The organism is Methylobacterium sp. Leaf88 (assembly GCF_001422795.1).
GTDB lineage: Bacteria > Pseudomonadota > Alphaproteobacteria > Rhizobiales > Beijerinckiaceae > Methylobacterium.
Genome location: NZ_LMMK01000045.1, coordinates 6437 through 61184, shown reverse-complemented (window position 1 = coordinate 61184; position 54748 = coordinate 6437). Strand labels below are relative to the sequence as shown.

The following is a 54748-nucleotide window of genomic DNA, read 5'->3' as shown; positions in this document are numbered from 1 at the left end:
AGGCTCGGCGGCCCGGCGAGCACCCGCCAGTCCGCCGGCAGCAGCGGCATCAGCAGCCCCTCCGCGCCCGCCGGGTGGTCGACGAGGCGCCCCAGGGCGCCGGTGAGGTGCGGGTGCGCGCCGGCCGCGAGGCAGGCCGCCATCTCGCGCTCGGGCAGGCCGTCGCTGGTCATGGCACCCTTGAACAGCTTCAGGGCGACCGCCTCGGCCGGGGCCCCGCCCCGGCGCCAGAGCGCCCGATGCACGCGGCCCGAGGCGCCCTCGCCGAGGAGGTCGCCCGGTTCGAGATCGCGCCAGGGCACGCCCGGCACGTCGCGGCGCCCGGGCGCGTCATCGACGGGATTGCCCGCGAAGGAGGTCCAGGCCAGGGCCGGCAGGGTGGTCAGCCAGGGCGGCAGCGCCTCCAGGCGGTTGGCGGCCAGCCGCACCAGCTCCAGGTTCGGCGCCCCCGCCAGGCTCTCGGGCAGCTGGGTCAGGGCGTTGCCCGAGAGCATGAGCTTCTGCAGGTGCGGGCGCTGCCCGAGGGCGTCCGGCAGGGCGGCGATCCGGTTGTCCGTGAGGGTGAGCCAGCGCAGGGCCGGGGGCAGGGCCTCGCCCGGCACCTCCTCGAGCCCGGTGCCGCGAAAGCCGACCTGGCTCAGGGACGGGCAATCCCCCAGGACCGGCGGCAGGCGGGTGAAGCGGCTGCCCGAGCAGAACAGCACGCGCAGGTGCCGCAGGCGGCCGAGATCCGCCGGCAGCGCGTCGAGGTGGCTGCCGCTGAGGTCGAGGAGCTCGAGGGTGTCGGCGAGGCCGAAGACCTCGGGCGGGAATTCGGCGAGGCCGGGGGGAAAGCGCAGGGCCCGGGCCCCGGCGCAGTCGCCCCGGCGCAGGGAGGCCAGCAGGGCGGCCAGCGGGTCGGCCAACGGGTCCTGGGTCATGTCGGGGGCGCGGGGAGCCGGATCATGCCGCCGGTCCTAGCGCGGGTGGGGGACCGGGCGCACGGCTTTTCGCGCGCAGGGCCGCGGCCCGGGCGGCGCCGGCGCGGGGATGGGCGGCGTCGAAGGCCTCCATCAGGCGGGCGGCGTCGACCTTGGTGTAGAGCTGCGTCGTGGCGAGGGAGGCGTGGCCGAGCAGCTCCTGGATCGCCCGCAATTCGCCCTGGCGCGCCAGGAGGTGGGTGGCGAAGGAGTGGCGCAGGGCGTGCGGCGTCGCGCTCGGGGGCAGGCCCAGCCCGCCCCGCATCGCCGCCACGGCGTACTGGATGATCCGCGGCGAGAGCGGGCCGCCCTTGGCGCCGACGAAGAGCGGGCCGTCCGGCGCCAGGGCGTAGGGACAGGCCGCCACGTAGTCGGCCACCGCCGCCGCGACCACCGGCAGCACCGGCACCATCCGGGTCTTGCCGCCCTTGCCGAGCACGGTGACGGAATCGGTGCCCGGCACGGGCGCGTCCTTCGCCCGGATCCCGAGTGCCTCCGAGATGCGCAGGCCCGAGCCGTAGAGCAGGGCCAGCACGGCGGCGTCGCGCGCCAGCACCCAGGGTTCGCGGGTCTCGCCGGCCCGCAGCTCCGGCCCGGTCATCGCCCGGGCGGCGTCGATGGGGATCGGGCGCGGCAGGCGCCGCTCCACCTTGGGCGAGCGCACGGCGCCCAAGGCTGCCACGGTGCCGTGGCCCTGGCGCTCGAGGTGGCGGGCGAAGGAGCGCAGGCCCGCCAGCGCCCGCATCAGCGAGCGCCCGCCGACCCCGTCCGCCCGGCGCGCGGCCATGAAGGCGCGCACGTCGCGCGGTTTCAGGGCGACGAGCTGGGCGATGCCGGGCGGGCCGTGCCGCCCGGCGCGATGGGCCAGGAACTGGCGCAGGTCCCGGGCATAGGCCTCGACGGTGTTGGGCGAGAGGCGCCGCTCCCGCGCGAGTTCGTCCTGCCACGCCCGGGCTTCGGCGCGCAGGGCCGCGTCCCCGGGAAACGCCAGGGCGTCGGCGGGGAGCGGGGCGGGACTGGGTGCGGAGGATGCCATCCGGCCACTGAAGCCCGAGAGGCGTTGACGCTCCGTTGCCGAGGGGGCGCGGGGTGGCGGGATCTGACTGCCGGGGAGGTCGGCTTCCGACCCTTTGCAGAAGCCGACAACGTCCGCTTCCAGGTTGCTAATTAGACAGAAGCCTACGGCCGGCACGGGTGGAGTTCTGCCAAACTGGTTTCGAATGACAATTCTCGGTCCCAGTCATTCGATAGAGTGGATGTGAGTAAAGTATCCATCCATAGTGCTGTGGTTCGCATGCTGCGAATTGACAGCAACAGGAGCAGCATATGAGAATAGTTGCTACAGCCGTGGCGTGCTTCGTAAGCGCTTCCGGAGCCTTCGCATTGGATACACAGGACATCCACGGGACGTGGCGCCTTTCGAGTGCTACCCGGAAGATCGTGGATACCAATGAGGTAATCGACGCCTATGGTGGTCCTCGGCCAACCGGCTGGATCAACTATGGGAAAGACGGGCGCATGATGGTGATTTGCGCTTTCGAGGGTCGCGAAAAACCTGCGGCAAACGATAAGATGACGGATGAGGATCGGGTCCGCCTCCACAAGACGTTCTTTGCTTACGCAGGCACCTTTAAATTCGACGGCAAGAAAGTCACACATGCCATTGATACGTCGTGGAATGAGGTTTGGACAGGTACGTCACAGGTCAGAGAAGTGGAGTACAGCGATAATAAACTCATACTGGTCACTCCGCCCTTTAAGTTCAATGTCGACGGCAAGATGAGCGTAATCACGCTTGTTTGGGAACGGTATCCTTGAAACTTGAGGTTTTCAGATTCATTATTGTCCTATAACGCCAAGCGAAATCTGGTTTTTCGAAGCATTGCGAGCGAACCGTACGAAAGCACTTGTTACGTCCGTTTTAGCAACAGAGTGGATCAGCGCTCAGGGTGAGGTTTAAGTGTGGAGAGGAATGTCCGCTTCGGCGAGAAAGGCCAAGGGCGGCTTCCCACCCATCACCGACGCAGAGGGGCGGGCCTAACACCCGCCCTCGATCCGAAACGGGCCGCCGCGACGTCTCATTGCCATACAGAAGCGCCCGTCACTCGCCCCACATCCAACCCCTCACCCCTGGCCCATCCGGTCCCCCAAAAAATCCCAGATCCGCGCCTCGGCCCGGCGGGATTCCGGCAGGCCCAGCAGCGGGTAGACGTGCATCAGGCCGGGCTCCTCGTGATAGGCGAGGGGGGCCTCCTCCGCCCGGGCGAGGGCGGCGAGGCGGCGGGCATCGGCCACCAGGATGTCGTGGGTGCCGCAGAAGAGTTCGATCGGCGGCAGGCCCCGCAGGGTGCCGAAGAGGGGGCTGACCCGCTCGTCCGTGAGGTCCCAGTCGCCTGCGTACCAGCGCCCGAGGGTCCGCACGCCCGGGCGCATCAGCATCACGTCCCGGGGTTCGATCCGGGCCTGGGACGGGTCGGCGGTGGTGACGTCGAGCCAGGGCGAGATCAGGACGAGGCCGGCGGGACCGGGCAGGTTGCCTGCGCCGCCGGTCTCCCGCACCTGCATCGCCAGGGACAGAGCGAGGCCGCCTCCGGCCGAATCGCCCATCAGGGCGATCGGCGCGCCCGGATCGGCCTCGGCGCAGGCCCGGTAGACCGCCATCGCGAAGGCGCTCGCCTGCGCGCAGGCATGCTCCGGCGTCAGCGGGTAGAGCGGCACCGTGACGGTGAGGCCCGTGGCCGAGACCAGCCGCGCGAGGAAGCGCCAGTGGAGGCGGGTGATCGGGCTCGTATAGGCGCCCCCGTGCAGGTAGATCACCCGCCCCGTGCGGGCTCCCTGGCCGGGTGCCCCGGCCCCCGTGCGCGGCGCCCGTGCCCCTGCGCGCGGCGCCCGTGCCCCCGTGCGCGGCGCCAGGGTGTAGACCTCGAAGCCGTCGCGGGTCTCCCAGGTCACCGCCAGGGTCCGGCGCAGGGCGGGCGTCGGCCGGGCCGGCCGCGGGCGCCGGGCCACCGCCGCCTCGGGGTCGCGCTCCGCCTGGGCGAAGCTGCGCCGCCGCCCGGTGAGGCGGATCGCCAGGGCGAGGAGGCGCGCGGGCAGGCTGGTCACAGCCGCCCCGCGATGGTGTCGCCGACCCGCAGGGCGTTGGCGATGATGGTCAGGGTCGGGTTCACGGCCCCGATCGAGGGGAAGAAGCTCGCATCGGTGACGTAGAGGTTGTCGATGCCGTGGGCCCGGCAATCGAGGTCGAGCACGGAGGTGGCCGGGTCCGTGCCGAAGCGCAGCGTCCCGGCCTGGTGCGCGGTGCCGCCGATGGGCGTGTCCTTGCCGAGATAGAGCGAGCGGTCGAACAGGTGCGGGTGCACGTCGAGCTTGCCGCAGAGGTCGCGCAGCTTCTGCTTCAGGCGGGTATGCCCCTCCATGTTGCTCTCGGTGAGGTCGAGGCGGACCCGGCCGCCCTCGTAGAAGATCCGGTTCTCCGGCCGGGGCAGGTCCTCCGAGGTCAGCCAGAAGTCGAGGGAATGCTTCGCGATCCAGTCGAAGGGCTTTTCGGGAAACCATTGCAGGAAGCCCGGCAGGCCCTCGCCGTGGATCTGGGTGCCGTCGGACTTGCCGACCATCTGGATGTGGCCCAGCGGAAAGTCCCAGTCGTCCGAACCGAAGTAGAAGTCGTTGAGCCCAAGGGTCTTCTGGAACTTCGTCGGGTTCGGGGTGCGCGAGACCGCCAGCACCGTGGCGTTGTTGTGGCGCATGTAGTTGCGCCCGACCTGGCCGGAGCCGTTGGCGAGGCCGTGCGGGTGCGCCTCGTTGGCCGAGCGCAGCATCAGCAGGGCCGAGGAGAGGGCGCCGCAGGCCACCACCACGATGTCGCCCGAGACCGTCCGGCTCTGCCCGTCGCGCACGAGCTCGACGCCGGTGATCGCCCGCCCGCTCGGGCTGGTGAGGAGGCGCTCGACATAGGCGCCGGTCCACAGGGTGAGGTTCGGGTGCCGGGCCAGGGCCGGGTCGACGCAGATGATCTGCGCATCGGCCTTGCCGTTGGTCAGGCAGGGATAGCCGTCGAAGGCGTCGCAGCGGATGCAGGCCGAGTGCGGCAGGGCCTTCCCGTCGCGCTCGTCGAGGAGCACGCCCACCGGCAGGTGGAAGGGCCGGTGCCCCTCGCGCTTCAAGCCGTCGAACAGCTCCTGGATGCGCGGCTCGTGGGAGACCGGCGGGTAGGCGTAGGGCTTGTCCGCCGGAGGCTCGGTCGGGTCCTCGCCGCGCAGGCCGTGGACGTGGAAGAGCTCCTCCGCCGCCTGGTAGTAGGGCGCGAAGGTGTCGTACTTCACCGGCCATTCCGGCGCCTCGCCGTCGGGGTGGCGCACCACGTCGAAGTCGCGGGCGCGCAGGCGCAGCAGCACCGAGCCGTAGACCTTGCTGTTGCCGCCCACGTAGTAGTGCAGGCCCGGGTGGAAGGTGCGCCCGTCGGCGCCGTACCAGGTCTCGGGCGCCTGGTAGCGCGCATCCACGAAGACCGCCTGACTGTCCCAGTTCTCGCGCTCCCGCGGCAGGTAGCCGCCGCGCTCCAGGAGCAGCACCCGCTTGCCGGTCTGGGCGAGGCGCCAGGCCATGGTGCCGCCGCCCGGCCCCGAGCCCACGATCACCACGTCGTAATGGTCCTGATTCATGGGGGTTTCCATGGGGCGTCCTTCGGAATCCTGCGCCGCGGGCGGGTCGGTTCGCGGATGCCGGCACCGGAGCCTCGCTTGCGCCACGATCGCGCGCCGCGGTGCAGCATCCGATGCTCCGAACGTTTGAACCCCCGCGCGGGTGCCGCGTTCAACCGCCGATGGCATCACGTTCTGCCGAGCCATCCCATCCCGGCGGGTCGCCCACCTCTCAGGTCAGGACCGGATCTTGGTCGCAATTAGCATCGGTATCGCCTTCGCGGTCCGGCTCCTCCTGGTCCTGCTGTTCCTGCCCTTCAGTGCGCTGGACAAGATCCTGAATTTTCGGGGCGCGGTCGGCCAGGCCCGCGAGCGCGTCGCCAGCACCGGGCTCGCCCGCGCCCTCATCCTCGCGGGGCTGTTCGTCGAGGTGGTGATGTCGGCCGGCATCCTCACCGGCATCGCCGACCGGGCCGCGGCCTTCGTGCTCGCCGGCTATTGCGGCGTCACCGCCCTCCTGTGGAAGCAGTTCTGGCGCCCGGGCGACTTCTGGGCCGGCGGCGACAGCGAGGGCCGGGGCCTGTTCTGGGACTTCCTCAAGAACATCGCCCTCGCCGGCGGGTTTCTGCTCATCACCTTCGGCACCGGGGCCGACACGGTGCGGCTCTTCCTGGCCGACCCGCTGGCCTCCTCGCAGCCCTACCGCACCACCCCCGTTTCCACCCCCGTCAGGACGAGCCCATGAGCGACGAGACCGCCCCCGAAAAACCCCGCGTGCCCTACTGGCACCTCTGGACCGACGCCGAGGGCGTCAGCCACCAGACCCGCTGCGCCCTGACCGATTTCGACATGAAGTCGATGCAGCCGCCGGCCGATCCGCAATGGCAGGGCACCAAGACCCATGACGGCGCCACCGTGATGGTCACGGTGCAGCCGGTGGGCTGGACCGGCGCCTGGCACGAGAACCCGAAGCCCCAATGGATCATCCCGCTCTCGGGGCGCTGGTTCGTCGAATCCATGGACGGCACCCGGGTCGAGATGGGGCCCGGCGAGATCTCCTTCGGGGAGGACCAGAACACGAAGGCGGTGGACGGGCGCCAGGGGCACCTCTCCGGCACGGTCGGGCCTGAACCCGCCGTGCTGATGGTGGTGCAGTTCGATGCGCCGCCCACCGTCGCCACCCCGTGCCGGTTCCGGTAGCCCCATGGCGTCCACGCGCGAAGATCCGGGGTTCGAGGTCGTCGATCCGCGCTTTGCCGGATACCTGCTGGGCAATGCCGAACTGGAGGAGATCGCCACCGGCTTCCGCTGGATCGAGGGGCCGGTCTGGTTCGGGGATGCCGACTGCCTGCTGTTCCAGGACCTGCCCCGCGACCGCACCCTGCGCTGGAGCGAGGCGGAGGGGCTCTCGGTCTACCGGGCGCCCTCGCACTTCGCCAACGGCCAGACCCGCGACCGCCAGGGCCGGCTGATCGCCTGCTCGCACCGGAACCGCTGCCTCACCCGCACCGAATACGACGGCGCCGTCACCACCCTCGCCACCCACCATGCCGGGCGCCGCCTCAACGCCCCCAACGACGTGGTGGTGGCCTCCGACGGCGGGATCTGGTTCACCGACCCGGTCTACGGCATCGCCACCGACTACGAGGGTGGGCGCCAGACCTCCGAGCAGCCGCCGGCCCTCTACCGCCTGGACCCGGATTCGGGCGCCGTGCGCGCCATGGCCACCGATTTCGACGGGCCGAACGGGCTCGCCTTTTCCCCCGACGAGCGGAGGCTCTACGTGGCCGAGACCGGCGACCAGAGCCGGCCGAACCCGCGCCAGTACATCCGTGTCTTCGACGTCGGCTCCGACTTCGCGCTCTCGGGGGGCGGGGTCTTCCACACCGTCGCCCCCGGCTACTGCGACGGGATGCGGGTCGACGAGGACGGCAACGTCTGGAGCAGCGCCGCCGACGGCGTCCACTGCATCGATCCCTCCGGCCACCTGATGGGCAAGATCTTCGTGCCCCACCGGGTCTCGAACCTGACCTTCGGCGGCCGGATGAAGAACCGCCTGTTCATCGGCGGCTCGCACACCCTCTACGCGATCTTCCTCAACCGGCGCGGTGTGCAGACCCCATGACGGGGGACGTGAAGCCGGATAGCGGGGCCGGACCGCTGCGCCTGGACCGGATTCGCCTCGTCAGCGCCGATCCTGAAACGCTGGCGCGGTATTTCACGGCGGCGCTCGGGTTTACCCGCGTGACCTCGACACGACCTCTGGTCGACCGGCGAACCACTTTTGGCGAAACCGTCGTGTCCCTCCGGCTCGGCGCGCAGGCCGTCGACCTCGTCGGGTTCGACCGTCCGGGGCGGCCCTATCCCGACGTCGTGCCGGGCTGGAGCCCCCTGTTCCAGCACATCGCCATCGTGGTCTCGGACATGGCGGCCGCGGTCTCACGCCTGTCGGCGACGCCGGGCTGGCGCCCGATCTCCACGGCCGGGCCGGAGCGCCTGCCGGCGGCCTCGGGCGGCGTCACCGCCTTCAAGTTCCGCGACCCCGAGGGTCATCCCCTTGAATTCCTTGCGTTTCCCCCCGGGCAGGTACCGGAGGCCTGGCGCGGCGGCGGCCCCGATCCCTGCCTCGGCCTCGACCATTCGGCGATCTCGGTGACGGATACCGCCGCCAGCCTCGCCTTCTACGCGGGCCTCGGCTTCAGGGCGGCGTCGCGCTCCACCAATGTCGGTCCCGCGCAGGCCCGCCTCGACGGCGTGCCGGACCCGCACGTCACCGTGACGGGCCTGAGGCCGCCGGGGGCACCGACACCGCACGTCGAACTCCTTGACTATGCAGGCGAATTTTCCCGCGGCGGTCACGTCTGCGACGACCGCGACATCGCCGCCACCGTCCTGGTCTTCGCCGGCGCCGATGGCGCGCCCCGCCACCTCCGAGACCCGGACGGCCATCGGCTTCGGCTGACCTGAGATCCTCGTCCGGAGCGGCCCGCCCGTGGGGCGCAGCGCCGAATGCGCCCGGAACCGGAAATTCACGGCCTGCGGACCCCGTCGCGCACGCCCTCGCCGGACCGCGTGTCCGCCTGCGTCGCGATCCAGGCCAGCGCTGCAGCCAGATCGCGGAAAGGCGCCGGCCTCGGAGAACCGAGGTTGCCGAAACCCACCTCCAGGAACCAGTGTCCGGCCTCCGCGCCATGGTCGGCCGAGAGTTGGATCAGGATCGCGACGAGGAGCCCCTCGTCCATGACCAGCCGGCCTTCCTCGTCGCTGCTCCCTGTCCGGATCCGGACGGACTGGAGGCTCAGCGTCATGGGCCGGGTGGCCGCTTCTGATGCAGGTAGGCTGGGTCGAATTCCGCGCGGTTCGTCAGTGCGTCCCAGTCGTGGATGACGAGGCGCTGCCCCTGAAGGGTCAGCAGTCCCTGGCCGCGCAGATCCTGTAGGACGCGGTTGACGTGGACGTTCGAGACGCCGATCGCATCGGCGATGTCACCCTGGGTGAGGGGCATCTCGCAGGCGAAGTCCCGCGCCAGTCCCATGCCGTGCAACTTCAGGTAGATCTCGCAGAACAGGTGCGTGATCCGGCCGAGCGTCGAGCGGCGTCCGATATTGGTCATCCACTCCCGGAAGATCGCCGCGTCCACGAGGGTATCCCGCCAGAGGGCGGCCGTGATGCCGGGATGGTTGCGGGTGAGGTCGAGCATCGCCTCGTGCGGGATGAAGGCCAGGGTGCAGGCCGTCAGGGTGCTGAGGCTATGATCCATCACCGGCAGGTGCAGGCTCTGCAGGTCGGGGATGTCCCCGGGGATGTGGACCGACAGGATCTGCCGCTTGCCCTCGTCGAGGAGCTTGTAGCGGAAGGCCCACCCTTCGAGCAGGAGGCAGCATTGCTTGGGATGGTCGCCGTCGCGCACGATGTCCTGATGGGCGCTCAATTGCCGGCGCGTGACCGGCAGGCGTTCGATCGCCCGACGCTCGAGGTCCGAGACGGTGATGATCGTCTCCAATTTTCGAACGAGCAGGCTGAGATCGGTGCCGGCGGCAAGGCTCATTGCGCAAGTGCCTTTCTCGGGCAGGTTTGGCGTGGGCAGGAGTGACGCATCGGAACTCCGTAGACCGGCCGGACCGCGCAATCCTCACCTACTAACATGAAGACAGGTGGGGAGGTGCCCGCGTTGGCCGGGTCTGCCCGCGGGTACCGACCTCGCCCTCTCGCCAGGGGGGGCGAATGGGCCTGCTTTAACAAGGCGAACGCCGGCGCATCAACAAATATCAGTGACAGGCCTGACTGTGCCGATCAGGCTGAAAGTATCACGCGGATGTGAATGGGCCCTTCGCTGGTGGAAGCGATCCCCGATCTTACCGAAGAACGTGGCGGGGGCGTGAGAGACCCGCGCCGCTTCGTTCAGGTTCAGATCGGCCACACCCCCTGGGGGCATGCGACCCGGCCCCTGCGAATCCGTCTGGCTCGCGGATTCTCATGTCGCATGACCGGGTGGGCGGGGATGAGATGCCCGTCACCCACACATTCCTGGTCCAGACCCTGGGATCCCAGCGCCTCGGCACGACCCTCAGTGTGCAGGCGCTCGTCGCCAGCAGCAACGGACCGCCCGAGGGTGAATATCACCGGCTCATTCCGCAGGGACCGGACCCGGAGCGCGGCGCCGGAATCTGAGCCGGTGTGTCCCGTCGGATGCGCGCGGCCTGACGCGGGTCTGAAAGGCGGGGCTGGGCGGTTGCAGCTGTTGAGACTCGAGCCGCCCAGCCCCTATCGGAGCGCGGACCTTGGGAAGGAGGCACTTCGATCGGGGGGGGAAATCTGCATTCTGATGGAACGCGATCACCCACGATTACGTCGCACCACGTGATGCCCGCGGGGTGCCTTTTAGAAAGTCGGAGCCGACGCAGGCGCGTGCGGCCACATCTTCAGTACGTCGGCATCACGGCTACCGGATTCAAGCGCATCGAAGTCCGGGCCTCATGGAGGACCCTCCTCTCGCCAAAACTCAGTCGTTATTTTAGACGAAATCCCATGCGAATGGTTGGGAGGCGGTCCGAGTTGAGGCAAGATCTCATGAATATTCAAAGATAAATTTGAATAACAGAAATGTATGAAGATAATCGGTCGCGGGGCGGATTTGGAAGATCCCATGGCAGGGGCCGACCTGCCTACGGTTCGCGACGAGAAATGCCTGTGGACTTGGTCGACCACGGCACCGTACAACCATTCCAAAGACGGGGCCGCCGCCGCGGACATCCGGCGGAGCACGACTCACGACTGGGCAACACGGCAGGAAACGCATGATCCGTTTGAATTTGAACGGCGCCATCCGCGAGGTCGAGGCCGAACCCGACACGCCGCTCCTCTGGGTCATCCGCGAGCAGGCCGGCCTCACTGGCACCAAGTACGGCTGCGGCATCGCACAGTGCGGCGCCTGCACGGTGCATATCGACGGCACGGCGGTGCGCTCCTGTTCGATGCCGGTCTCCAGCGTCACCCCTGACCAGAAGATCGTGACGATCGAGGGCCTGTCGAAGGATCGCTCGCACCCGGTGCAGAAGGCCTGGGCCGAACTCGACGTGCCGCAATGCGGCTTCTGCCAGTCTGGAATGATCATGGCGTCGGCGGCGCTGCTGGCGCAGAACCCGCACCCGAGCGAGGCGCAGATCCGCTCCGAGATCACCAACATCTGCCGCTGCGGCACCTACAACCGCGTCCTGGCCGGCATCAAGCTCGCCGCCGATGGCGGCCAGGCCGGTTGAGGAGACAGCCATGAATGCCCTCGCGAACAAGCCTTCCCGACGCGCTTTCGTGGCCGGCGCCGTTGCCGCCGGCGGCCTCAGTCTCGGATTTCACGTGCCCTTCCCCGAGGCTGCCGCGCAGGAGGCTCCGCCGGCGCTCGCGCCCGAGGTCAATGCCTGGGTGGTGATCAAGCCGGACGAGACCGTGGTGATCCGCATCGCCCGATCCGAGATGGGCCAGGGCACCCTCACGGGCCTCGCCCAGCTCGTCGCCGAGGAGCTCGGCTGCGACTGGAGCAAGGTGGTCACCGAGTATCCCACGCCGGGCCAGAACGTCGCCCGCGGCCGGGTCTGGGGCGATTTCGGCACGGGCGGCAGCCGCGGCATCCGCGAGTCCCAGGACTATGTTCGCAAGGGGGGAGCCGCCGCCCGCATCATGCTGGTCGAGGCCGCCGCCCAGGGTTGGGGCGTCGCTCCTTCGGAGTGCCGGGTCGAGAAGGGCGTGATCAGCCATGGGGGCTCCGGCCGCACCACCACCTTCGGTGCGGTGGCGATGGCGGCAGCCAAGGTCACGCCGCCGAAGGACATCGTCCTCAAGGATCCGAAGGACTGGACCATCGCCGGCAAGCCGGTGAAGCGCCTCGATACCGTCGAGAAGACCGACGGCAGCCAGATCTACGGCATCGATCTCACCATGCCTGGCCTGCTGAACGCGGCAATCCGCGACTGCCCCGTCTTCGGCGGCACCGTGAAGAGCTTCGACGCCAAGGCTGTCGAGGGTATGCCCGGGGTCAGGAAGGTCGTCGCGGTGGGCGATACCGGCGTGGCGGTCATCGCCGACACCTTCTGGCGTGCCAAGACCGCCGTGGAGGCCCTGCCGATCGTCTGGGACGAAGGCCCGAACGGCCAGGTTTCGAGCGAGACCATCGCGGCGACCCTGCGCGACGGCCTGGACGCCGAGGACGCCTATGTGGGCAACAAGGGCGGCGACGTCGCGACCGCCCTGAAGGGCGCGGCCCGGGTCGTGGAGGCGACCTACGGCGTCCCCTTCCAGAACCACGCCACCATGGAGCCGATGAACGCCACGGTGCGCTGGACCCCGGAGCGCTGCGAGGCCTGGGCACCGACCCAGAACGGCGAGGCGGCGCTCGCCGCCGTGGCCGAGGCCGCCGGCCTCTCGGCGAAACAGTGCGACGTCTACAAGCTCCTGCTCGGCGGCGGCTTCGGCCGGCGCGGCGCCACCCACGACTGGCTGCGCCAAGCCGTCCTCATCGCGAAGGAGATGCCCGGGACCCCGATCAAGCTGATCTGGACCCGCGAGGAGGACATGACCCACGGGCGCTACCACCCGATCACCCAATGCCGGATGCGCGCCGGGCTGGACGACGCCGGCAACGTCACCGGGCTGCACATGCGCATCTCGGGGCAATCGATCCTGGTCTCGGTGGCGCCGAACCGGATGGTGGACGGCAAGGATCCGGTGGTGTTCCAGGGGCTCAATGCCGGCGGCGCGGAGGCCGCGATTGGCTACGCGATCCCGAACATTTTGGTCGACCACGCCATGCGCAACCCGCACGTCCCGCCGGGCTTCTGGCGCGGCGTGAACATGAACCCGAATGCGATCTACCTCGAATGCTTCATGGACGAGCTCGCCCATGCGGAGGGACAGGATCCCCTGGCCTTCCGGCTGAAGCTGATGGAGCAGCACCCCAAGCACCGGGCGGTGCTGCAGGCGGTGGCGGACAAGGCCGGCTGGGGCACGAAGCCCCCCGCAGGCGTCCACCGGGGTCTCGCCCAGATGATGGGCTTCGGCTCGTACGTGGCAGCGGTGGCCGAGGTCTCCGTCGGCGAGGATGGGACGGTCAAGGTTCACCGCATCGTCGCGGCCACCGATCCGGGCCATGCCCTCAACCCACAGCAGATCGACGCCCAGATCGCGGGTTCCTTCGTGTACGGCCTGTCCGCGGCGCTCTACCAGGAATGCACCGTCAAGGACGGCCGCATCGAGCAGACGAACTTCGACACCTACCCCGTGATGCGGCTTCAGGAGATGCCCGTGGTCGAGACGATCGTGATGCCGTCGGGCGGCTTCTGGGGTGGGGTCGGCGAGCCCACCATCGCGGTGGCGGCCCCCGCTGTGCTGAACGCGATCTATGCGGCCACCGGCAAGCGAGTGCGCCAGATGCCGGTGAAGAACACGGACCTGCGCCGGGCGTGATGCGCCCGGCTGTGCTCGCGGCCTGGCTGCTCGCCGGGTCCGTCGGGATGGTCCTGGCGAGGGAGCGCCCGCCGCCGGGGGCTTCCTCCTGCGCCGGGTGTCACGCCGAGGGGGCCGCGATGGGGGCGATCGACGGTCGCCCGGAGGCCGAAATCGCGGCGGCGCTCGCCCAGTACCGTTCGGGCGTGCGACCCGCGAGCGTGATGAGCCGCATCGCCAGGGGTTTCTCGGAGGAGGAGTCCCGAGCGATCGCCGCCTACCTGTCGCGGCAGCGTCCGGCCGCCCCCGAGACGAGCCAGGAGCGGCCATGAGCCGGACGCGCCGGGCGTTCCTCGCCACCGGGGCAGCCTTCGCTTTGGGGCGGCCGGCTCTGGCTCAGGCCGCGCCGAAGGTCGTGGTGATCGGCGGCGGCTTCGGCGGCGCCACCGCCGCACGCGCGCTCCACGGCGGCGGCCTCGACGTGACCCTGGTCGAGGTGAATTCGACCTACGTCTCCTGCCCGTTCAGCAACGAAGTCATCGCCGGGCTCCAACCGATGGCGGCGCAGCGGTTCGGCTACGAGGGCCTTGCCCGTGCCGGCATCCGCATCGTGCACGCCGCTGCCACCGGCATCGACGCGGATGCACGCCGGGTGACGCTCGCAGACGGCACCGCACGCACTTATGACCGACTCGTGCTCTCGCCGGGGATCGACCTGCGCTTCGACGCCATTCCCGGCTACGACGCGGCGGCGGCCGAGCGCATGCCCCATGCCTGGAAGGCGGGCGAGCAGACGCTGCTCCTCGCCCGGCAGCTCGCCGCGATGCCCGAGGGCGGCACCGTGGTGCTGGCGGTGCCGGGCAATCCCTATCGCTGCCCGCCCGGCCCCTACGAGCGCGCGAGCCTGATCGCCCATGTGCTCAAGACCACCAAGCCCCGCGCGAAGCTGATCCTCCTCGACGCCAAGGACACCTTCTCGAAGCAGCGCCTGTTCCAGTCGGGCTGGAAGGCCCTCTACCCGACGCAACTGGAATACGTCCCCCTGGCGGAGGGCGGACAGGTCACTGCCGTCGACCCGGACGCCATGATCGTCCGCACCGACTTCTCGGACTACAAGGCCGACGTGGCCTGCATCATCCCGCCCCAGCGGGCAGGGCGGATCGCCGCCGTCGCTGGCGTCGCCGACCGCAGCGGCTGGTGCCCGATCGATCCCGTCACCTTCGAATCCCGGCTGGTGCCCGGCATCCACGTCATCGGCGACGCGGCCATCGCCGGGGCGATGCCGAAATCCGCTTTCTCGGCCAACGCCCAGGCCAAGGTCTGCGCCGACGCGGTGATCGACCTCCTGGCTGGCCGCGCACCCGAGACGCCGAAGCTGATCAACACCTGCTACAGCTTGGTGGCGCCCGGCTACGGCATCTCGATCGCGGGCGTCTACCACCCGGCGGGCGGCGTCCTCGCCGACGTGGAGGGGGCCGGCGGCATCAGCCCGGTCGACGCGTCGATGGCCCTGCGCGAGCAGGAGGCCCTCCACGCCGCCGACTGGTACCGCACCATCACCCGGCAGGTCTTCGGGTGAGGCGCGTGCCCGGATGGGTCTGGATCGGCTGCACGATCCTGGCCGCGCGGGCCGAGGCCGCGGCGGGAGCCGAACCGGGCGCGGAGCCCCTGCGGCCCGTCACCGTCGTCGACCGTGCCATACCCGCCAGCCTGACCGGCGTGCCGGGGGATCCCGCGCGGGGCCGGGCCCTCGTGACCGACCGCACCAAGGGGCTCTGCCTGCTCTGCCACGCCGGGCCGTTCCCCGAGGAGCCGTTTCCCGGCAATCTCGGCCCCGACCTCGTGGGCGTCGGCGACCGGCTCGCGCCCGGAGCCCTGCGCCTGCGCCTCGTGGACGGCCGGGTCTTGAACCCGGACACCATCATGCCCTCCTATTACAGCCTCGCGGGCACCATGCGGGTCGGCGCAGCCTGGCGCGGCCGGCCGGTGCTGGCACCCCAGGAGATCGAGGACATCGTCGCCTTCCTTGCGACGCTACGCGAAACCCCTTCGGAGAGGCCGGCGCCGTGAGCCCACACATGTCCCACCACCCGAGCCGACGCGGCCTCCTCGCCCTTGGACCCGGCCTCGCCGCGACCGTCGCCCTGCACCCGGTGGCGGCCGGGGCCGCGATCCGCACCGAGAGCACGGCCGAGGCCATCCGGCGCTTCGCGGGCGAGGCCGAGATCCTCCCGGGGCGCGTCCGCCTCGACCTGCCGCCGCTGGTCGAGAACGGCAACGCGGTGACGATCACCGTGGCGGTGGACAGCCCCATGACGCCGGAGGACCATGTCCGCCGCATCGCGGTGTTCAACGACAGGAATCCGCAGCCGAACGTCATCACCGTATACCTAGGGTCGCGTGGAGGTCGCGCTGCGATCACGACCCGAATCCGCCTCGCCGACACGCAACGCATCACCGCCATCGCGGAGACCAGCGACGGGCGCTACTGGTCGACCACGGCCGACGCCATCGTCACCCTCGCCGCCTGCCTGGAGGGCTGAGCCGCCATGGCCCGCACCCTGATCAACGTGCCGAAATCCGCCCAGGTCGGCGAGGTCGTCACGATCAAGACCCTGATCTCGCACCCGATGGAGACCGGCTTCCGGCCGGGGGCCGACGGGCGCATCCGCCCGCGGGACATCATCACGGAGTTCGCCTGCCTCTACGACGGCGAGACGGTGTTCCGGGCCGAGCTGTTTCCGGCCACCGCAGCCAACCCCTACCTGACCTTCAGCCTGCGGGCGACGCAGACGGGCACGCTCACCTTCACCTGGCGCGGCGACAACGGTTTCTCGCAGACCGAGACCGCGACCCTGACGGTGACGTGAGGCGGTTCGCGCTCCTGATGGTCGCGGTCCTGTCGGCGGGGCCGGGGCGGGCGGACGGGAGTCCCGCCGCCGCGCGGCGCTCGGGCTTCGACACCATGAGCCCCGACATCCAGGCGATGCAGCGCGACGGCATGGCCAACCCGGCCCTGCTCTGGCTCGCGGACGGCGCCGACCTCTGGGGCAAGCCGCCGGCCCCGGGCCGGCCCGCCTGCGCCGGCTGCCACGGCGAGGCCGGGACCACGATGCGCGGCGTCGCCGCCCGCTACCCGGCCTGGGACGCCGAGACCGCGGCCCCCCTCGACCTCGAGGGCCGGATCAATGCCTGCCGGCGGCGCCACCAGGGCGCGGAGCCCTATCCGTACGAGAGCCGTGAGCTCCTCGGGCTCGCCGCCTACGTCGCCGCCCAGTCCGCGGGCCTGCCGATCACGGCCCCGGACGATCCCCGCCTCGGTCCCGCCCGGGCGGCCGGCAAGGCGCTGTTCACGCAGCGCATGGGCCAGCTCGGCCTGTCCTGCGCCGCCTGCCACGACGACAACCCCGGACGCCGCCTCGGCGCGGCCCTGATCCCGCAGGGCCACCCCACCGGCTATCCGCTCTACCGCCTGGAATGGCAGGGGGTCGGGTCCGTGCAGCGGCGCCTGCGCAACTGCATGACGGGAATGCGGGCCGAGCCCTTCGACTACGGCGGGGAGGAGTTCGTCGCCCTGGAGCGCTACCTCATGGACCGGGCCGCGCCCCTGCCGATGGAGACCCCGGCGGTGCGCCCGTAGGGGTCAGCGGAGTCGGGCCAGCACGAGCCCGCCGGCCGCGGTGAGCAGGACGACGATCCAGGGGGGCGCCCGCCCTGCGGTGAGCAGCACGAAGGCCAGGACCGCGAGGGCGAAGTCGCGGGCGTCGCCCACGGCGCTGACCCAGACGGGATCGTAGAGGGCGGCTCCCAGGATGCCGACCACGGCGGCGTTGGTGCCGCGCATCGCCGCCTGGGCGCGGGGACGGGCGCGCAGGCCGTCCCAGTAGGGCAGGGCGCCGTAGACCAGGAGCAGGCCCGGCAGGAAGATCGCCACCAGGGCGATGACCGCCCCGGGCAGGCCGTGCGGCACCGGGCCGACCGCCGCGCCGAGATAGGCCGCCACGGTGAAGAGCGGCCCCGGCACCGCCTGGGCGGCGCCGTAGCCGGCGAGGAACCGGGCCGGATCGATCCAGCCGGGGCCGACCACCTCCGCCTGCAGCAGCGGCAGCACCACGTGGCCGCCGCCGAACACCAGGGCGCCCGCGCGGTAGAAGGCGTCGAACAGGGCGAGCCCCTGGCCCGCCGGACCCGCGGCGCCGCTCGGGGCGAGCAGGGCCGGCCCCACGAGGGTCGGCCCCACGAGCAGCCCCGCGAACAGGATCAGCGCCACCGCGCCCGCCCGGCGCGAGACCGGCACCGCGAGGCGGCCGACGGTGGCGGCGGGCGCACCCCGGCACAGGATCAGCCCGGCCGCGGCCCCGAGGGCGATCACCAGCACCTGTCCGACGGGGCCGGGCAGGAAGACGACCCCCATCAGCGCCGCGACGGCGATCCCGGCGCGGGGCCGGTCGGGGGTGAGCGTGCGGGCCATGCCCCAGACCGCCTGGGCCACCACCGCCACGGCCACGAGCTTGAGGCCGTGCAGCACGGCCTCCGCCCAGGGGCCCGTCAGGGCGCCGGCCCCGAGGGCGAAGGCGAGGAGCACCAGCGCGGAGGGCAGCGTGAAGGCCGCCCAGGCGGCGAGCCCGCCGAGGAGGCCGCCGGCCCGCAGCAGCCCGAGGGAGAAGCCGACCTGACTGGAGGCTGGCCCCGGCAGGAACTGGCACAGGGCGACGAGGTCGGCATAGCCCGCCTCGTCGATCCAGCGCCGGCGCTGCACCAGCTCGTCCCGGAAGTAGCCGAGATGCGCGATCGGACCGCCGAAGGACGTCAGGCCGAGCTTGAGGAACACGCCGAACACCTCGGCGGCCCGGCCGGGACCCGGACGCGTCTTGAGGAATGGAGGCTGTGCCTGCCCGTTCACGCGGTGATCCTCATCGTCGACACGTCTCCAGCACCCATCCCGCTCTCGATCGACCATGGACCGGTTCGGCGGGCGGATACCATCCGGCGCGGCCCAAGTCGCGGCGATTCCCGCCGGCCGGCCCGTCCCCGGGGCGCGGCGCACCGGCGGACCGCAGGCGCGCCTCGCGGGAAACGCCCAAACGAGGCGCAGAGCAATCAAGTCTGGCTATAGTACGCATCGTCCTAAGTAAAGTACGGATCGTCACCTAATCAATCGACTCAGAGGTCTGTACTTACAAATCCATAAACCAATCCTGGTCGAGATTGATGTGCCTAGACGGCATCGATGGCTCCAAACCTGGATTGCATCTCATGGACTATTCTGTTGGTCTAACTCAGGCTGCGCGTGACAATGTGCTCTCTCTGCAGAACACCGCGTCGCTGATGTCTACCAATCAGGAGCGCCTGACGACTCGAAAGAGCGTCAACAGCGCCCTGGATGATCCGGTCAAGTATTTCACCGCGCAGGCGCTCACGGATCGCGCCGGCTCCCTGACGAGCCTGCTCGCAGGCATGTCCAACGGCATCCAGACCATCAAGCAGGCGTCGAATGGCCTCGACACGATCAGCACCTACGTGAAGTCGATGCAGGCGGTGGTGCAGCAGGCCCAGAGCAGCGCCGCGCAGAACCTGCCCAAGATTTCCGGGACCGCCGTCCTCGGTGCTCCGAACTTGGCCACTGCCGCGGGCATGAGCGTCCGTGACTACTCCCTCGGCATGACCCTGATCGCTCCGGTCGCCCCGGCCAAAGCCGGTGCCAACGGAAACGTCGGGCTGGCGACGACCGTCAACACCCTGCAGATTTCGGCTGGCAACGCGAGCTACAGCTACACGATCACGGCGTCCGACACGGTCGCCGACCTCGTCAGCCAGATCAACAAGTCGGGCCTCGCCACCGCGTCGGTGGACAACCAGGGTTTGATGCAGGTGGTCGGCGAGGGATCCGATCCTCTCACCATCAATCTCGGTGCCGCCGCGACGCCGCCGGCGACCGGCTTCACCGCCAACACGACGGCGACGACGCGGATCTTCGGTGCGAAGTCGAATGCCGTCGTCGGCGGCCTCACCTCGGCGGCCCGTTCGGCTCTGGTCGAGCAGTTCAACACTTTGCGCACCCAGATCGACTCCGCAGCCAAGGATTCCGGCTTCAGTGGCATCAATCTGCTCAACGGCGACAAGACCTCGGTCGTCTTCAACGAGTTGACCGGGCCGGACCAGTCAAAGCTCGTCGTGCAAGGCACGGTGACCAACTCAGCAAACCTAGGGATCGGTCTGATGCAGGATATAGCTACGTCCGCCGGTGGGTCGAACTTCGGCATCCAGAACAACGCGGACCTCACGAAAGCGGCGGACGCGCTGACCGGTGCGCTCAACACCCTGAAGACCCAATCGAACGTGCTCTCCTCGAACATGTCGATCATCCAGACCCGCCAGGACTTCACCAAAAGCATGACCAACATTCTCGCGACCGGCGCCTCCAACCTGACGGCGGCGGACATGAACGAGGAGGTTGCCAACTCGCAGGCCCTGCAGCTTCAGCAGTCGCTCGGCGTCTCGGCGCTGTCCCTCGCCAATCAGGCGAACCAGAGCATCCTGCAGCTCCTGCGCTAAGCGGACCCGGCAACTCGGCGCGGTTCGATTGACCGCGCCGAGTTGCGCCCGGGGTTCGCGCACGCCGGTGCGACCGCGGCCCCTCTCCCAGCATGATCCGGCCGGCCATGGCTCTCGCTTCCGAACTGTCCAGATGGCTTGCCGCAGGGGCAGCGCTGACGGGTGCCATCGTGATGATGACGCAGTCCGCCCCCTCGTGGGACGGTGTGCGGATCGGGCTCGTGTGTCTCGTCTCATGGGCGATCTTCACGACGATCGGGTTTGCAGGCGGGTTTGCGGCACTCGTTACCGGCCGGAGGCGCAAGCGGACCGGACGTTCATCGACCGGGCGCCCGGCAAAACCGGACCCGGCCGGGCCCCTGACGGACGGCCCTGCCGCGAACGAGCGGACATCGCCGGAAGCCCCGTCCCCGCCTGCTCCAGCCTCGTCCGCCGCATCCCTTCCGGCCCATCGGAAGCGGATTCTACAACGGAGATTTCTCTGATCCATCCGGTCTGACAAGTTTCAGTCTCATCTATGTTCAAATAACTCTGTTTCGTCTCAGCGTAGAATACAGGTAACTGTAGATTTTTATCAGGTATCTGGGCCGCTGAGTGCGGGCTCGCTCGGGAATTATTCTGTCGAATGCGTGGTCGACCGCGATGAGAGACGAGCCTGATCCGTTCCGTTGCTGTTGGAATAGTTCCAAGGTCATGCGCCAGTGACCTCCTGGATTATCCTCCGGCGGGCTGCGATCGGGGCTTCCGGTCGGCACCATCGTTCTTGGACCGTCCCGCGTTGCGCGTGCTCCACTCTCCCGGCGTTCGAGCTTGGCAGGCTTCCGTCCGAGGGTCGGAGCGACCCGTCAGACCACCCGTCCGGTCCGGACTAGGAAGTAGTCTTTCTGTTTCCGGGATGAGGTTCGAAGTCGAATTCTATAGGCCAAATTATAATGTAAATTAAAAATATATCTGAATCTTATGGAAGATAGATACGGCGCCTGATCTTTCTTATCCCAGTCGGGAGGAGCGATTGCATGGTGTGCCCATTCGACCGAGATCGCAGGCGCTGACCGCGGCCTCCGCGTCGCCCGTCGACGCGGGTTCCGCACCCTGGGCGCCCTTTTCCGAGGATGGGCTTCTCCGAGGGAATCCGCCGCAGGCACGCCCCTGGTCGGGCGGTACGCGTCGACGAGTCCGACCGGGACGCACGCATCTCCGCGAACCGACTCAGGGCCGTTTCAGTCAGCCAAAACCGCGCGCGTGCACGCAAGACGGGTGCAGCGCAGCGCGCGCGGCGTTCTGAGACTGACGATGGCATGTGCACGGACGGACGTTCCGTCCTTCAATCCAGACAATCCATCCCGGAGCGTGCGGATCCGCTGTGGCGCTATTCACTGCGCGAAGAGCGAGCAATAGATTGTCCGGGAGGCGTACTCCGGGATATCCGGACTGTTTTGGGTCAATCGAGAGGGCCATAGAACTGGATCGGATAGATGATAGAGTATCTTTTCCAGAGCATCGCCGACAACAATACGCGTCGAAGAGCCTGGATTGATGCCTTGGCGGATCTATTCGAGGTGCGTTGCGAGCAGGACGTCTTTGTTCCGTGCAGTGTATACCAAAGATATTATAATCTGAAGAAAATGATGTTTACCGAGACCGACGGCTTCAAGCAGGTCGCGGAGAGAAAATCGTCTCAAATCGCGAACCAGAACATCGATCACATCTGCATCTCCCTCCAGCTCTCAGGTCGGAAAAAGATTGCAACCGAAAGGTGCGTTTCGGAAATCGAGAAGGAGATGCTGGTCGTCTTCGATCTTTCTCAGGAGCTCTCGATCGACCGCGCGGGCGGGGGCGCCGAATTGGGGGCGATCGTGCCGCGCCGTGTCCTGGATGGTTGGCGCGGCGATCCGTCGAGCTGGCATGGACGGGTCATCCCTCCGACGACCACACCCCTCACCCTTCTGCTCGCCGACCATCTGAAAGGCTTGCGGACCTGCCTTCGGACGGCGGCCCCGCTGCAGAAGAACAGGCTCGCCGAGGCCTCCATCGCCCTCTGCAACGCGGCGTTCATCGCGGAGGCGGACAGCGCCTACAATCACACCGGCGTCCTCGGGATCGCCGTGCGCCAGGAGATCGACCGAAACCTCGCCGCGATCGACGCCGAGACGCTGATGGCCAAGTTCGGCCTGTCGCGGACGCCCCTCTACAAGCTGTTCGAGGCCGATGGGGGGGTCTACGCCTATATCCGCAGCCGGCGCCTCGCGCACGCCATGCAGCAGCTCGCCTGCGCCGCCGGCGGGCGGCGCCCGAGGATCGCGCAACTGGCGTTCGAGAGCGGTTTCGAGAACGAGCAGGTGTTCAGCCGGGCGTTCCGGCGCAAGTACGGCCTGAACCCGAGCGAGGTCGACGCCACCTGCCAGGTCTGCCCGCACGACGACCGCGCGTCACGCCTGCTGTCCTGGCTGCGTGAACTCTAGCCGATCGCGGGTCCTGCTCACGGCGCCGCGCCGTTCGCGCCCCGTCGGCTCAGCAGGTCCTTGCGGAACTTGGCATCGGGGCACTGCAGGAAGTGCCCGGCGCAGCGCATGTGCTCGTGCATCTCGCGCCCGACACGTCGGCGCCCCGGGACCGAGCGGCGCTTCGATCCCAGGGCCCGCCTCGTCCCGGATGCGCGGGAATCGGTGTCCGGAGCAGCCCCGGTCGGGCACGGGCGGACCGCTTCCGGACTGGCCTGTGTTCAATTCGCAGGAGTCCGAAGACGCACGAAAGCAAAAATTCGAAAAACGGATTCATACATTGTGAATTGCTGGCCCGTATGCCTGTAGCGCGTAAGATTTAAAAATCGAGCCGCATGCAACTTCTGCGTTATAGAGCTTGTATCACAGAAACTTGTTCCGATGCTGTTCGATCAGAAAACCTTTCGAAAGATGGTCTTGAATCGTACAGGACATCCCTGCCAGCCTGAAACGACCGGAAAAGCCGACGTTTTTCTCAATGTGCGTGCGGTTGCGCTGCTCGAACGATTCCGCTCGGACAGTCGTGGCGCGACCGCCGTCGAATTCGGGCTCGTTGCAATTCCGTTCTTCACGATGCTTGCGGCGATCATCCAGATCTCGTTTCAGGTCTGGGCTGCGCAGAACCTCGACTATGCTGTGCAGAAGGCAAGCCGATCCATTCTGACGGGATCCTTTCAAGTGGCCAATAGCGGGCAGCGGGACCCGGCCGTTCTGTTGGGACGTCTGCGGGACAATCTCTGCAACTCCGGCGCGCTGATGCCGGCCTTCGACTGCCAGTCGATCAAGCTCGACGTCACGCTGAGCGGGTCCTACGGCAGCGGCAGCGTTTCCAGCCCGTTCGACTCGAGCACGGGCGGCTGGTCCCGCACGGCCGGGACGCAGTTCAGCTGTCCGCAGCCGGGCGCCATCGTCATCGTTTCGGCGGCCGCGAAGTTTCCGGTGTTCTTCTCGTTCCTGAAGCTGAGCCCGAATACCTTCGCCGATGGATCCCAGCTGATGCTGTCGACGGCCGTCTTCCGGACGGAGCCCTACCAGACGACATCGACCACGGGCTGCAACACCTGACATGGGTTCGCCAGGCTCCTTCCCGCCATCTGCCCGGAACGTCCACGCCGTCCGGATCCGTGCCCGTTCGTTCGGGCGGGCGGCCGAAGGCGTGTCGGCGGTGGAATTCGCCCTCATCTTCCCGATCATGCTCCTGCTGCTGGTCGGCATCATCGAGCTGTCGAATGGTGTCGACAACTGGCGCAAGGTGACCCTCCTGTCGCGGGCCGTCGCGGATCTCACGTCGCAGGGCGACAAGCAGAACCCGATGACGGATGCGGCGATGGCCGACATCCTGAAGTCGGCCAAGCTCATTCTTCGTCCCTTCGACACCACGAACGTCAAGATCGTCGTGAGCGCGCTGGGGGTCGACCTGAAGGGCTTCTCCCTGAGGCCCGTCGTCTGTTCGAGCGCCGCCACGGACAACGCCAAGGCGCGCGCCACCGGGGCCGCCGCGGACCTGAGCGTTCCGCAGGGATTCCAGGTCACCGGCACCCGCTACATCCTCGCGGAGGTGACGATGCCCTACGCGCCGATGCTGGGCAGCGCCCTGGTGAACCAGCTCGGCGGGACCAACGGGCAGATCACCCTGACCGTCAACACGCCCTGGCCGACCCGCGGCGGCCAGCCCTACGGGGTGAACCCCTACAGCGAGGTGGTCCTGCCCAAGGGATCGCCCTGCCCCGCCCCCGTGACCTGAGTGCGACGAGGTGAGGAGATGATCGTGCGTCGTCCTGGTTTGGTCCAACGCTTCCACGGCGATCGCCGCGGGAACGTCGCGGTGATCTTCGCGCTCGCGAGCCTGCCGCTGCTCGCCTTCGCGGGGGCCGCCCTCGATTACGGAACCGCCACGCGGATGCAGGCCAAGCTCCAGGCGGCCACCGATGCGACGGCCCTGAGCCTGTGCCAGAGCCCGAGCACGACGACCACGGCCCAGATGCAGGCCCAAGCCCAGGCCATGATGGCCGGCTACATGGGAGCCGCCGGATTGACGGTCGATCCCATCAGCGTGACGACGAGCCCGCGCAAGATCGTCCTGGCCACCCATATCAGCTCGCCGGCCCTGTTCGGCCAGGTCTCCAAGACGCTGGATCTGAATCCCACCGCCGTCGCGCAATGCGCGACGCCGCTTCCGAAGACGTTCGAGATCGCCCTCGTGCTGGACACGACCGGCTCGATGAGTTCGAGCGGCGGCAGCACGACGAAGATGCAGGCCGCCCAGCAGGCGGCGAACAACTTCATCGACTACGTGCACAACAACCCCGCCTTCACCGCGGATACGCGGATCTCGATCGTTCCCTTCGCGGCGTCCGTCGCGGTCAATCCGGTCACGTACCGGAACGCGGCCTGGATCGATAAGCTCGGCAAATCCTCCTACCACTGGAACAACGTCAGCGGCGCCACGGCGGCCGGGTTCACCAGTCGGTTCGGGATCTTCGATTCCCTCAAGACCGTCTCGCCGAGCTGGGGCTGGGGCGGGTGCCTGGAGACCTTGCCCTATCCGCTGAACGTCCAGGACGGGCAACCGGGGGCGAGCGCCGATTCCCTCTACGTCCCGATGTTCGCACCCGACGAGCCCGGTCAGGGGACGACGTCCTATACGACCTATGCGGGGAACTACACGTTCAACAGCTACCTGAACGACGCGACGGGCTCCAATTCCTGCAAGGCGGACACCAGCCTGAGCTTCGCCGCCACCGAGGCGCGGGCCTGCAAGTACGTCAATCCCCAGGGCGCGGCGCCCACGGAGAGCTCCTACCTCGCCCTGCCGAACGGACCCAATTTCGGCTGCACCAGTCAGCCCCTGCAGCGGCTGACCAACGACGTCACGATCCTCAAGTCGCTGGTCTCGAGCCTGAAGCCGCAGGGCGCGACGAACATCCTCGAAGGCCTGATGTGGGGATGGCGCACGGTGTCGCCCAACAGCGTCTTCGGCGATGGCGGCTCCTACGCCTCGGCGAACGTCAACAAGATCATCATCCTGATGACGGACGGGGCGAACAGCTGGAGCGACAACCCCTACCAGAACTACAACGGGACGTTCTTCTTCTCGATGGGGTATTTCAAGAACGCCGACGGCTCGACGCCGAACGGGCGCCTGCCGCCCAACTACCAGAATCTCACGACCACCACCCAGGCGCGCAACGCCCTGGACGCCCTGACCCAGACGGCCTGCACCAACGCCAAGGCGGCCGGCATCCAGCTCTACACGATCGGCTTCAGCACCGCGGGCGATCCGATCGACAGCCAAGGCCTGAGCCTGCTGAACGGCTGCGCGAGTTCGCAGAGCCAGGCGTTCATCGCCAACACCTCGGACGCCCTCATCGCGGCCTTCGACCAGATCGGAAAGAGCATCGGAACGCTGCGCCTGACCCAGTGAGGGTACCCGTCCCTGGGCCGGCTCCCAGACGCTGAGGGCCGTCGTCCCGGGCCCGACCCTCACACACCCGCGCCGTTCGCGCCCCGTCGGCTCAGCAGGTCCTTGCGGAACTTGGCATCGAGGCGCTGCATGAAGTGCTCGGCGCAGCACATGTGCTCGTGCATCTCGCGCCGGACGGCCTCGGCGTCCTCGGCCCGGTAGGCGGCCACGAGGGCGCGGTGGCTTTCGAGGTTGTGGGCGCCGAAGGCCTCGTGCTCGGTGAGGCTGTCGCTGCGGAATTCCACGAGGTCGCGCAGCAGGCTGTTGAGGAACCGGCACATGAAGGCGAGGAGCGGGTTGTCGCTGGCGTCGCACAGGATGTCGTGGAAATCGACCTCGACCACCCGGCCGAGGCCGCGCTGGTCGCCCGCGTTGGCGGCCTCGCAGGCGGCCATGTTCGCCTCCAGGCGGCGGAACTCCGCCTCGCCGAGGCGGCCGACCACGCTGACGCCGAGCGTCACCTCCAGGCTGCGGCGCAGGGCGTAGACCTGGGCGAAGTCGAGCTCCTGGAAATGCAGGAACCGGCGCAGCTGCTGGGCGGCGGCGTCCACCGAGATCGGGCGGATCTCCGGGCCGCCGTTGGGGCCGGACTGCATCGTCACCAGACCCTGGACCTCCAGGGCCTTCAGGGCCTCGCGGATCGTGCCCTTGGCGCAGCCGTAATGCTGCATCAGGGCGCGCTCGTTCGGCAGGCGGTCGCCGGGGGCCAGGCGTTCGCGGGCGATCCGGTTGCAGAGATCCTCGGCGATCTGGTCCGACAGCTTGATCCGCCGCATCGGCGCGGGCGGGCCGTCCGCCTCGGGCGTGGTCATCGGGGAGCCGGACTCGGTGGAGCCCAGGCCGCGTCGGCGTCGAGGGGGAAGATCGGGCGGGCGAGCTTGGCGAACGGGAACAGGCCGTAATCGGAGCTGGTGACGCCCCGGCTCGCGCACTCCACCACCGCCCGGGCGAGGGGCTCGAAGACCGGCCGGCAATACATCCGCGACTTCAGGATCAGCACCCGGGCCGCCGCCGGGTCGAGGCCGAGGCTGGTGAACACGCCGAGGTCCCAGGGCTCGTGCGGCTCTTCCGTGACGAGGACGCGGGCTGCGCCCGTGTCGAGCACCGCCGCCCGGCCCATGCGGCAGCGTTGCCCCGTATAGGTCGGGCCGGTGATGACGTAGTCCCCGTCGCCCAGCGCCGTCACCGTGCCGGCGAGGGGAAGGGGGGCCTGGCGCGGGAAGCCCGGCAGGGGCACGCGGTTGCCGAGGCCGCAGGCGACCCGGGCGCCCACGCCCGCCGCGTGCAGGGCGGCCACGGCCTCCGGATCGCAGATCGGGCCGGCGAGGATGCCGTCCATCCCGGCGTCGAGGGCGGCGGCGAGCACGTCCATCACGTCGCAGGTGCCGCCCGACATGCAGTTGTCGCCGTGGTCGAGGAGGAGCACCGGGCCGTCGCCGGGCTGCGCCAGCGCGGCTTGTCCCGCCGCGATGGACTCGGCCAGCGGCGCCTCCGCGTAGACGAAGGCGTCCCGGGCGTCCCAGAGCCCGGCCGCGAGGTCGCGGGCCGCCGCGTCGGCGGCGCCCTGCGTCTCGGCCGTGACCGTGACCGAGACGCCGGCCTCGGCGAGGTCGGCCAGGGAGAAGCCGCCGAAGATCGTGGCGGCGAGCACGCCGGGGCGGGCCTCCGCCGCCCGGGCGGCCGCCACCGCCGCCTGCATCGGGCCGGGTACGCGGGTGTCCATGCGCAAGGTGTGGGCGAGCATCGGCGGGTGGACCCAGGCGCGGTGGGGCCTGAGGCCTTCGTCGAGCATGCGCCCGACGATCCCGGCGACGCGGGCGCCGGTCTCGGCCATGTCCACGTGCGGGTAGGTCTTGAAGCCGGCGAGCGCGTCGCACTGCGCCACCATCGCGTCCGTGATGTTGCCGTGGAGGTCGAGGGCGACGCCGAGCGGCACGCCGGGCGCCAGGGCGCGGATGCGGGCGAGCAGCGCACCCTCGCCGTCGTCGTGGCTCTCCGTCACCATCGCCCCATGCAGGTCGAGGAGGATGGCGTCGCAGCCCGGGCGGATCGCGTCGAGGATCGCCGCGCAGAGCGCCTCGAAGGCCGCGTCCGCCACCGGGCCGCTCGGGTTGGCATGGGCCGAGACCGGCACCGCGACGGTGGCGCCGCGCGCCTCCGCGAAGCGGATGAAGGCGCCCAGCGCCGTGGTGCTGTCGCGGCCCGCCGCCAGGGCCGCGTCGCCCCAGAGCGGGTGGAAGGCGGCCAGCGGGGTGGCCAGGGGCGAGAAGGTGTTGGTCTCGTGGTTCACCCGGGCGGTGACGATGCGCATGGCGGCAACTCGTGTCGTTGGGGTCAGGCCGCGGCGCTGTGGCGGGCGTCGTAGTCGAGCACCGCGTCGAGCAGGACCTGCGCGCCGGCGGCGCATTCGGACGGGGCGGTGGATTCGGCCGGGTTGTGGCTGAGGCCCCCGGCGCTCGGCACGAACACCATGGTGGTGGGCACCAGGCCGGCGACGTGGGCGGCGTCGTGGCCGGCCCCCGAGACCATGTCGCGGGTGGCGTGGCCGCCCTTCGCGGCCGCCCGCCGGACGGAGGCGATGCACTCGGGGTCGAAGGCGACGGGCGCGGTCCGGGCGATGGCCTGCAGGCGGGTCTCCAGCCCGAGCTCGGTGGCGACGCGCGCCACGGCCGCCTCGAGTTCCGCCTCCAGGGCGTCGAGCACCGCGTCCTGCGGATGGCGCAGATCGACGGTGAGGAAGACGTGGCCCGGGATGACGTTGTTGGAGTTCGGCGTCACCGTGAGGTGGCCGACGGTGCCCACCGCGTCGGGGGCGTGCGCCTGAGCGGCGGCGTCCACCGCCTCCACCAGCCGGGCGGCGCCGACCAGCGCGTTGCGGCGCAGCGGCATCGGGGTCGAGCCCGTATGGGCGGACCGGCCCTCCAGGGTGACCTCGAACCAGCGCATGCCCTGCACGCCCTGCACCACGCCGATGGTGGCGCCTTCCGCCTCCAGGATCGGGCCCTGCTCGATGTGTAGTTCGAACATCGCCCCGAACGGCACCGCGCCCGCAGGCGCCGTGCCGCGGTAGCCGATGGCGTCGAGGGCTTCGCCGAAGCGCGTGCCGGCGCTGTCCTGGCGCGCCTCGGCCCAGTCGCCGGCATAGATGCCCGCATAGACGCCGGAGCCGAGCATGGCGGGGGCGAAGCGCGCGCCCTCCTCGTTGGTCCAGTTCACCAGCAGCAGCGGCGCCTCGGTGACGTAGCTGGCCCCGTCCAGGGTGCGCAGCACCTCGAGCCCGGCGAGCACGCCCAGCACCCCGTCGAACTTGCCCCCCGTGGGCTGCGTGTCGAGGTGGCTGCCGAGCGCGATGGGCTGCAGGTCCGGGTTCCGGCCGGGGCGCAGGGCGAACATGTTGCCCACCGCATCCACCGTGAGGGTGCAGCCCAGGGCCTCGACCTGGGTCCGCAGCCAGTCGCGCACCCGGCGGTCCTCGTCGCTCAGGGTCAGGCGGGCGATGCCGCCGTCGGGGGTGGCGCCGATGGCGGCGGTCTCGGTCAGGGTGTCCCAGAGGCGTTCGGCGTTGATGGTGAGGTTCGACATCGGTGTTTCGGAGTCCCTGCTGCTCACGCCGCCTTCACGCCGAGGAAGCGGTCGCGCGCCGCCTCGTCGGCGACGAAGTCGGCATTGCCGGCCGCGTAGGCGACGCGGCCGAGTTCGAGGATGTAGTGGCGGTCGGCCAGGCTCGTGCAGACCGCCAGGTTCTGCTCCACCAGCAGGATCGGGACCCCGGCCTCGCGGATGGCGCGGATCTGGGCCACGATCTCTTCGACGATGACGGGGGCGAGGCCCTCCACCGGCTCGTCGAGCATGAGGAGCTTCGGCCCGGAGAGGAGGGCGCGGGCGATGGAGAGCATCTGCTGCTCGCCGCCCGAGAGCTGCGCGCCCCCGTTGCGGCGGCGCTCTTCGAGACGCGGGAACATCGCGTAGATGTCCCGCAGGCCCCAGGGCGAGCCCTTGCGCACGGCGATGGCGAGATTCTCCGCGACGCTGAGCAGGCTGAAGATGCCCCGGTCCTCCGGCACGAGGGTGAGGCCGGCCCGGGCGATGCGGTGGGCGGGCCAGCCCGCTACGTCGGTTCCGTGGAACTGCACCCGGCCGCCGCGCGGGGGCAGGAGGCCGCTGATCGCCTTGAGCGTCGAGGTCTTGCCGGCACCGTTGCGTCCGAGCAGACAGACGATCTCGCCGTCGCGCACCTCCAGGCTGACGCCCTGGAGGATGTGGCTCTTGCCGTAGAAGCCCTGGACCGCGTCCAGGCTGAGGGCGACCGGGCCGCTCACGAGGCGTGCGCCCGGGCGGGCGTGAGGTCGCCCGTGATCATGTTGCCGAGATAGGCCCGCCGCACCTCCGGGTCGTCGCGGACCCGGGCCGGCGGCCCCTCCACCAGCACGCGGCCGGCGCGCATCACCGTCACGGTGTCGGAGATGTTCATGACGATGCCCATGTTGTGCTCGATGAACAGGACGGTGTGGTCGCGGCCGAGGTCGCGGATCAGCGCCGTCATGGCGGCGATGTCGTCGATGCCCATGCCGGAGGTCGGCTCGTCGAGGAGGATGACCTTCGGCGCCGCCGCCATCGCCATCCCGACCTCCAGGCGCCGCTGCTGGCCGTGCGAGAGCGCGCCCGCGGCGCGCAGGGCCACCGCGGTCAGGTCGAGGCGGTCCAGCATCGCCTCGGCCATGGCCAGCGCCGGCCGGTTCGCCTCGGCCCGGCGCCAGGGGGCCAGCGCCTGCCAGGGCGTCTTTCCCTGCGCGGCCAGCCGCAGGTTCTCACGGACGCTCAAGGTCGGGAACAGGCTGGTGACCTGGAAGGAGCGGGCGAGGCCGAGGCGCACCCGCTCGTGGTCGGCGGTGCGGGTGATGTCCCGGCTGCCCAGGGTGATGCGCCCGGCCGAGGGCGCGATCCGACCGGTCAGCGCGTGGAACAGGGTCGTCTTGCCGGCGCCGTTCGGGCCGATGATCGAGTGGACGCTGTTCTCGGCGATGCGCAGGGTCACGTCCTGCAGGGCGACGAAGCTGCCGTAGCGGACGCCCAGGGCGTCGGTGGCGAGGATCGGCGCGCTCATCGGGCGACCTCCGGTGCGCGGCCGGTCTCCGCGCCGGGAAGAGCCTCCGGCGCGGGCGCGACCTCGGGGGCGGTCACCACGGGCCGGTCCGGCGCCGGATCGTCGACCGGCGGCGCCCGCGTCACGAGGGCGACGGCGTGCTCGATCAGGCCCCAGAGGCCGCGCTGCAGGAACAGCGTGATGACGATGAGGAGGAGCCCGAGGAGGAGGAGCCAGCGCGGCCAGATTGCCGAGAGGGCGTCGGCGGCGAGCAGGTAGGCGCCGGCCCCGAGGAGCGAGGCGAACAGGTTGGCGCTGCCGCCGATGATCGTCATGATCAGCAGGGTCTCGCTGGTATGGTAGTCGATGTTCGAGAGGGGCGCGACGCCGATCAGCATGGCGTGGAGCGCGCCCGCGAAGGCCGTCACCGCCCCGGAGATCGCGAAGGCCGCGACCTTGAAGGCGCGCACCGGATAGCCGATCGCCCCGGCCCGGCCCTCGTTGTCGCGGATGGCGAGCAGGGTGCGCCCGAAGGTCGAGAGCGCGACCCGCTGCAGGGCGGCGAAGAGCCCGAGGAAGAGCACGGCCACGAAGGCGTAGTAGGTCCAGGGATCGGCCAAAACCGTGCCGGCGAGGCGCGGGCGGGGAATGTCGAGCAGGCCGTTGTCGCCGCCCGTGAGGCCGCTGAAGGTGTAGGCCAGGAAGTAGAACATCTGCGAGAAGGCCAGCGTCAGCATGACGAAGTAGACGCCCTGGCGCCGGATCGAGACCCAGCCCACGGCGGCCGCCACCAGCGCCCCCAGGGCCAGGGACAGCAGCAGCATGACGGGGGCGGGCAGGCCGGCGCGGACGAGGCCGAGCCCGGCGACGTAGCTGCCCAGGCCGAAGAAGATGCCCTGGCCGAAGGAGAGGAGGCCGGTATAGCCCAGCAGCAGGTTGCAGGCGGCGACTGCCAGCCCGTAGATCAGGATCTCGCTGGCCAGCGTGCCGGAGCGCATGACGAGCGGCAGGATCAGCACGGCGGCGAGCGCGAGGCCGAACCGTACGAGAGGCCGGTCGAGAAGAGGGACCATCGCGGAAAAATCCTCAGGCCCGGCCGAACAGGCCGCGCGGCATCGCCATGATGATGCCGGCCATGCCGAGATAGATGACGAGGCGCGCTCCCTCGGGCCACAGGGTGGCCATCAGGCTCTGGGCGATGCCGACGAGGAGGCCGGCGGCGAGCGCCCCGGCGTAGCTGCCCATGCCGCCGATCACCACCACCACGAAGGCGATGCCGAGCGCCTCGACGCCCATGAAGGGCTCGACGCCGCGGATGGGGGCGGCCAGCGCCCCGGCCAGCCCCGCGAGCCCCGCGCCGAGGGCGAAGACGGCGGTGTTGATGCGCAAGGTATCGTAGCCGAGGAGCGCCATGTTCGCGGGCGATTCCGACCCCGCCCGCACGATGGCGCCGAGCCGCGTCCGGTCGAGGAGCCACCACAGGACCGCGGCCAGGAGCGCCGTGAAGCCGATCACGAAGAGCCGGTACTCCGGATAGACGAAGTCGCCGAGGATCATCACGCCGCTCAGTTCCTCCGGCGGGGCGACGTTCCCGCCGAGGGGTCCCCAGACGATGATGACGAGTTCCTGCACCACCAGGGCGAGGCCGACGGTGACGAGGATGTGGAAGGTGTGGGGCAGCTTGTAGACCCGGCGCAGGAGCAGCCGCTCGGTCAGGGCCGCCAGCCCCGCGACGACGAGGGCGGCCAGCGGCATCGCCACCCAGAAGCTCAGGCCCCGCTCGACGCCCTCGTAGGCGAGGTAGGCCCCCAGCAGGTAAAACGCCCCGTGGGCGAAATTCACGAACTGCAGCAGTCCGAAGATGATGCTCAGGCCCACCGCCAGGAGGAAGTAGAGCATCCCGAGCCCGAGGCCGTTCAGCATCTGGAACAGGTAGGTCACGGAGTCTCCCGTTCAGCCAAGGTGTCGTCCGCGTCGCGGGTCGGGTGAGGGGTGCGCGCTGTCCGGAGAGGTCGCCCCCTCGCCCGGTCGCTCCGCGACCACCCTCCCCCGCGGAGGGGGGAGGGTCGGAGCCAGCCCTCACGCCATCTTCCTCACGCCATCTTGCAGCCGGCGGCCTCGGGCGAGAGGAACGACTTGCCGGACTGGATGACGTCGGCGAAGTCGTCCTTGTCCTTCATGGCGGACTTCGCCTTGCCCTTGAGCAGGTAGTAATCCTTGATGACCTGGTGGTCGGCGGCGCGGATCTCCTCCTCGCCGGTCAGGCCGGCATAGCGCATCCCTTCGAGGGCCTTGATCACGGCGGGGCCGTCGGCGCTGGCGGCCTTGGCGGCGGCGTCGAGGAGCAGCTTGGTGATCTGGTACGAGCCGGCGAAGGAGTAGTTCGGCGTCATCCTGGCGGTCTCGCGGACCTTGGCCACCAGGGCCTTGTTCAGGGGCGAGTCGATGCCGTGCCAGTACTGCGCGCCGAAATAGACGCCTTCGCAGAGATCGGCCCCCAGGGCCTCGAACTGCTCCAGGCCCGAGGCCCAGGCGAGCACGATGGTCATGCGCTTCTTGAGGCCGAAGCTCACCGCCTGGCGCAGGGCATCCGAGGATTGCGAGCCGAAGTTGAGGAGCAGCAGCACGTCGGGCTTGGCCGCGATCGCGTTGGTCAGGTAGCCGCTGAACTCCTTCTCGGCCAGCGAGTGATAGCTGTTGCCGACATGCTCGATGCCCTTCTCCTGGAAGACCGCCTTGGCTGCGCTCAGCAGGCCCTCGCCGAACACGTATTGCGGAGTGATGGTGTACCAGCGCTTGGCGTTGGGCATCTGCGCGATGAGGGGCCGCACCGTCTGCGCGATGGCGCCGAAGGTCGGCACCGTCCAGCGGAAGGTGCTGCGGTTGCAGTCCGAGCCCGTGATCTCGTCGGCCCCCGCCGTGGTGATGAAGACGCCGTCGGACTTCGCCGCCTCCTTGCCCATCACCAGGGCCTCGGAGGAGAGGATGCCGCCAGCGAAGAGCCGGGTGCCCTGCGCCATCGCCTCCTGCACCTTGCGGGCGGCCGGCGCCGGCTTGCCCTCGGTGTCGATGTCCGCGACCGTGACGCTGCGGCCCAGCACCGTACCGGCTTCCTTCGCGGCGAAGGCGGCTCCGAGCGAGGCATACTTGCCGTTGGCCGCGAAGGCGCCGGAGATCGGCAGCGGGGCGCCGATGACGAGAGGCCCCTCCGCCGCGTGGGCGCCGCGCAGGACACCGGACAGCGGGAGGCCGGAAGCCCCCAGGGCGGCCGCCGTCAGCGAGGTCTTCAGAAACGCACGACGATCACGCATGGCACCGCTCCCCGCTCTCGCGCCGGTCGAACTATCCAAACTATACGCATAGAATATGCGCGTGTTCGATCCGTCAAGCGGTCGTGGATGTTGCGCTGCACTTGTGCAATTGCGGGTCGTAAGCCGGGATTTCAGGCAGGCGATGCTCGTTATCGCTGCAGGATCGACCGGGTCTTGGCGCGCTTGACCGGGCCGAGGGCGAAGGTCGATTCGATCGAGGCGACGTCGTCGTGGCGGCTCATGTTGTCGTTGGGGAAGCGCGCCGCCTCCCGGTGGCGACGCCGGCGGGCTTCGCACGCCCGCCTCAGGGCGGCGCGCGCCAGCCGATCAAGGCGTCGCCGATCGGTCTGGGGCTGGACGGACGCGCCGATCCGACCCCGAGGGGGAGGCCGGTTCAGACCCCGATCGCGCCGTTGTGCAGGGCGCGCAGCTCGACGTAGCTCATGGTCTCGCTGCTCCAGCTCGGCCCGTCGCAATCGTGGAGCCGCTTGGGGAGCGGCTTGTGCTTGTCGCCCTGGTAGAACCCCAACACGACGGTCTGGCCGTCGGTATCGTCGCGCTCGATCCGGTAGGCCGGCCGAACCTCCGATCCGAGGCGGCTGATCCGAACCCGCAGAGTCGGATTGCGCGCCTGGTCGGGGACCATGTTGCGGTAGACGCCTCTCAGGTACTCGAGGCGGTCGGCGTTCCGGCCCGCGAGATCCGCGATGGAGACGTTCTCGGCGAGCATGGCGGGGGAGGTCATGGGGTTCGGCTTTCGGTTGGGAGCGGGGGCGCTTCGCAGCGCCGGTCAGGCGACGGCCGGGGCTTCCTCGGTCGTCACAACGAATCGGGTCAGGGTGTTGGGCCCGAAGGTCAGGGTGAGCGGCACGTCGGCCGCATCCCGGCCGTAGGCGATCAGGATGCGGCCGATCCGCGACGCATTGTTGCGCGGATCGAAGGTGTGCCAGCTTCCATCGAGGAAGACCTCCATCCAGGCCGCGAAGTCGCCCGGTGCGTGCGGGAGCGGCAGGCCGATGTCGCTGACGTAGCCGTTGCAGTAGCGCGTCGGGATGTTGAGGCAGCGGCAGAAGGCGATGGCGAGGTGCGCGTAGTCGCGACAGACGCCGCGCTGCTCCTCGAACACCTCGAAGGCGGTCCGGGTGGCGCGGGCATGCTCGTAGCCAAAGGTGATGCGGTCGTGCACGTAGTCGCAGATCGCCTGGACACGGCTCCAGCCGGGCGGCAGATGGCCGAACAGGTCCCAGGCGATCTGCGAGAGGCGGTCGGTCTCGCAGTAGCGGCTGCCCAGGAGGAACAGGAGGCTGTCGGTCGGGAGCTGCGCGATGGGCGTCTCCGCCGCCGTCGGGTGCGGATGGTCCCCGCGGCCCCCGTCGCGCACGATCGTCTCGGTCTTCAGCGTGAACGCGCCGGCCGGAGCCGTCATCCGCTGGCACCAGTTGCCGAAACTGTCGCGATAGCCCTCCAGCGGCACCGCGGGCTGCGTGACGAGGTGGTCCGGGCGCTCCAGGTCCGAAACCCGCGAGGCATGGACGTTGAGGGTGGCGATGACCGGGGTGGGCTGGGGGAAGGTGTAGGTCATCTCGCAGCCGACGAGGATGCGCATGGGGTCTCTCCGGGATTGTCGTCGCGCGCGGGAGGGGGCCGCCGGGCCGCGAGGGGGCGGTTCCGCTGGCCGAGGGGCTTCCCTCAGTGCAGGGTCGGCGGCGGCTCCAGGAACACGCGCATGCCATCGCCCGCCTCGACGGCCTCGGTGAACGCGTCGAGGGCATCCGCGTCGCAGGCGAAGGTGGTGTCCCAGAGGGTCGACCATCCCGTCGGATCGATGACCTCCAGCGTCCAGGGATCCTGGGAGCCGGCGAAGCGGTAGACGTTCACCGTCACCGTGATGCCGTCCTGGGTCGCCTGTCCGGTCAGGTCCGAGAACTCCATCGTCGGTTTCTCGTAGGGCATGCGGTGTCTTTCTCGATGGACGAGGTCACCGCAGGAGCCCGGACGGGTCCCTATCTCATGAGCCGAATAACAGGTCTTTAGCAGAGTTCGGGTCGCAACGGTTCGAAAATCGCAATCTACCGCAACGATGCGTCGTCTCATCGGCCCTGCACACTTTAGTCCAGTCCTCGTCGATCTCGGACCGAGAGAAAGTTCGCTGATCCGACAGGGCTGCATCGGGAGGCCGATGCGTCTGTGAACGTTCGGCCGCGAAGTCCTGTCACGGAGCGACGCGTTCCCAAGACACGGGCCAAGACAGAGGCCAAGGCACAGAGCCCGTCCCGCGCGCCGGTGCGGCCGGGTCGATGACGGAAGGCTACCCGGCCTGGGCCAATTATCCAGTCTTGGCCAACAGAAAGAGCCCGGTGCCGATGGCGAGCAGGGTTCGGGACACCCGGGAGAAGGCGAGGGCGCCCGCGCCGTCCTCCAGGGATCGCAGATGGGCGACCTGGGCGAACAGCGCGGCCCAATAGGCGGCCCAGAGGCCCAGGACGGAGATCAGCCCCATCGGCCCGGCGGCTAGGCTTCCACCCGGCGCTCGTGCCGCCACAGTGCGATGGCGTGCCGGCGCGCTTCGTAGGCCCGCCGCATGGGCGTATCGACGGCGCCTTGCCCCTCCGGACGGTAGCCGAAGCGGAGGACGCCGTCCGAGCCGTAGAGACGCGTCATCTCGGAACGCCACACCTGATCCGTGCGGGTGAGAACCGCCTCGGTCTCGGCCAATCGGTTCATGGGCATCGGGGCTCGCTGATGTGAAGTGATCTTCATCTCAACGCGCGCGGACGCCGGAGGCTCCGGGACGCGTTCGGCACTTTCTGGCGCCGCCAGGGCCCCTCGCAGCCGTCGAACGCCCCTCCGGCCGCAGGGCGCCTCGCTCCGACATCCGGCCTGGGCCCACCCTGAACGGAACCGGGTGTAGCCATTGTCAGGTATCCGGACTGGCCCCCTGGAGGTAATCCCCTTGGCGGAATTACTTTATCCGATCAACTGAGTATGATTCGAGACATGCGGGATTCGTTCCAGATCTGAAAGTTGTCGATGCCATCACGATTGCCGATGGATGGCGTCATCGAATCATTGATCTGCGTTGGCCAAAGAGAAAAAGCCTGAGGGATTTGTCCTTTCGGCGCTGGACCAATTTTCTACTCTTGTGAGGGGACGCTTTGTCATGCCCACGGTTGATGGCAACCTGAACGATTGGACATCGGCGGCTCGGCTCAATCCCGCAGGCACGACAGCGGCCGGATACAGTTTGTACGGCGACCTGTCGGGCGGTGTCCTGACCTTCGCCCTCCAGGCGCCGACGGGGACGTCGATCGGGGCGTACACGACGATCTGGCTGAACACCGACAAGAATGCCACCACCGGCTACAGCATCTGGGGTCTGTACGGGGGCTACGACTACAACATCAATATCGCTGCCGACGGAAAGCCGTACCTCTATCGCGGGGGCGACGGACAGACGCTCGTGTCGGCGACGCCGCTGACCGCCGTCTACAATGCCGATCGCACGGTGCTGGAGGTCAGCGTCTCGGCGGCGCAGATCGGGACGCCGAAGAGCCTCAACGTCCTGGCCGACGTGAACAACAGCGTCTTCCTACCAGGCGATTACGGGGCCGGCCCCTACACGGTCTCGGATGCCAGCACCCTGCCGGCCCGGACCTATACGGGGCACAAGGTCGGGATCGTCTACTCGGAATCCACGGCGGCGAACTACTTCAGCCCGATGGCGTATTCGCAGCTCTACATGGCGGCGCAGAACCAGGCCGCGGCCGCGGGCGTCCCCTACGACCTCCTGTCGGAATCGGATCTCACCGATCTGGCGAAGCTGTCGAACTACGACACGCTGATCTTTCCCTCGTTCCGCAACGTCGCCGCCGCGAAGGTCGCGGCGATCACCGACACCCTGACCAGCCTGGAGAAGACCTACCACGTCGGCATCATCACTGCCGGCGACTTCATGACGAACGACGAGAAGAACGCTCCGCTCTCCGGCGATTCCTACGCGCGCATGAAGGCGCTCTTGGATGTCAGCCGCGTCGACGGGGTCAACGGCGCGAACGTCGAGGTCAAGGCGGCGGCCACGACCAATCCCGTCATGGCCGGGTACACGGCCGGCGAGTCGATCCACCAGTACACGAACATCAGCACCTCCTACTTCACCAGTACGGACGGGCTGGGAACGACGCTCGCCAATCAGATCGTCAACGGGCAATCCAACATCGCGGTGATGGCGACGCAGACCGGGGGCAAGAACGTTCACTTCGCCACGGACGGCATGCTCGCCGACAACAACATGCTGGCCCACGCCCTGGATTGGACCATGGCGCCGGCGACGGGGCCGGATGTCAGCCTCCACATGAGCCGGAACAAGGCGATCGTCGCCGCCCGCGTGGACATGGATCAGGCCATGTACACCGATGATGTCCGGCCGGCCTCCGGATCGGGCATCTACGACAAGCTCCTGCCGATCCTGACGCAGTGGAAGCAGGCCTACAACTTCGTCGGATCGTACTACATCGATGTCGGCAACAATCCGGCCGAGGGCGAGGTCACGGACTGGACCTACTCGAAGAAGTACTACAACCAGATGTTGGCGATGGGGAACGAGATCGGCTCGCATTCCCTGACGCATCCCGAGAACACCAACCTCCTCACCGCGGCCCAATTCCAGACCGAATTCCAGCAATCCCGCGCGATCATCGAGCAGCAGCTCGGTTTGACCAATATCGGTGCCGCCGTTCCCGGGGCGGGAGAAAATCTCGCCACCGCGCGGCAGATCGCGCAGTACTATCCCTACATCTCGGGCGGCGCCTCCCTGATCGGCGCCGGGTATCCGGGGGCGATCGGCTATCTCAGCCCGACGGCCACCGATATGAAATCGGTCTACATCGCGCCCAATACCTCCTTCGACTTCACCCTCGTGGGCTACCAGCACCTCACCGCCGCGCAGGCCTCCGCAGCGTGGGCCAAGGAGTGGGCGACGCTGACGGCGCATTCCGACCTGCCGGTCGTGGTCTGGCCCTGGCACGATTACGGTCCGACGAATTGGCTGACCGATACGACGGATGCCGGCTACACCCAGCAGATGTTCACGGATTTCATCGCACGGGCCGCGCAGGCGGGCTCGGAATTCGTGACCCTGAACGATCTGGCCCAGCGCACCGCGACCCTCGAGAAGTCCGACGTCAGCTACAGCTTCGATGCGGCCGCGAACGTCCTCACCGCGTCGGCGACCACCGCGGCCGGAGATCTCGGCAAGTTCGCCCTCGATATCGGCAGCGGCCATACGATCAAGAACGTGGCCGGCTGGTACGCCTACGACAGCAACAGCGTCTTCGTGCCGAAGGCGGGCGGGACCTTCAAGATCGCCCTCGACGGCACGCCGGACGACGTCACCCACCTGACGACCCTTGCGGACCGGTCCGACCTCCTCAGCGTGACCGGCGACGGCACCAACCTCAGTTACTCGGTCGTCGGTGAGGGCCACGACATCATCCAGCTGAAGTCCCATGTCGGGCAGATGGTGCAAATCACCGGAACGGATGGCGCGAGCCTCTCCGGCGCCAACCTGGATCTGACCCTGACCGGACTGGGACAGCACAACGTCTCCATCGTCCTCGCGTCGGCGCCGGTCGGAACGACCGCGAGCGATTGGATCTTCGGAACGGACGGCGCGGATACGATCAATGCCGGGGCCGGCGCCGACACGCTGCAAGGCCTCAGCGGCAACGACACCTACATCGTCGACAACTCCGGAGACCGGATCATCGAGGCCGTGAATGCGGGGATCGACACCGTTCAGAGCGCGGTGACCTACACGCTGGCGGCGAATGTCGAGAAGCTCGTCCTGACGGGGACGAACGCCATCAACGGAACGGGCAATGCCCTGGCGAACGTCCTGACCGGAAACAGCGCGGCGAACACGCTCGCCGGCGGCGACGGCGCCGATATCCTGGAGGGCAAGGCCGGAAACGATATCCTGACGGGCGGGCTCGGCGCCGACGCCTTCCTCTTCAGCAAGGCCGGTCAGGGCATCGACCTCGTGCGCGACTTCTCGCGGGCGCAGGGCGACAAGATCCAGGTGCACGCCTCCGACTACGGGCTTCCGGTCGGCACGCTCGCGAGCGACTGGTTCGAGACGAGCGCCACCGGTCTCGCCACGAAGGCGCACGCGGAGTTCGTCTTCAATTCGGGGTCGCACACGCTGAGCTGGGACGCGGACGGCATCGGGAGTGCGGCCGCCCTTCAGGTGGCCACCTTCTCCAACAACCCGCTTCTCCAGTATCAGGATTTCGCGATCGTGGTCTGATCGCGCGATCGACCCGGACGGATCCGAAGCGCCCGGCGCGGGCGGCCCGGCATTCGGTCCCGGCCAGGGGGCAATCCGGCGGACGGACGATCGCGGCTCCCCGGGTGTTGCGCTTTTGTTCTAGGCCGCGACGGGCCGGACGGCCATACTCCCCTCCATGTCGATGACCGTCCGCTCCGCCTTCCTGCTGATCAGCCTCGCGCCACAGGCGGCGACGGCGCAGGTGCCTGGCCGGTCCGAGGCCGGGCTCGCCGCCCTCGAACAGACCTGGCACGCCTGCGTGCGGGACGCGTTCGCGCAGCAGCCGCGGACGCAGAGCCGCGCCGGCTCCCAGCGCAACGCCCTCGATGCCTGCCAGGCCCAGGAAGATGCCTTCGTGGCCGCGGCGATGACGGAGGTCGATGCCGGATCGCGCGAGGCGCGCGCGGGCGAGCCGGCCCGACGTCCCGCCCTGACCGAGCGGGCGCGCGCCTGGGCCGCCTCCGTCGCCAGCGACGTCCTCGATCCGGTTTCGTCCTGGCTCAGCGCCCTGCGCCGGTGAGTGGACGGCCCATCCGGGCCGCCCGAAAGGCCAGGAGGATCCCGGGGACGCCCACCATGCCGTACAGCACCATCAGGGCTCGTCCGAGGTGTTCGGCGCCGAAGACGGTGTCGGCCAGGAACCCCAGGAGGGGCGGCCCGGTACCCGAGGCCGTCAGGGTCACGGCGGCGATGAAGAGGGCGCTGACCCGCCCGCGGAGGCTGACGGGCGTGAGGAGCTGCACCCCCGTCACGGCGGGGGGGGCGGTGAACCCGATCACGGCCGTGAGGAGGGTGAAGGCGGCGAGCGAGAGCGTCCGGTCGGCGGCCACCGCCATCACGATCGCGGGCGGCAGGGCCGCCATCAGGCCGAGACCGAGCAGGCGCGAGGCGGCCGCACGCCGGCGCGCCCGCGCCACCCGGTCCAGGAGCAGGCCTGCGGACAGATGGCCGAGCGGACCGCCGATCAGCAGCAGGCCGCCCAGAACCACGCCGCTCTCCGCGGGGCTCATGCCGTGGTTTCGCACGTAGAGGGTCGGCCCCCAGGCGGCCAGGGTCCGACCCATCAGGACGGCGCAGGCCGCGGCCGCGAAGTGGGGCAGGTAGATCCGCCGCCGCCGCAGGATCCACGCCCAGGCGGGGTTCAGCCCCGCCCTGGCGGCGGGTGGCGCCCGCGGAAGCCGGACGGCCACCGCGCCGAGGATCAGCACGAGGTTGGGCAGGCAGGCGAGCAGGAACAGGGCGCGCCAGGGCGGCAGCGGGTCGAGGCCGGGAAACGCCAGGCCGCCGCGCAGGACGAGCCAGGCCAGGACCGCACCGCCGGCGAGCAGGGCGAAGCTCTGCCCGAGGCTGCCTCCCGCCGTGTACAGCGACACGTTCCGGGCCATGCGGCCCTGCTCGGAGCCGTGGGCGATGAGCGACAGCGAGGCCGGCGCGAGACCGGCCTGTCCCAGTCCGAGGACGAACCGGCTGAGGAACAGCACCGCGAAGGAGCCCGCGAGTCCGAATCCGAGGGTCGCCAGGGTCCAGAGGCCGATGCTGGCGAGCAGGATCGTGCGCTGGTGCCCCCGATCCGCCAAGCTGCCGAAAAGCGGCATGGTCAGCGCGTACAGGATGACGAAGGCCGAGCCGTGGAGCAGGCCGAGCTGGGCGTCGCTGAGGGCGAGGTCCTGCTTCACCGGGGTCGTCACGAGGGTGATCAGGAACCGGTCGCTGGCCGCCGAGAGCTGCGCCAGGATGAGCAGGACCAGGGGGCCGAACCCCAGGACCCTGCGTGCCGGAGCCGTGAGCGGGCGCCGTCCGGCGGTCTCGCTCATACGGTCCGCGACGCGCGAGGGGCGGTCCGCGACGCGCGAGGAGGCCGACGCACGCCGGAGTTGAGGGGCATCAGTAGAGCTCGCTGTGCCAGGCCGCGAGGGGCCAGGATCGATCGCCCCGGGCATGCGGGTCGCCGCGCAGCTGCTGGATATGGGTCCGGAACTGTCCGGGTGGGCGGCCGAACGCCGTCCGGAAGGCGCGGTTGAAATGCTGCTCGCTGGCAAAGCCGTAGGCGTAGGCGAGGGTGGCGATCGAGCGCGTTTCGCCCTGGCGCCGGAGGGCATCGCGCACCCGTTCCAGGCGGCGCTGCTGCACGAAGCGCGCGACCCCGCCATCCGGCAGGAAGGCCCGGTAGAGGCGACTCCGCGAGATCCCGAGTTCCGCCGCGATGGTCTCGGCGCTGAGGTCGCGATCCGCGAGGTGCCGCTCCACGTGGGCCTCGGCCTCGCGGCGGCGGGCGGCGTCGTCGGGGCCATCGTGGACGGCGGCCCAGACGATCGCCTCGGTGGGGGCGGCATGGCCGCGCAGCGCGGCGGCCAGCAGCATGCCGAGGACCGCGCTCGACCGCGAGACCACCGAACCGTCGAGGGTCTCCGAGCGGCGGGTCAGGGACACGATGAAATCGGCCACGAGGCCGCCCACGGTCTCCGGAAGGATCGCCCCATGGAATTTGCGCAGGTCGGGGACCAGGGGCTCGATGAGCTCGCGCGCCACCGGCGTCGAGATCTGCCGCACGCGGTGCGCCCGGCTCTGGTGCGGCAGCGTGTTGTCGCAGACCAGGATCTCCCCCGGTCGGACGCGGCGCTCGTGCCCGGGCGGGCCAGCCAGGAGGTCGCCCTCGAGGAGCAGGTGGAGCGTGATATGGTCGAAGCCGTCCCGGCGCACCCGCTGCGGGGATCGGCTGTGCTGAAGCCCGTTCAGCTGGCGCTTGAACAGGATCATCCGATCCAGCCGGTAGGCCTGCACCTGCGCGGAGAAATCCGGGCCGATCCGTGCGACATCGGCGCCGCCGGCATAGAGGTCGCGATATGCCTCGAATGCGAACTCCGCACCGACCTCCTGGGTGGAAAAGGCAAACGACGGAAGCGACACGTCTGACTGAACCCGACCGGATGGATCAGAGGGCCCATCGGACAAATCCCAATCGACCCATTCTCACACCCCCCGGGATGGGCGTTCCGAACGCGCGAGACAACTCACGGTTCTGTGATCGATGCAAGAGATCAGTATGAGGGCGCGCCATCCCAGTTGAGCGCGCTGCCGGCGCGGCGGCAAAGGCTTCTTGGTGCCAGCGCCGTCGGCCCAGGACAATAAAGCGTTCCGCCTCAGTTTCCAGGATGGCGGATCACGACATACCATCGTCGAGGCCGTCGAGGCTGCCGCCGCGCCCGACACGCAAGCAATCGGACGCGCTGCGATCGGCGACCAGGATAAGACCTTCTCCGGGGCCGCCGCCCCCGCACGGCAACGCCTCGGTAACCGTTACGCCCTAACTCTCGCGAACCCCGCCGCCCACCAAACTCCGCGATCCGCACGATGACCAGAGACCAGCTTGCCGCCGAGTTGCTTCGTATTTCCAAGCTGCAACTCAGCGATATCACCCGTGCCGTCAAGAATGGCGAGAAATCCATTGCCTTGAACGAGGTCATCGATCTGGGTCGACGCCTGAACCGCCTCGCGGATGCGGTCGCGGGACGCCCGGCGCCGGTCGCCACGCCCGCGCCCGCCGACGACAGCCTCGTTCAGGCGTGAGCGCCGCATCGGAGTGGCGGGCCGAGCGGAACGTCGCCGCGCGCGCGCGCCTCGACCGCGCCCTGCCGGGAATCTTCCCGGCCCCCGTCCTGCGGCACGCCCTGTCGCGCCCGCTGATCCCGCCGACGCCGCGCCTCGCGGTGGAGAGCTACTGGCGTGCGCATCTCCTGCGCGCGGACCGGCTGGCGCGGGCCCTCGCCACCCGCTCGGGCCATCCCGAGGGCTGGACCTGGCGTCTCGGCACCGAGAAGGGATCCGGCCTCGCCGCCACCTTCCGGATGCCGCCCTCGCCCTTCCGGGAGCCGGCCCATGCGCGCGGCAAGGGCCATTGCTGCATCTGCGGGCAGCCGGTCTTCCGCTTCGGTTGGCACCGGGATCTCTGGGGGGCGGGCGTCCCGAACAAGAATGCGCGCTGGCACGCGGCCTGTGTCGCCGCCTGGAAGCTCTGGGTGGCGCCCAGCGACCAGGTGAAGGTTCTGAAGGCGCATCAGCGCCACCGCTGCGCCGCCTCGGGCAAGCGGTTGTTCAAGACCGCCGAGGTCGATCATCGCGTGCCCCTCTACCGCGTCTGGCGGGAGCACCGGGACGATCCCTGGCCGACGCTGCTCGGCTTCTGGGGTGCCCCGAACCTTCAGGTCGTCAACCGCGGGGTCCACGTGGAGAAATGTGGCCGCGAGGCTGGCGAGCGGGCGCTGAGCCGGCAGGTGGCGCTCCTGCGCACCGCCTTCCCGGCGGATCGCGCCGAGGAGGCCGCACCGGAGCGCCTGCCGGTCGACGGGACGGGCTGACGGGCCGGGCGGCCCTGGCCGCTCAGAGGATCCCCTCGATCAGGTCCAGTTCCCGCGCCTCGCCCGCCTCGATGTACCAGTTCTCGGGAGCCCGCTGCAGCACCGTGTCCAGGGTCACCTGCGAGCCCCGGATGAGGTTGGCGAAGCCCTCGTTCTGGATCGCGATGGAGCATTCGATCTCGTGCAGGGCGGCCTTCACGCTGGCGATGCAGGTCGTGAGCGGTCCGTTGAGGACCACCTGCTTGTCGAGCTTGCGCTCGTGGATCATCAGCCGCGTGCCCCGGGTGAGATAGCGGTTCGACCGGGCGAAGAAGCTCATGAAGGTGGTCCCGGCCGAGTAGATCGCGGCCTTGCCGAGGAAGACGAACCGGCGATCCGTCAGCAGGCCGGTTTTGAAGCGGATGTCCTCGCCCATCATCCGGGCGACCTCGGGATCGCCGCCGAGCGTCGTCAGCTCGACCACCACGAGGGTTCGGTCGCCGACCGCGTCGAGCTGGCGGCGGAAATCCCGGTACATCTCCTGGTCGACCGTCCCCGACAGAAGGATGGCGGGGGCGTCGAACGCGGATGGCGGCAGGGCGGGGGTATCCATGGGGCACTCCTGGTGGCCGAGGCGCGGCCGTCGCGGCAAGAACGCAAGTTCCCGGCCCGGGATCGGTTGCGTCAGCCGCGGACGGAATGCGTCGGCCCGCCCGCGCCTGTGCCCGCATGGACGAGGAGGCGAAACCGCGAGTCGATCGTCGCCACGCAGATACGGCCGCCTGCCGACAACAGGCGCGTTTCCAATTCGATCGGACCGGACCCGCTCTACCTCCGGCAGGGCATGGGCGCCGGCGGATTCCGGGTCTGGCGCCGCTCGTCCCATGGGAGCGTGCCGCAGACGGACCCTTCCGATCCGATCCTCTCGGGACGGAGAGCCTCGGACCCCCTCGGCGCCGCTCCCTCCGCACCGGTCGACAGGGCGTGCCGTGTCAGTACGGCGTGCCGTCATAGGGCTGCCGGCTCGGGCGAGGGCGCGCGCGAACCGGCCGATCGTAGCGGCCCTCGTAGGCGCCCAGATACGGGTCGAGGGCGGGATCGCGGTAGTTGCCGTTGTTCACGCCGGCCGAGCGGTCGTTGCCGCTCAGGGCGGCGTAGGGCGACAGGCCGTCGCCGCCGCTGCCGCCCCGGGCCAGCGCGCCGCCGCCGAGGCCCAGAACGAGGGTGGCGGAGAGCGTGGTGCGTCGGATGGCTGTGGCCATCATCGCATTGTGCGCCATGAGGACCTCCTGTCGCGTTGAGAACGGACGCGTGGCACGGACGTTCGGGCCGGGGCCGCGCGGCCGGAGGATCAGCGCTCGGCCCGCAGGCTCTTGAGGAAGCGGCGTGCGACCTCGCGCACGGCCTCGTCGTCCCGGGTGTCGTCGTCGGCCTTGTCCCAGAGGTGGTCGACGCTCGCCTCCAGGCTCTTGAGCAGGTCCGGATGTTCCTGGGCCAGGAACCGGATCGTTCCGAACAGGAGGTGCTCGGTCGCGAGTTCACGGTGGCGCGCGTCCGCGATTCGGGACTCGGCGGGGGCGGGATCAGTTGCAGCATGGGTCATGCCGACACAACGAACGGCCCCGCCAGCGGTTCAGGGACTTCTGCGGTCGTCGTAAGCTTTCTTTGGCCTCTTCGAAGGATTCCACCCCGTTCCGCGAGGAGGGTCACGGGTCGAAGCACGCAGGCTCAAATCCTCCGACCATGATCCCGTACCCCGATGCTTCCGTTTCGCCGCGGGTTCGGCGAGAACCGGCGGCGCATGGGGGGTCGGCCGATTCGACATCCCTCCACCCTGGATCCTCAGCAGACGCACCGGATGGCACCGATCTCCTCTTCGAACGAGCGTTCCCGCACGCGCCGGTCGGGCCCCCTCCGCATCGACACGGACCTCGCCGCCGGGATCGGTCTCGCCTTCGTGGCCGGCTTCGTCGACGCGGCCGCCTTCATCGCCCTGACGGGCCTGTTCACCGCCCACGTGACCGGCAACTTCGTGCTGCTGGGGGCCGAACTCGTCTCGACCTCGACCGGCGTGGTCGCCAAGCTCCTCGCCCTGCCGGCCTTCGTGGGGGCGGTCGCGGCCACCCGGCTCCTCGCCCTGGCCCTGGAGCGCCGCGGCCGGGCGCCCCTGCGCTGGCTGCTGGCCCTTGAGATCGCCTTGCTGGCCGCCTTCTGCGTCGTCGGTCTCGCCCTCTCGCCCCTCGGCTCCCCCGATGGCGCGGCGGCGGTGACGGTCGGGATGCTCGGCGTCGCGGCGATGGGAGTCCAGAACGCCATCGGGCGCCTCGGCCTCGCGCATCTCGCCGCCACCACGGTGATGACGGTCAACGTCACCCAGGCGGTGATCGACCTCGTCGACTGGGCGCGGGGCGCCGTGCCGCCGGACGGGGCTGCGCGGGGGCGGATGCGCCGGATGCTGCCCGCGGTGCTGGCCTTCGCCGTCGGCGCCCTCGCGGGGGCCTTCGGCGTCGCCGCCGTCTCGTTCGGCTGCCTCGTCATCCCGATCGCGGTGCTCACGGTCCTCGTGCTCCTTCGCGGGGATTGAGCCGCGGCGTGGGATCGGACTCAGGCGCGGCAGGTGAGCAGCCCGTAGGCGGTCACGCGCTGCCAGCCCATGCCCTCGACCGTCGCCATCGGTCTCACATAGGGTTCCGCGAGCGGGAAGACGCGCGCTCCGTCCGGCGGCGCCTGGCCCTCCCGCAGGGGCACCACGATCCAGGCGGGCCCGTCCGCAGCCGCACAGAGCGTCGCGACCGCACCGGCCGGCAGGTCGTCGGCCCGCGGGGGCACCGGAGGCGCGAACGGCCTGCGCTGGGCCTCGGTGGCGAGGCCGAGGGCGATGAGCCGGTCGATCCGCTCGGACCACAGCATCGCCAGAGGGCGCGAGAAGACGATGCTGGCGCCCTGCAGGTTGGTGATCCAGCTCGGGCGGCCCAGCGTCAGCCAGGTCTCGGCCCGCCCGTCCAGCCAGAGCACCTCGCCTGGCCGGCGCGCGATGGCCTCGACGAGACCGGGCAGCAGGGTGCGGTCCTCGATCCGCCGGAACGCCCGCGCGCGCTCGTCCCAGAGGCCCAGGAGGGCGATGACCAGCGCCACGGCCAGGACCGGCCGCGCGACCCGGGACCGCTCGGCGGCGAGCCACGCGAGGCCGGCCCCGAAGGCGAGCGAAGGCACGATCGAGAAACTTCGGATCAGGCTAAGGCCGAGATGGGCGCCCTCGGTCCGGTTCGCGGCGAGCCAGCCGAGGGCGAGCGCTTCGAGGAGGAGGCGGCCGGCGACGAGGAGGCCGACCAGACCCAGGGTCGCGCGCATCAGGCCGCGCGACGGCGCCAGCCGGTCCTGGCGGAGCGCCGCGTGGACCCCGACGGCGAGGAGGCCGGCGGCCGCCGCGATGGGCAGGTCGGTGGAGAACACCCAGGCGAGCCCCAGGAGGGCGAGGGTGATCCGGTCGCCCGGCGTCCCACGCGGGAGGGTGCTGGCGCACAGGCCCAGGGCGGCGGCGCCGAGGACGGAGGTCACCCAGAGGAAACGCCAGGGCTGGACCTGGATCACCAGGAGCGACGACCATTGCTCCTCGAACACCGTGGTGGCCGCCACCCCGCCGGCGCCCGCCAGGAGCGCGGCCAGGAGGAGCCTCCGAGCCCGGATCGGAACGCGGGTCGCGGCGACGAGGATCGTGGCGGCCTGCACGAGGGGCGGACCCCAGGCCTGGCTCGGCCAGAGCGTGGGGAAGAGGTCGGCACAGCGCTGGCGCAGAATCTCGAGGAAGGCGGGATCGACGGGCTGCAGCAGGCGCGCGAACAGCGGCACGCCGAGGCGGGCGGCCACCAGGATGGCGAGGAGACCCGGGACCAGGACCAGCAGCCAGCGCCGGTTCTCCGCCACCAGGGCGAGGACGAGCACCGCCAGGCCGGCCAGCCCCATGATCGGGTGGACGAGGCCTCCCAGGGCCATGAAGGCCAGGGCCCCTGCGCGGCGGCCGGACAGGCTCGCCGCGAGACCGGCGAGGACCGCCGCCTCCGCGAGCGTCCGGGGCGTCGCTAGCGCCTCGCCGACGCGGAAGATGCCGGGATAGCCGTAAGAGGCGGGCAGGACCGCCATCGCCGCGAGGACGACCCAGCGCCGCCGGCCGGCGCCCAGGGCCGCGGCCAGGGCCGAGGCGGCGCAGAACCAGGCGATCAGCCCGACGAGGCTGACGGCCAGGGCCGCCGGACCGGGCCCCAGCGCCCCCACCAGCGCCCGTAAGGCGACGGGGAACAGGCTGAAGCGCGACTGCCCGTCATGGGTGAACATGAGGTCGCGTCCGACCCCGTCCGGATCGAGGTCGGCGAGGGCCCGCCCCACGTAGATGCGGGCATCGCCGTCGATCCCCTCGTAGGGATGCAGCAGGAGATAGAGACCCGCCATGCCGAGCGCCGGCCAAGCCGAGCGGCGCAGGACCGCCGCCCAGCGCGGAACGGCTCCGGGCATGGGGACGGTATCCGGAACGGCCACCAGGGGGTCGGAGGTCCCGGACGCCGCGCACATCGTCAGGCTGCCCGGCGCGGCACCATGCGCTCGCTCGTCAGGGCGTCCTGTGCGCCCGAGACGCCCGCCTCGGTGTATTCCGCATCCTCGTTCACGCACCACGGATCGTAGCGGCGCTCCCCGGCGAGGATGTTCTCCACCGTGAGCATCGCGGTCATCATCGCGTGGTCCTGGTTGTTGTACTTGTGCATGCCGTTGCGCCCGACGAGGTGCAGGCTCGGATAGGCCTGTTCGAGGTCCCGCCGGATGGTGGCGACGTGGGCCTTGTAGTCCTCGTCGTAGACCGGATAGGCCTTGGGCTGACGCACGACGCAGGCGTCGACCACGTCCTCGGAGCGGATCAGCCCAATCTGCCCGATCTCGCGCTTGGCCAGCGCGATGAGGTCGGCATCGGACTGCGCCCAGAGCCCGTCGCCCTCGAAGCAGAAATACTCCAGGCCGAGGCAGGTATGCGCCGCGTCCGGCACCATCTCGGGCGACCACGAGCGGAAGTTCTGCACGCGCCCGACCTGCACGGACGGATCGTGGATGTAGATCCAGTTGTCGGGGAAATTCCGGTCCGAACGCGCGATCAGCGCCACGGTGAGGAAGTCCCGGTACTGCAGGGCGCGGGCCTGGAAGGTGCTGATCGGCGCGGGCGAGAGCGATCCGACGAGTTCGCGCAGCGGCGCCGAGGAGATGACGTTGCGCGCCGTGAAGGTCTCGCGGGTGCCGTCGGCGGCCTTGGCCGTCACGGTCCAGAGGCCGGTCCGGACCTCGTAGTGCAGGCCGTCCACGCCCCGGTCGAGGCGCAGCGTTCCGCCCTGGGCCGCCACCTTCGCGGCGGCCGCCTCCCACATCATGCCCGGCCCCTTGCGGGGATAGCGGAAGGACTCGATCAGCGTCTTGATCACGGGCTCGCCGGCGCGCGGCGCCCTGCGCAGGCCGAGGGAGCGAACCAGCGCGTCGCGGATCGCAGCCCCGAGATCGAGGCCGTTGATGCGCTGGGCCGCCCAGTCCGCCGAGATGGCGTCGCAGGACATGCCCCAGACCTTCTCCGTGTAAGTCTTGAAGAAGATCGAGAACAGGCGCTCGCCGAAGCGGTTGCGGACCCAGTCGTGGAAGCTCTTCGGCTCCGCGATCGGACGGGCGCGGGCATAGAGGTAGGAGGCGACGCAGGCGGTGCTCTCCAGGATCCCGAGGTTGCGCAGGGCCTCGAAGGCCTTGAGCGGATAGGCGTAGTACTTGCCCTTGTAGAAGATCCGCGACAGGCGCGGCCGCTCGATGAAGTCGTCCGGCAGCAGCTCGTCCCAGAGATCCACCACGGCCTTCGATTTCGAGAAGAAGCGGTGACCGCCGATATCGAACAGGTAGCCGTTATGCGCGACCGTGCGGCTGATGCCGCCGACCTGGGCCGGATCCTTCTCCAGGACCGTCACCGAACGCCCGGCCTTCGTCAGCAGATAGGCGGCGGTCAGGCCGGCGGGTCCCGCCCCGATCACGAGCGTTTCCGAGTGGTGGCTCATCGGGCAGGACCGTCAAGTTAACCGAAGGACGACACACCTCCGGGATAGCGCGCGAGTGGTTAAGGAAGCCCTGTCTGCGCCGGGGCGGGGGCCTCCGCGCGCAGGGCCCCCGGGGTCCCGCGGTACGCGGTGGCCCTCCCGCCGTCGGCCCGGCGCCCCATATGCGCACGGTCCTCCCGCCGTTCGGAACCGCCTTGCTCAAGATCGCCGCTCTCGCCTTCGTCCTCCTCTATATCGCGCCCATCGCGATCTCCGCCGCCCTCTACGCCCGCCAGACCCGCGGGGACTGGCGCTCCGCCGACCGGTCCAGCACCGGCCTCCTGCCGCCGGCCGCGACCCACCCCGAGGCGATCGTCCGGATCTTCTCGGCGCGGACGGTGAGTTGGCGCGGCATCCTCGCCACCCACAGCTGGATCGTCGTCAAGGAGGCGGGGGCCTCCGCCTATCAGCGCTTCGACTACACGGCCTGGGGCCAGCCGATCTGGATCGACCGCTTCGTGCCCGACGGGCGCTGGTTCGGAAGCGTTCCCGACACCATCGTGGCCGCCGACGGTCCCACCGCGGAGGCGATGATCCCGCGCATCCGGGAGACGATCCGGACCTACCGCTACGCGCAGCCGGGCGATTACACGGTCTGGCCGGGTCCGAACTCGAACACCTTCGTGGCCGCCGTGATGAGCGCGGTGCCCGAGATGGCGGCGAGCCTGCCGGCCACCGCGATCGGCAAGGACTTCCCCTACGACGGCCGCTGGATCGGCCTGACGCCGTCGCGAACCGGCCTGCGGCTCAACCTCGGCGGCTATCTCGGGCTGACGGTGGCTTGGGTCGAGGGCCTCGAGGTGAACCTGCTCGGTGCCGTGGCGGGACTCGATCTGCGGCGTCCGGCCCTCAAGCTTCCCGCCCTCGGTCGCGTGGGATGGTGACGGGCTCGGCCCCCACCGGGCTCCCTCGAACCATCCGACCGATGGACCGTTTCATGGCATCGGGAGGTGTGCTCATGACCGTCGTGGCTTCGAACAAGATCTGGCTGGAAGGCAGTACCGCCCGGACCGATGGGCTCCCGGTCTCCGCCAATCCCTATCCGGCCGGATCGCAGGAGAGCGCGGACTGGCTGGAGGGCTACACCACCGTCGAGGCCGAGCAACTCGGCGTCAGTCCGGATGCCGGCGAGAACATGTAGGCCCGGCAGGGGCGGGTGATCTCCGCTAGCGCGCCAGGCTCGCCTTCACCATTCCGGTCGTCGCCGGCTCGGCCAGGGCGGCGGCGAAGGGATTCAGTCCCCTCTGGTCGACCACGCTGGCCGAGTACAGCGACAGGGCCGCCAGTAGACCGATTCCCAACGTGGCCTTCAGAACCGTCCAGAGGCGGCCGGTAGCGGAGCGCATGGTTCCATCCCTGACGTGGCGTTCAGGCTGCTTCGGCCGGGTTCGTGGCGCCATGATGGCCGGCCGCGGGAAAGCGCTGCCCCGAGGGGGCGACGGGGGCCAGGGTCACGGGCGGCTTCGGGTGTCGCGGATGGCCACGGGACACATCCCGAGCAGTCCCGGTACAGCGACAGCAGCGCGGAGGCGAGGCATCGCGATCGACGTGCGTCGGCGAACCCGGATCCGCGGCGCCGCCACGAGCGGCTCCAGGGTCCGTCGCTCGCGTCACCGGCGTCCCCGCCCGGGAATGCGCATCCTCGGCGGCGATCCGGGGCGAGGATGCGCCGAGTTCAAGGGCTCGGCACGGGCCGCGGCCTGCGACTCCTTGCTTAGGCGTCGGCAAGGAACGCCCGTCGCTGCGAGACATTCTCTGCTCACATTCAGACAGTCGTGGCATACCAACGGGGTTCCCCGCATGCGCAACCATATCACGCCCGACCATCGCGCCCTGTCGGGGCCATCGATCGAGGCGGGTCAGAACTCTGGTTCCGCCGCCCCGACCCAGCGCCTCGAGCGGCTTCACGACGAGCACGGCGGGCCTGCGGCCGGCCCACCGTCCAGGCCGTCCGGCGCCCGCGTCTCGCCGGCTTCCGACTTCGAGGGCTTCGGCTCGTTTTCCTGAGCCGAAGCCCGCACCGGACCGCGTCCCCGACGCGATCATTCGCCCTCACAGGATTTCTTCGATGACCACCCTGACCCATCTCGATGCCACACCCCGCCAGACCACGAACGATGTCTGCAACGTCGACGCCAATCGGACCGGGCCGCACAGCACGTCGATGAACCGCGAACACCGCGTCGGAAACACCGTCGACCAGGTGGATCAGGTCAGCAGCGTGACCCTGCTCGGGTTTGCGGTGGCGGGATCGATCGTGATGCTCGCCGCCCATTGGCTGGTGGGCTGAACCTCCGGGGCGACCGGCGGTCGCCGATCGATCGTAGCTGCATGGACGGACCGATGACCCGCACCCTTCTGACCCTCGCCGCCTTGGCAATTGCCCTGTCCGCCTCCCCCCTGACGCATCCGGCCTTGGCGGAACCGCTCGCGCCCACCGGCGGAGCGGGAAATACCGGGGTCACCACGCCGTCCATGGCCCCGGGCGCCGCGCCGCGGGCCAGCGACGCCGTGGGTCGCCCCGCACCGAACGTCGTGGGCAATCCCAGCCCCAATTCCATTCCCGGAAGCAGCCCGGGCCTGAACATCGGCGGCACGCCAACCAGCGGGCCGCCCGGGACCGGTGGTGCGGCGGGCGGCCCTTCGATCGGCAACCAGTAGCGGGGCAGCCCGGCGCCGCCTCGGTTCAAGGGCGACACGCCCGGCCGCCGTCCACCGGATAGGGCGTGACGACGGCAATCCAGGTCGAGGCCCTGCCGCCCGCGCATGCCCGACAGCAGGCACCCCGCGTCGGCGCGTCGCCCGGAGAGGCGCCATCCGGCCCACGGAGTTCGCGCAACCATCGGATGATTCCGGCTCGGCCGTTCGTCTATCTCATGCCTCCCGAAACCCGGGGGCTGTTACCTTGACACCCGCGCGGTTCACGCCGTGGCGGGTGTTTTTTCTGGCTTCGCCCTAGGACATCGTCAGGAATCGTCCGGCGTGACGAGCATTGGGCCGATCGACCGACCGGCCGGCTCGTCCGCCCTGCGCAGGATGGGTGCGCGACTCTATCGCTGAACGCGGCAACGCCCGTCGCGACGAGGCGATCGGACGGGTCTGCGAGATCTGCGATGCCGCGCGAAGATCTGCGCAGCGCCGGCGTCCGATTGTTATCCGAGACAGGTCTCGAAAGGGACAGGGGCCCGAGTAAGGCGATCTTCGCATGCGACAGCGAAGATCCCGGCCGTGCGAGCCGACCCTGACCGCCAATGGTCGGAACGCCAATCCATCGCGGGGATGCTGCCGGTGCGACGCACGTCCTCCTCGGTGCCAGCATCCGCGGGGGGGCGTCCGTCGAATGCCTTCCCCGGTTCTGCGAAAGCTCCGACGCGTTTTTCGGTTCCTGTTGCTGGATTGTTGCTGCGAATCGTCCACGATTCGTGTCGAATTCCTCCGTTGAGGTCGACGCCCGATCAACCGTTAGGTCTCACCGCGCCCGCCCGGCTCCGGCCGCGGCGGGTTTTGATTGGCAAGTTCCGATTCGCAA

The 54748-nt window shown here is 69.7% G+C and carries 57 protein-coding genes; 29 read left to right on the top strand and 28 right to left on the bottom strand.

Annotation, left to right across the window (positions count from 1 at the left end):
* Together ASF20_RS16820 and ASF20_RS16815 are read right to left on the bottom strand one after the other, a co-directional pair.
* Positions 1–920 (bottom strand): leucine-rich repeat domain-containing protein (locus ASF20_RS16820; RefSeq protein ID WP_244476462.1); only part of this gene is annotated, 920 nt, incomplete at its 3' end.
* Between the two features lie 22 nt (positions 921–942).
* Positions 943–1995, bottom strand: a complete 1053-nt coding sequence (locus ASF20_RS16815) for a tyrosine recombinase XerC (RefSeq protein WP_056276000.1) — start codon at positions 1993–1995, stop codon at positions 943–945.
* Between the two features lie 290 nt (positions 1996–2285).
* Here ASF20_RS16815 and ASF20_RS23560 point away from each other — a divergent pair, with 290 nt between their 5' ends.
* Positions 2286–2777 (top strand): lipocalin-like domain-containing protein, encoded by a 492-nt coding sequence (locus ASF20_RS23560; protein WP_082501406.1) that lies wholly within the window; start codon positions 2286–2288, stop codon positions 2775–2777.
* A 306-nt stretch (positions 2778–3083) separates the two neighbouring features.
* Here the strand turns inward: ASF20_RS23560 and ASF20_RS16810 are convergent, their stop codons facing one another.
* Together ASF20_RS16810 and ASF20_RS16805 are read right to left on the bottom strand one after the other, a co-directional pair.
* Positions 3084–4064: an alpha/beta hydrolase gene (locus ASF20_RS16810; protein WP_056275996.1), complete on the bottom strand. Its 981-nt coding sequence runs from the start codon at positions 4062–4064 to the stop codon at positions 3084–3086.
* On the bottom strand, positions 4061–5635 hold the full coding sequence (locus tag ASF20_RS16805; RefSeq protein ID WP_244476460.1) for a GMC family oxidoreductase: 1575 nt from the start codon (positions 5633–5635) through the stop codon (positions 4061–4063). The genes ASF20_RS16810 and ASF20_RS16805 overlap by 4 nt, the downstream gene beginning before the upstream one ends.
* A gap of 217 nt (positions 5636–5852) precedes the next feature.
* Between ASF20_RS16805 and ASF20_RS16800 the strand changes: the two genes are divergently transcribed.
* Genes ASF20_RS16800 through ASF20_RS16785 form a run of 4 tightly spaced genes read left to right on the top strand, consistent with a single transcriptional unit; the run spans position 5853 to position 8569 of the window.
* On the top strand, positions 5853–6347 hold the full coding sequence (locus ASF20_RS16800; protein ID WP_056275989.1) for a DoxX family membrane protein: 495 nt from the start codon (positions 5853–5855) through the stop codon (positions 6345–6347).
* Positions 6344–6802: a hypothetical protein gene (locus tag ASF20_RS16795; RefSeq protein WP_056216166.1), complete on the top strand. Its 459-nt coding sequence runs from the start codon at positions 6344–6346 to the stop codon at positions 6800–6802. Before ASF20_RS16800 ends, ASF20_RS16795 begins: the two co-directional genes overlap by 4 nt.
* 4 nt (positions 6803–6806) lie before the next feature.
* Positions 6807–7727: an SMP-30/gluconolactonase/LRE family protein gene (locus ASF20_RS16790; protein ID WP_056275987.1), complete on the top strand. Its 921-nt coding sequence runs from the start codon at positions 6807–6809 to the stop codon at positions 7725–7727.
* Positions 7724–8569, top strand: coding sequence for a VOC family protein (locus ASF20_RS16785; RefSeq protein WP_056275982.1), 846 nt, complete (start codon positions 7724–7726; stop codon positions 8567–8569). The genes ASF20_RS16790 and ASF20_RS16785 overlap by 4 nt, the downstream gene beginning before the upstream one ends.
* Positions 8570–8631: 62 nt before the next feature.
* Here the strand turns inward: ASF20_RS16785 and ASF20_RS16780 are convergent, their stop codons facing one another.
* Complete coding sequence (locus ASF20_RS16780) at positions 8632–8844, bottom strand: hypothetical protein (protein ID WP_244480175.1); 213 nt, start codon at positions 8842–8844, stop codon at positions 8632–8634.
* 62 nt (positions 8845–8906) lie between these two features.
* A complete protein-coding gene (locus tag ASF20_RS16775; protein WP_056216157.1) occupies positions 8907–9650 on the bottom strand; it encodes a Crp/Fnr family transcriptional regulator in 744 nt (247 codons plus the stop codon).
* A gap of 458 nt (positions 9651–10108) precedes the next feature.
* On the opposite strand from ASF20_RS16775, the gene ASF20_RS16770 reads away from it, so the two are divergent.
* The 9 genes from ASF20_RS16770 to soxA all read left to right on the top strand — a co-directional run bounded on the left by ASF20_RS16770 (position 10109) and on the right by soxA (position 17177).
* Positions 10109–10273: a hypothetical protein gene (locus ASF20_RS16770; protein WP_156648113.1), complete on the top strand. Its 165-nt coding sequence runs from the start codon at positions 10109–10111 to the stop codon at positions 10271–10273.
* 626 nt (positions 10274–10899) lie between these two features.
* Positions 10900–11361, top strand: coding sequence for a (2Fe-2S)-binding protein (locus ASF20_RS16765; RefSeq protein ID WP_056216155.1), 462 nt, complete (start codon positions 10900–10902; stop codon positions 11359–11361).
* Between the two features lie 10 nt (positions 11362–11371).
* A complete protein-coding gene (locus ASF20_RS16760; RefSeq protein ID WP_056275972.1) occupies positions 11372–13558 on the top strand; it encodes a molybdopterin cofactor-binding domain-containing protein in 2187 nt (728 codons plus the stop codon).
* The gene (locus tag ASF20_RS16755; RefSeq protein ID WP_056275969.1) at positions 13558–13869 is read left to right on the top strand and encodes a c-type cytochrome; all 312 of its coding nucleotides are present in this window, start codon (positions 13558–13560) and stop codon (positions 13867–13869) included. Before ASF20_RS16760 ends, ASF20_RS16755 begins: the two co-directional genes overlap by 1 nt.
* Positions 13866–15116 carry an NAD(P)/FAD-dependent oxidoreductase gene (locus ASF20_RS16750; protein ID WP_056275966.1) on the top strand — a complete coding sequence of 417 codons (1251 nt, stop codon included), beginning with the start codon at positions 13866–13868 and terminating at the stop codon, positions 15114–15116. The genes ASF20_RS16755 and ASF20_RS16750 overlap by 4 nt, the downstream gene beginning before the upstream one ends.
* 89 nt (positions 15117–15205) lie before the next feature.
* Positions 15206–15607 carry a sulfur oxidation c-type cytochrome SoxX gene (gene soxX / locus ASF20_RS16745; RefSeq protein ID WP_244476480.1) on the top strand — a complete coding sequence of 134 codons (402 nt, stop codon included), beginning with the start codon at positions 15206–15208 and terminating at the stop codon, positions 15605–15607.
* 8 nt (positions 15608–15615) lie between these two features.
* Entirely contained in the window at positions 15616–16080 is a 465-nt protein-coding gene (locus ASF20_RS16740) for a SoxY-related AACIE arm protein (protein ID WP_056275964.1), read from the top strand.
* Positions 16081–16086: 6 nt separating this feature from the next.
* Positions 16087–16407 carry a thiosulfate oxidation carrier complex protein SoxZ gene (soxZ, locus tag ASF20_RS16735; protein ID WP_056275959.1) on the top strand — a complete coding sequence of 107 codons (321 nt, stop codon included), beginning with the start codon at positions 16087–16089 and terminating at the stop codon, positions 16405–16407.
* A 17-nt stretch (positions 16408–16424) separates the two neighbouring features.
* Positions 16425–17177: a sulfur oxidation c-type cytochrome SoxA gene (soxA, locus tag ASF20_RS16730; protein WP_056276618.1), complete on the top strand. Its 753-nt coding sequence runs from the start codon at positions 16425–16427 to the stop codon at positions 17175–17177.
* Between the two features lie 3 nt (positions 17178–17180).
* Here the strand turns inward: soxA and chrA are convergent, their stop codons facing one another.
* Positions 17181–18440 carry a chromate efflux transporter gene (gene chrA, locus ASF20_RS16725; protein ID WP_056275956.1) on the bottom strand — a complete coding sequence of 420 codons (1260 nt, stop codon included), beginning with the start codon at positions 18438–18440 and terminating at the stop codon, positions 17181–17183.
* Positions 18441–18793: 353 nt separating this feature from the next.
* On the opposite strand from chrA, the gene ASF20_RS16720 reads away from it, so the two are divergent.
* The 5 genes from ASF20_RS16720 to ASF20_RS16700 all read left to right on the top strand — a co-directional run bounded on the left by ASF20_RS16720 (position 18794) and on the right by ASF20_RS16700 (position 26017).
* Complete coding sequence (locus tag ASF20_RS16720) at positions 18794–20092, top strand: flagellin (protein ID WP_162242634.1); 1299 nt, start codon at positions 18794–18796, stop codon at positions 20090–20092.
* A 1781-nt stretch (positions 20093–21873) separates the two neighbouring features.
* A complete protein-coding gene (locus ASF20_RS16715; protein WP_056382019.1) occupies positions 21874–22554 on the top strand; it encodes a helix-turn-helix transcriptional regulator in 681 nt (226 codons plus the stop codon).
* 420 nt (positions 22555–22974) lie between these two features.
* The gene (locus ASF20_RS16710; RefSeq protein ID WP_244472694.1) at positions 22975–23658 is read left to right on the top strand and encodes a TadE/TadG family type IV pilus assembly protein; all 684 of its coding nucleotides are present in this window, start codon (positions 22975–22977) and stop codon (positions 23656–23658) included.
* 100 nt (positions 23659–23758) lie between these two features.
* The gene (locus tag ASF20_RS16705) at positions 23759–24337 is read left to right on the top strand and encodes a TadE/TadG family type IV pilus assembly protein (RefSeq protein ID WP_244472695.1); all 579 of its coding nucleotides are present in this window, start codon (positions 23759–23761) and stop codon (positions 24335–24337) included.
* A gap of 81 nt (positions 24338–24418) precedes the next feature.
* Complete coding sequence (locus ASF20_RS16700) at positions 24419–26017, top strand: Tad domain-containing protein (protein ID WP_244472696.1); 1599 nt, start codon at positions 24419–24421, stop codon at positions 26015–26017.
* Positions 26018–26076: 59 nt separating this feature from the next.
* Here the strand turns inward: ASF20_RS16700 and ASF20_RS16695 are convergent, their stop codons facing one another.
* From ASF20_RS16695 to ASF20_RS16640, 13 genes are all read right to left on the bottom strand, one after another.
* Positions 26077–26868, bottom strand: coding sequence for an FCD domain-containing protein (locus ASF20_RS16695; RefSeq protein WP_056275950.1), 792 nt, complete (start codon positions 26866–26868; stop codon positions 26077–26079).
* Complete coding sequence (locus ASF20_RS16690) at positions 26865–28367, bottom strand: M81 family metallopeptidase (RefSeq protein WP_056275948.1); 1503 nt, start codon at positions 28365–28367, stop codon at positions 26865–26867. The genes ASF20_RS16695 and ASF20_RS16690 overlap by 4 nt, the downstream gene beginning before the upstream one ends.
* A gap of 23 nt (positions 28368–28390) precedes the next feature.
* Positions 28391–29638, bottom strand: a complete 1248-nt coding sequence (locus ASF20_RS16685) for a Zn-dependent hydrolase (RefSeq protein WP_056275945.1) — start codon at positions 29636–29638, stop codon at positions 28391–28393.
* A 23-nt stretch (positions 29639–29661) separates the two neighbouring features.
* On the bottom strand, positions 29662–30375 hold the full coding sequence (locus ASF20_RS16680) for an ABC transporter ATP-binding protein (RefSeq protein ID WP_056216130.1): 714 nt from the start codon (positions 30373–30375) through the stop codon (positions 29662–29664).
* Complete coding sequence (locus tag ASF20_RS16675) at positions 30372–31160, bottom strand: ABC transporter ATP-binding protein (RefSeq protein ID WP_056275941.1); 789 nt, start codon at positions 31158–31160, stop codon at positions 30372–30374. Before ASF20_RS16675 ends, ASF20_RS16680 begins: the two co-directional genes overlap by 4 nt.
* On the bottom strand, positions 31157–32212 hold the full coding sequence (locus tag ASF20_RS16670; protein ID WP_082501402.1) for a branched-chain amino acid ABC transporter permease: 1056 nt from the start codon (positions 32210–32212) through the stop codon (positions 31157–31159). Before ASF20_RS16670 ends, ASF20_RS16675 begins: the two co-directional genes overlap by 4 nt.
* Positions 32213–32225: 13 nt before the next feature.
* The gene (locus tag ASF20_RS16665; RefSeq protein WP_200927240.1) at positions 32226–33080 is read right to left on the bottom strand and encodes a branched-chain amino acid ABC transporter permease; all 855 of its coding nucleotides are present in this window, start codon (positions 33078–33080) and stop codon (positions 32226–32228) included.
* Positions 33081–33232: 152 nt separating this feature from the next.
* Entirely contained in the window at positions 33233–34450 is a 1218-nt protein-coding gene (locus ASF20_RS16660) for an ABC transporter substrate-binding protein (RefSeq protein WP_056275938.1), read from the bottom strand.
* Positions 34451–34844: 394 nt separating this feature from the next.
* Positions 34845–35195 carry a hypothetical protein gene (locus ASF20_RS16655; RefSeq protein WP_056216124.1) on the bottom strand — a complete coding sequence of 117 codons (351 nt, stop codon included), beginning with the start codon at positions 35193–35195 and terminating at the stop codon, positions 34845–34847.
* Between the two features lie 45 nt (positions 35196–35240).
* On the bottom strand, positions 35241–36056 hold the full coding sequence (locus ASF20_RS16650; protein WP_056216122.1) for a transglutaminase family protein: 816 nt from the start codon (positions 36054–36056) through the stop codon (positions 35241–35243).
* An 83-nt stretch (positions 36057–36139) separates the two neighbouring features.
* Complete coding sequence (locus tag ASF20_RS16645) at positions 36140–36403, bottom strand: hypothetical protein (RefSeq protein WP_056216120.1); 264 nt, start codon at positions 36401–36403, stop codon at positions 36140–36142.
* 373 nt (positions 36404–36776) lie between these two features.
* Positions 36777–36950, bottom strand: a complete 174-nt coding sequence (locus tag ASF20_RS24660; protein WP_200917584.1) for a hypothetical protein — start codon at positions 36948–36950, stop codon at positions 36777–36779.
* A gap of 11 nt (positions 36951–36961) precedes the next feature.
* The gene (locus ASF20_RS16640) at positions 36962–37174 is read right to left on the bottom strand and encodes a hypothetical protein (protein ID WP_244472697.1); all 213 of its coding nucleotides are present in this window, start codon (positions 37172–37174) and stop codon (positions 36962–36964) included.
* Positions 37175–37610: 436 nt separating this feature from the next.
* Between ASF20_RS16640 and ASF20_RS16635 the strand changes: the two genes are divergently transcribed.
* On the top strand, positions 37611–40754 hold the full coding sequence (locus tag ASF20_RS16635; protein ID WP_082501401.1) for a polysaccharide deacetylase family protein: 3144 nt from the start codon (positions 37611–37613) through the stop codon (positions 40752–40754).
* 157 nt (positions 40755–40911) lie between these two features.
* A complete protein-coding gene (locus tag ASF20_RS16630) occupies positions 40912–41295 on the top strand; it encodes a hypothetical protein (RefSeq protein WP_056216114.1) in 384 nt (127 codons plus the stop codon).
* Here ASF20_RS16630 and ASF20_RS16625 read toward each other — a convergent pair.
* Both ASF20_RS16625 and ASF20_RS16620 read right to left on the bottom strand, forming a co-directional pair.
* Positions 41276–42589, bottom strand: a complete 1314-nt coding sequence (locus ASF20_RS16625) for an MFS transporter (protein ID WP_056275932.1) — start codon at positions 42587–42589, stop codon at positions 41276–41278. The two genes, ASF20_RS16630 and ASF20_RS16625, sit on opposite strands and share 20 nt — an antisense overlap.
* A 70-nt stretch (positions 42590–42659) precedes the next feature.
* A complete protein-coding gene (locus ASF20_RS16620; protein WP_056216111.1) occupies positions 42660–43682 on the bottom strand; it encodes a helix-turn-helix domain-containing protein in 1023 nt (340 codons plus the stop codon).
* A gap of 444 nt (positions 43683–44126) precedes the next feature.
* Between ASF20_RS16620 and ASF20_RS16615 the strand changes: the two genes are divergently transcribed.
* Both ASF20_RS16615 and ASF20_RS16610 read left to right on the top strand, forming a co-directional pair.
* Positions 44127–44342, top strand: coding sequence for a hypothetical protein (locus tag ASF20_RS16615; protein WP_056216109.1), 216 nt, complete (start codon positions 44127–44129; stop codon positions 44340–44342).
* Positions 44339–45130, top strand: coding sequence for a hypothetical protein (locus tag ASF20_RS16610; protein WP_244472698.1), 792 nt, complete (start codon positions 44339–44341; stop codon positions 45128–45130). Before ASF20_RS16615 ends, ASF20_RS16610 begins: the two co-directional genes overlap by 4 nt.
* A gap of 22 nt (positions 45131–45152) precedes the next feature.
* Here the strand turns inward: ASF20_RS16610 and ASF20_RS16605 are convergent, their stop codons facing one another.
* The 3 genes from ASF20_RS16605 to ASF20_RS16595 form a co-directional block, all read right to left on the bottom strand.
* Positions 45153–45722, bottom strand: coding sequence for a hypothetical protein (locus ASF20_RS16605; protein WP_056216106.1), 570 nt, complete (start codon positions 45720–45722; stop codon positions 45153–45155).
* A 379-nt stretch (positions 45723–46101) separates the two neighbouring features.
* Positions 46102–46371, bottom strand: coding sequence for a hypothetical protein (locus ASF20_RS16600; protein ID WP_056216181.1), 270 nt, complete (start codon positions 46369–46371; stop codon positions 46102–46104).
* Positions 46372–46460: 89 nt separating this feature from the next.
* Positions 46461–46712 carry a hypothetical protein gene (locus ASF20_RS16595; protein WP_056216104.1) on the bottom strand — a complete coding sequence of 84 codons (252 nt, stop codon included), beginning with the start codon at positions 46710–46712 and terminating at the stop codon, positions 46461–46463.
* Between the two features lie 255 nt (positions 46713–46967).
* Between ASF20_RS16595 and ASF20_RS16590 the strand changes: the two genes are divergently transcribed.
* Positions 46968–47693, top strand: a complete 726-nt coding sequence (locus tag ASF20_RS16590; protein ID WP_082501400.1) for a YoaK family protein — start codon at positions 46968–46970, stop codon at positions 47691–47693.
* A gap of 20 nt (positions 47694–47713) precedes the next feature.
* Here the strand turns inward: ASF20_RS16590 and ASF20_RS16585 are convergent, their stop codons facing one another.
* Positions 47714–49618: a hypothetical protein gene (locus ASF20_RS16585; RefSeq protein ID WP_156648112.1), complete on the bottom strand. Its 1905-nt coding sequence runs from the start codon at positions 49616–49618 to the stop codon at positions 47714–47716.
* A gap of 59 nt (positions 49619–49677) precedes the next feature.
* Positions 49678–51180, bottom strand: coding sequence for an NAD(P)/FAD-dependent oxidoreductase (locus ASF20_RS16580; RefSeq protein ID WP_056275925.1), 1503 nt, complete (start codon positions 51178–51180; stop codon positions 49678–49680).
* A 161-nt stretch (positions 51181–51341) separates the two neighbouring features.
* Between ASF20_RS16580 and ASF20_RS16575 the strand changes: the two genes are divergently transcribed.
* Both ASF20_RS16575 and ASF20_RS16570 read left to right on the top strand, forming a co-directional pair.
* On the top strand, positions 51342–52103 hold the full coding sequence (locus ASF20_RS16575) for a DUF3750 domain-containing protein (protein ID WP_056275921.1): 762 nt from the start codon (positions 51342–51344) through the stop codon (positions 52101–52103).
* Between the two features lie 74 nt (positions 52104–52177).
* Complete coding sequence (locus ASF20_RS16570; RefSeq protein ID WP_056216177.1) at positions 52178–52360, top strand: hypothetical protein; 183 nt, start codon at positions 52178–52180, stop codon at positions 52358–52360.
* 25 nt (positions 52361–52385) lie between these two features.
* Here ASF20_RS16570 and ASF20_RS16565 read toward each other — a convergent pair whose 3' ends face one another.
* A complete protein-coding gene (locus ASF20_RS16565) occupies positions 52386–52565 on the bottom strand; it encodes a hypothetical protein (protein WP_056275918.1) in 180 nt (59 codons plus the stop codon).
* A 454-nt stretch (positions 52566–53019) separates the two neighbouring features.
* Between ASF20_RS16565 and ASF20_RS24225 the strand changes: the two genes are divergently transcribed.
* From ASF20_RS24225 to ASF20_RS16555, 3 genes are all read left to right on the top strand, one after another.
* Entirely contained in the window at positions 53020–53226 is a 207-nt protein-coding gene (locus ASF20_RS24225; protein WP_156648111.1) for a hypothetical protein, read from the top strand.
* Positions 53227–53287: 61 nt separating this feature from the next.
* Positions 53288–53509, top strand: a complete 222-nt coding sequence (locus tag ASF20_RS16560) for a hypothetical protein (protein WP_056275916.1) — start codon at positions 53288–53290, stop codon at positions 53507–53509.
* 53 nt (positions 53510–53562) lie between these two features.
* A complete protein-coding gene (locus ASF20_RS16555) occupies positions 53563–53880 on the top strand; it encodes a hypothetical protein (RefSeq protein WP_082501436.1) in 318 nt (105 codons plus the stop codon).
* The last annotated feature ends 868 nt before the right edge of the window (positions 53881–54748 follow it).

Coding starts and splice junctions, on each gene's coding strand:
- ASF20_RS16615 (WP_056216109.1), top strand. CDS start 44,127: ATGACCAGAGACCAGCTTGCCGCCGAGTTGCTTCGTATTTCCAAGCTG.
- ASF20_RS16630 (WP_056216114.1), top strand. CDS start 40,912: ATGTCGATGACCGTCCGCTCCGCCTTCCTGCTGATCAGCCTCGCGCCA.
- ASF20_RS16755 (WP_056275969.1), top strand. CDS start 13,558: ATGCGCCCGGCTGTGCTCGCGGCCTGGCTGCTCGCCGGGTCCGTCGGG.
- ASF20_RS16695 (WP_056275950.1), bottom strand. CDS start 26,868: ATGACCACGCCCGAGGCGGACGGCCCGCCCGCGCCGATGCGGCGGATC.
- ASF20_RS16790 (WP_056275987.1), top strand. CDS start 6,807: ATGGCGTCCACGCGCGAAGATCCGGGGTTCGAGGTCGTCGATCCGCGC.
- ASF20_RS16795 (WP_056216166.1), top strand. CDS start 6,344: ATGAGCGACGAGACCGCCCCCGAAAAACCCCGCGTGCCCTACTGGCAC.
- ASF20_RS16640 (WP_244472697.1), bottom strand. CDS start 37,174: ATGAACCGATTGGCCGAGACCGAGGCGGTTCTCACCCGCACGGATCAG.
- ASF20_RS16585 (WP_156648112.1), bottom strand. CDS start 49,618: ATGCCCGGAGCCGTTCCGCGCTGGGCGGCGGTCCTGCGCCGCTCGGCT.
- ASF20_RS16740 (WP_056275964.1), top strand. CDS start 15,616: ATGTCCCACCACCCGAGCCGACGCGGCCTCCTCGCCCTTGGACCCGGC.
- ASF20_RS16660 (WP_056275938.1), bottom strand. CDS start 34,450: ATGCGTGATCGTCGTGCGTTTCTGAAGACCTCGCTGACGGCGGCCGCC.
- ASF20_RS16600 (WP_056216181.1), bottom strand. CDS start 46,371: ATGGCCACAGCCATCCGACGCACCACGCTCTCCGCCACCCTCGTTCTG.
- ASF20_RS16595 (WP_056216104.1), bottom strand. CDS start 46,712: ATGACCCATGCTGCAACTGATCCCGCCCCCGCCGAGTCCCGAATCGCG.
- ASF20_RS16580 (WP_056275925.1), bottom strand. CDS start 51,180: ATGAGCCACCACTCGGAAACGCTCGTGATCGGGGCGGGACCCGCCGGC.
- ASF20_RS16650 (WP_056216122.1), bottom strand. CDS start 36,056: ATGCGCATCCTCGTCGGCTGCGAGATGACCTACACCTTCCCCCAGCCC.
- ASF20_RS16750 (WP_056275966.1), top strand. CDS start 13,866: ATGAGCCGGACGCGCCGGGCGTTCCTCGCCACCGGGGCAGCCTTCGCT.
- soxZ (WP_056275959.1), top strand. CDS start 16,087: ATGGCCCGCACCCTGATCAACGTGCCGAAATCCGCCCAGGTCGGCGAG.
- ASF20_RS16710 (WP_244472694.1), top strand. CDS start 22,975: ATGCTGTTCGATCAGAAAACCTTTCGAAAGATGGTCTTGAATCGTACA.
- ASF20_RS24660 (WP_200917584.1), bottom strand. CDS start 36,950: ATGGGGCTGATCTCCGTCCTGGGCCTCTGGGCCGCCTATTGGGCCGCG.
- ASF20_RS16570 (WP_056216177.1), top strand. CDS start 52,178: ATGACCGTCGTGGCTTCGAACAAGATCTGGCTGGAAGGCAGTACCGCC.
- ASF20_RS16770 (WP_156648113.1), top strand. CDS start 10,109: ATGCCCGTCACCCACACATTCCTGGTCCAGACCCTGGGATCCCAGCGC.
- ASF20_RS16555 (WP_082501436.1), top strand. CDS start 53,563: ATGACCCGCACCCTTCTGACCCTCGCCGCCTTGGCAATTGCCCTGTCC.
- ASF20_RS16560 (WP_056275916.1), top strand. CDS start 53,288: ATGACCACCCTGACCCATCTCGATGCCACACCCCGCCAGACCACGAAC.
- ASF20_RS16805 (WP_244476460.1), bottom strand. CDS start 5,635: ATGGAAACCCCCATGAATCAGGACCATTACGACGTGGTGATCGTGGGC.
- ASF20_RS16785 (WP_056275982.1), top strand. CDS start 7,724: ATGACGGGGGACGTGAAGCCGGATAGCGGGGCCGGACCGCTGCGCCTG.
- ASF20_RS16575 (WP_056275921.1), top strand. CDS start 51,342: ATGCGCACGGTCCTCCCGCCGTTCGGAACCGCCTTGCTCAAGATCGCC.
- ASF20_RS16815 (WP_056276000.1), bottom strand. CDS start 1,995: ATGGCATCCTCCGCACCCAGTCCCGCCCCGCTCCCCGCCGACGCCCTG.
- soxA (WP_056276618.1), top strand. CDS start 16,425: ATGGTCGCGGTCCTGTCGGCGGGGCCGGGGCGGGCGGACGGGAGTCCC.
- ASF20_RS16590 (WP_082501400.1), top strand. CDS start 46,968: ATGGCACCGATCTCCTCTTCGAACGAGCGTTCCCGCACGCGCCGGTCG.
- ASF20_RS16685 (WP_056275945.1), bottom strand. CDS start 29,638: ATGTCGAACCTCACCATCAACGCCGAACGCCTCTGGGACACCCTGACC.
- ASF20_RS16655 (WP_056216124.1), bottom strand. CDS start 35,195: ATGACCTCCCCCGCCATGCTCGCCGAGAACGTCTCCATCGCGGATCTC.
- ASF20_RS16625 (WP_056275932.1), bottom strand. CDS start 42,589: ATGAGCGAGACCGCCGGACGGCGCCCGCTCACGGCTCCGGCACGCAGG.
- ASF20_RS23560 (WP_082501406.1), top strand. CDS start 2,286: ATGAGAATAGTTGCTACAGCCGTGGCGTGCTTCGTAAGCGCTTCCGGA.
- ASF20_RS24225 (WP_156648111.1), top strand. CDS start 53,020: ATGCGCAACCATATCACGCCCGACCATCGCGCCCTGTCGGGGCCATCG.
- ASF20_RS16635 (WP_082501401.1), top strand. CDS start 37,611: ATGCCCACGGTTGATGGCAACCTGAACGATTGGACATCGGCGGCTCGG.
- ASF20_RS16760 (WP_056275972.1), top strand. CDS start 11,372: ATGAATGCCCTCGCGAACAAGCCTTCCCGACGCGCTTTCGTGGCCGGC.
- ASF20_RS16605 (WP_056216106.1), bottom strand. CDS start 45,722: ATGGATACCCCCGCCCTGCCGCCATCCGCGTTCGACGCCCCCGCCATC.
- ASF20_RS16670 (WP_082501402.1), bottom strand. CDS start 32,212: ATGGTCCCTCTTCTCGACCGGCCTCTCGTACGGTTCGGCCTCGCGCTC.
- ASF20_RS16675 (WP_056275941.1), bottom strand. CDS start 31,160: ATGAGCGCGCCGATCCTCGCCACCGACGCCCTGGGCGTCCGCTACGGC.
- ASF20_RS16645 (WP_056216120.1), bottom strand. CDS start 36,403: ATGCCCTACGAGAAACCGACGATGGAGTTCTCGGACCTGACCGGACAG.
- ASF20_RS16720 (WP_162242634.1), top strand. CDS start 18,794: ATGGACTATTCTGTTGGTCTAACTCAGGCTGCGCGTGACAATGTGCTC.
- ASF20_RS16775 (WP_056216157.1), bottom strand. CDS start 9,650: ATGAGCCTTGCCGCCGGCACCGATCTCAGCCTGCTCGTTCGAAAATTG.
- ASF20_RS16690 (WP_056275948.1), bottom strand. CDS start 28,367: ATGCGCATCGTCACCGCCCGGGTGAACCACGAGACCAACACCTTCTCG.
- ASF20_RS16715 (WP_056382019.1), top strand. CDS start 21,874: ATGCTGGTCGTCTTCGATCTTTCTCAGGAGCTCTCGATCGACCGCGCG.
- ASF20_RS16565 (WP_056275918.1), bottom strand. CDS start 52,565: ATGCGCTCCGCTACCGGCCGCCTCTGGACGGTTCTGAAGGCCACGTTG.
- ASF20_RS16780 (WP_244480175.1), bottom strand. CDS start 8,844: ATGGACGAGGGGCTCCTCGTCGCGATCCTGATCCAACTCTCGGCCGAC.
- ASF20_RS16765 (WP_056216155.1), top strand. CDS start 10,900: ATGATCCGTTTGAATTTGAACGGCGCCATCCGCGAGGTCGAGGCCGAA.